This is a genomic window from Streptomyces sp. NPDC059255, from assembly GCF_042752355.1.
Classification (GTDB): Bacteria; Actinomycetota; Actinomycetes; order Streptomycetales; family Streptomycetaceae; genus Streptomyces.
Genome location: NZ_JBHYZP010000017.1, coordinates 1 through 57671, shown reverse-complemented (window position 1 = coordinate 57671; position 57671 = coordinate 1). Strand labels below are relative to the sequence as shown.

Genomic DNA, 57671 nt, shown 5'->3' with positions numbered 1-57671 from the left:
GGAAGGAGTTGATCAGGTAGCCGTGGGCGCCGTGCACCTCGGCGACCTGGAACCCGGCGGCCAGCGCGCGGCGTGCGGAGTCAGCGAAGTCCCGTACGAGCCGCTGGATCTCGTCCACGGTCAACTCGTGCGGAACAGCCAGTCCGTCGTACGCGATCGCGCTGGGCGCCACGGGCCGCCAGCCGCCCTCGGCCTCGGGCACGTACCGGTCGGACAGCCAGGGCTTGTCCACCGAGGCCTTCCGGCCGGCGTGCGCGAGCTGGATGGCGGGGACGGCACCGTGCGCCTTGACGGCCTGGGTGATACGGGCGAATGCCTCCTGCTGGCGGTCGTTCCACAGGCCCAGGTCCCAGGGGCTGATCCGCCCGTCCGGCCGGACTCCGGTGGCCTCGGCCATGACCAGGCCCGCGCCACCGGCGGCGCGTGACGCCAGGTGGGCGAGGTGGAAGTCGGTGGGCGCACCGGTCTGCGGACCGTCGCAGGCCGCGGAGTACATGCACATCGGTGACATCCAGACCCGGTTGGGTATCTCAAGGGATCGCAGGGTGATGGGGGTGAACAGCACGCTCATGGTGATTCTCTTTCGGGCGGGAAAAGGGCAGGCCAGGAAGGCCGGCGGGGGAAGGGGAGAGTGGGAGGGCACGCGTTCACGGGCGGGGAAGGCCTCGGCGTCCGCGATCGGGGATCTCGCTGATGACTTCGGCGGTCCGGCCGTCAAGGGTCTTGCCGGGCCTCCGGCCGGGGCGACTTCGTGGTCAGGCCGGCAGGCGGGTGTCGAGGACGAAGCCGACCTCGATGAGCTGGCCCGGGAAGAACAGCGAGGCGACACCGACGGTGGAGCTGGTGGGGCGGTGGGCACCGAAGTAGGCCAGGTTCGCCGCCGCCATCGCCATGTTGTACTTCGGCAGGTCCACGATGAACTGGGTCTCGGAGACGACCTGGTTGCGCGTCGCGCCGTAGTGGGCGAGCACTCTCTCGAAGTTGGCGTAGGACTGCCGGAGCTGGGCGTCGAAGTCGTCCGGGTGGAGGAAGTTGCCCTCCTCGTCGTGGGAGAGCTGCCCGGAGACATAGATCGTGTCGCCGACCTTGATGGCCTGGGCGAAGCCGAACTCCTTCTCGCCGGAGACGTCGTGACTGTAGGAATCGATGGCGGTCATGGTGCTGCTCCCTGCTGGTGGTGCGGTCGTCGAGTGGAGTGGGGCGGGGTGGGGTGGGGCGGGGTGGGGTGGGGTGGGAGGTCAGGCGGCCGCGAGCTGTGCCGCGGCGTCGGCGACGGGGGTGCCGCCGGAGGTGAGCTCGATGATCACGCGGTTCAGGGCGGGCTCATGGAGGGCCGCGCCGATGAACGCGGCGACGTCGTCGCGGTGCACGTCGCCGTATTCGACGGCGGGTCCCGCCGTGACCATGCCGCTGCCGGGGGTGTCCAGGAGGGTTCCGGGACGGACGATCAGCCAGTCGAGAGCCGTGCGCGTCAGGTACACGTCGGCGGTCTTCTTGACCTTGACGTAGTGCTCGAAACCCTTGCCGCCCTCGCCGCCGCGCAGTGCGTCGGGGAACACCGAGACGAGCACGAACCGCGGCACCCCGGCGAGCGCGGCCGCGTCGGCGGCCTTCTCCAGGCCCTTGCCGTCGATGAGGGTCGTCTTGTCCGTCCCGGTGCCGTGCGCACCGGCCGAGAAGACGACGGCGTCATGGCCCCGCATCTTCTGCGCGAGTACGTCGACCGAGTCGGCGATGAGATCACCGATCACCGGAGTCCCGCCGGCCTCCCGCACGGTCTCGCCTTGAGCGGGCCCGCGATGCATGCCGGTCACCGAGTCCCCGCGTGCGGTGAGAAGTGGAGCGAGGCGGCGGCCGACTCCTCCGGCGGCGCCGATCTGGAAAACCTTCACGAATTCATCCTTTCGTTCGATGGGCGAGAGAGGGGCACGGTGTCCTCCGGTCGGGAAGCGAACACCTGGGAGTCATCGGCGAACGCCTCGGCCGGGACCGTCGACCGGTACGGCCAGGTGGAACCGGGGGTCGGCGGAATCGGAACAGTCACGGCGCCGCCTTTCCCGAGGCGAGTCCAGAGGGCCGAGCGCGCCATTGTCTCAATGTTTACATTGAGACAATATCCGAATGTTAACATGAGGACGCACGTTGAGGAGGTGCACGTCAGACATGAGTGATCAGGGCAAGGTGTCCCCGGCTCGCCGTCGCGGCCTGTCGGACGAGGTCGCGGACCGGATCCGGGAGGCCATCTTCAGCGGGGCCTACGCACCCGGCTCCCAGCTCCGCGAGGTGGAACTCTCCGCCGTCATGGACGTCAGCCGCGGCCCGGTGCGGGAAGCCCTGCGCGTGCTGGAGCGCGAGGGCCTGGTGCACTGCGCGTGGCATCGCGGAACGACGGTGACGGCTCTCTCCCCCGGGGATGTCGCAGAGCTCGACAGCCTGCGTGGCGCACTGGAAGACCTGGCCGTCCGCCAGGTGATCACGCACGCCTCGGACGAGGACCTCGCGTCCCTCGCCAAGGCAGCCGAGGTGATGAAGCCGGTTACGGACGTCCACGAGATGGTGCGACTGGACATCGCCTTCCACGACGCCGTCTTCGCCGCCGCCGGCCACCAGCGTCTCGCCGACGCGTGGGACGGCATACGGTGTCAGGTCCACTTGTTCCTGCTGACCCGGATCAACCTGAGCATCGAGGGATACCTCGGCTGCATCCCGCGCGAGCACCACGCGCTCGTCACCGCGCTGCGCTCCCGCGACACCGAAACCGCGCTCCGTCACTTCGCCGCGCACCGTCGCCACGCCGTCGACGTGGTGGCCGGGAGCACCGCCCCGGACTGAGATCGTGCGGGACGATGGGGCCCGGCGCCGCCGTGACGGGCAGGACGGTGCCGGGGAGCGCGTCGCTGCGAACCGGGCCTGCGCTCGTCAGCTTGGCAGCCCGCGCTGAGCGAGGCCGCTTTCGTAGGCGATGATGACGAGTTGGGCACGGTCACGAGCGTTCAGCTTGGTCAGGAGACTGCTCACGTGGGTCTTCACCGTCGGCAGACTGATGACCAGTCGCTGGGAGATCTCGGCGTTCGACAGTCCCTTCGCGATCAATCCGAGCACCTCCTGTTCCCGCTTGGTGAGTCCGACGAGCCGGGGAGCCGACCGAGCCGTGTCGTCGGTGTGGGAGAAGTTCGCGATGAGGCGGCGCGTGACCGTGGGGGCCAGTACCCCTTCGCCGGTGGCGATGACGCGAATGCCGGCGACCAGCTCGGACGGGGTGGCGTCCTTGAGCAGGAAGCCGCTTGCGCCCGCTTGGAGGGCCGGATAGACGTACTCGTCCATGTCGAACATCGTGAGGGCCAGTACCCGTACTCCGGTCATCGTCTCGTCGGAGCAGATCTCCCGCGTGGCGGCGATGCCGTTCATGACGGGCATCCGGAGATCCATCAGGACGACATCCGGTTTCAGTTGCCGCGCGAGTTCCACGGCTCTGACACCGTCGCCGGCCTCGCCTACCGCCCGCATTCCCGGTGTCGCATCGATGAGGACACGGAAGCTCCCGCGCAGCAGCGCCTGGTCGTCCACGATCAGTACCCGCAGCGCCTCAGTCACTCCGCGTCCTCCTGCGCTGCTCATGGGGGCCGTCGACTCCCACGGTCCTGGATGTTCCGCCGTGCCGACCGGGCCGAACGACTGTTGGGACCGTACAGGTCGGGGACGGAAGAGCGTCGGGTGTGTCCCGTCATGCGTCCCAGCGTGCGTGCCGGAGGTAGCCGAGGATCAGCGCCACCACGGTCCACACGAGCAGCACCACCGCTCCGATGTACCCGTCCGGCGAGCCGATGGTGAGCAGGTGTGTGCCGGCCCGGTCGGGGAAGTACCGTGCCACCTCCTTCGTCGCTCCTACGACGGACAGGATCTGAGATCCGGCGAGCACTGTCGGGAGCAGAACGGCGAGCGGGACGACGGCGCCGCGGGCCATCGCGGCGATGCCTGCCGCGAACAGGGTCATCAGCGTCAGATAGACCACCGCGCCGGCCAGGGCACGAGGGACGCCGCCCGCTTCGATCGAAGTGCCGTAAGGCCCGAGGGCGCACTGGGTGACCAGGTAGCTGATGACGGTGACGGGGATGGCGACGGCCGCCGCGGAGACGGCGGTGACGGCCATCTTCGCCGCGTAGAGCCGCCCGCGCCGGGGCACCGCGAGCAGCGAGACCCGCATCATGCCCGACGTGTACTCGCTGGAGACGATGAGCACACCGAACACGATCAGGGCGAGCTGGCCGTAGAGGATGCCGTCCAGGCCGGCCTGCTCAGGGGTGAAGTCGGAGCGGAGCCCCGGGTTGCCGGATTGAATCGCGCCCCTCGCCGACCATCCGCCCAGGGCGGCGATGAGGACACTGACCGGGACGAAGAGCAGCAGGGCGGTGAGGGTGCTGCGGATGCCGCGCAGCTTGGCGAATTCGGCCCGGACGGCCGCGAGCGTCTCAGACATGGGTGGCGCTTCCGCCGTCGCCGATGAGCTTGAGGAAGGCGTCCTCAAGGGAATCCGTGTGGCTGCTCAGCTCGTCGAGCGGGAGTCCGGCTGCCGCGGCCAGCCGGCTGATGGTGGCTGCCGGCACGCCGTCGACCTCCAGGCTGCCGTCCGGTGCGAGCCTCAGCGATGCCCCCTGCCGGCCCAGCGCGCTGGTGAGCCTGGCGAGTTCAGGTGTCCGCACGCGTACATACGTACGCCCGTGGCGTTGGACGAAGTCCGACATGCTCGTCTCGGCGAGGAGCTGTCCGCGGCTGATGACGATCAGATGGTCCGCGACCATGGACATCTCGGTCATGAGATGGCTGGAGACGAGGACGGTCCGGCCTTCGGCAGCCATGGAGCGCAGCAGTTCACGCAGCCACCGGATTCCCTCGGCGTCGAGACCGTTGACCGGCTCGTCGAGCACCAGAACCGGCGGATCACCGAGCAGGGCCGCGGCCAGACCGAGTCGCTGGGCCATACCGAGGGAGAGGGCCCCGATACGCCGCCGGGCCGCTCCCGTCAGGCCGACCTGCTCAAGGACTTCTCCGATGCGTCCGCGGGGAATCCGGTTGCTCCGCGAGAGCCACAGCAGATGGCGGGCGACGGTCAGGCCGCGATGCGGAGCCGACGTCTCCAGCAGGGCCCCGACGTGCCGGGCCGGACAGGTCAGCTCGTCGTAGGAGCGGCCGTCGATGCGTGCTGATCCGGCCTCGGGACGGGTGAGGCCGAGCATCATCCGCATCGTCGTGGACTTCCCCGCTCCGTTGGGTCCCAGGAACCCGGTGACGGACCCTGAGCGCACCGTGAAGGTGAGACCGTCCACGGTGGTGTGCTTCCCATACCGCTTGGTCAAGTTCTGTACGTCGATCACATGGTGAGTCTGGTCAGGCGCCTCACCGGCCGCATCGGTCCGGAGGCGGGACAATCGGACGGCTCGCGCGGGCTGGAGTCATACTCGCGAATGAGTCGTGCTCAGTACGGCAGCGTGGCAAGGACCCGGAATCCCGCGCCCGGTTGGGGACCGGCCCTGAGGGTGCCACCGTGGGCGGCGACCCGCTCCTCCATCCCGACGAGTCCCCATCCGCCACCGGGCACGGTCGATCGGCGCCCGGGCCCCGGGCCCTCGTCGGTCACGTCGATCGTCAACGTGCCATGCTCCGTGGTGAGACGCACCCTGCAGCGGGTCGGTGCGGCGTGCTTGACGACGTTCGTCAGCGCCTCCTGGACGATCCGGTACGCGGAGAGCGCGACGCCGTCGGGAAGTTCCTCCGCGCACCGCGAGCGCAGATCCACGCGGACACCGGCCGTTTCGGCGGTCCTGAGCAGAGCGGGCAGGTCCGACAGCCCGAGAACCGGCCGGAGGTCCTGAGCACCACCCTGCTGCTCCCGGCGCAGCACCTTCAGCGTGGCCCGCATGTCGCGCAGTGCCCTGCGGCTGACGTCCTCTATCACCGTCAGGGCTTCCCGCGCCTCCTCCGGGCGGGTGGCGAACACGTGGTTGGCGACGCCTGCCTTGACGGCGATCAGGCCCACGCTGTGCGTGACCACGTCATGGACGTCACGGGCGACGCGGAGGCGTTCCTCGGCCCTCGCCCGCTCGGCGGCATGCTCGACGGCGCGCCTGACGTTCTCCCGCCGCTCCCTGACGGCCGTGCCCGACGCCCAGGTGGCACCGAGGACGAGCAGGGCGAACACGGCCTGTGCGACCTTGGTTCCGCCCTGGTATCCCTGCCCTCCCGTCACCGTGAGCAGGAGCGCCCCCGCCGCGCACAGCCCGGCGACGAAAACGGCGGACAACCCTGGTTGCCGCGTCCTTGTCGCCGCCACCGCATACAGGGCGTACGCCGCGGCAAGAAACGGAGCCGGGCCGACACCCAGGGCCAGTGCCGCACAGGCCGTGGTCAGCACAACCCAGAAGACCGGCACGGGCCACAGCCGCCGGGCCACCAGCGGCAGCGCGCTGCTCAGCGACAGCAGCCACACGGTGCTGACGCTCACCTCGCCGCTGACGGCCGGCCGCAGTACCGACACCTGCGGGAGCAGTGCGAGCCCGAGTGCAGCCAACACATCGAGCGTGATCGGACGCCGACGAGGGACATCGCTCATGCCCTCAACGTAACCGAACGGCGTCTTCCCCCCACCCGGTAGGACTCCGGCCGGGGTCGGTGACGGCCAACAGGCCGGCCGCCTGTCCGGTGATGCCCGGGCCTGCGGATGGATGGCCTCTCCACGATGAGGAGTTGACGTGTGGTCCGCCGGGAAGGCCGTGCCGTCACCGTCGGGCTCTCCAGCAGGCCCAGGCGAGGCAGGCCAGAAGCCCGGTGGTCACCAGGTCGCCGCCGCGGATCGGCGCACCGGGTTCTTTGGATGCGATGCTGCCGACGGCGAGCGCCGCGAAGCCCACGGCCAGCCCGGCCCAGATACGTGCCACGTCCACCCCCACCACCGCGGATCCGACAGCCACCGTACCGCCGCTCGGAACATGGTGTCGGCCGCCCCCGGATCCCGGGCACCGGCAGCGCGGCGCGCGGCTGCAGGCCGTAGGGCGACAGATCAGCTACGGGCTGTGCGTGCCTGCCGTCGGGCCGGCACAGCCCGGTCACGTCTCCTCGGTGGCACGGACGCCGTACCCGCGCGGCGGGCGTGCGTCGTTCTGAGCGGCGGACTTCCGCTCCGGCGTTACGTCTTCGACGTCGCGGGCGTCCGCTAGTTCAGGGTCTGGAGGGCTTCGGCGCCGAAGGGAACGAGCTCGGACTCCTTGCCGTCGAGGATCTTGTTCGCCCACTGCGGGTCCGCCAGCATCGCCCGGCCGACGGCCACGAGGTCGAACTCGTCCCGCTCCAGGCGTTCCAGGAGACGCTCGACGCTGTCCACCCCGACGCGCGCGGTCCCGAGGGTGCTGGGGTCGAAAACGGCGTCCAGTCCTACCGAGCCGACCGTGATGACGGGCTTGCCGGTGAGCTTCCTCGTCCAGCCGGCCACGTTCAGGTCGAGCCCGGTCTCGGGGAACTCGGGTTCCCAGTAGCGGCGGCCCGAGGCGTGGAAGGCGTCGACACCGGCCTCGGTCAACGGGTCCAGCAGCGCCTGGAGTTCGTCCGGACCGGCGGCGAGCCGGGCATCGTAGTTGTACGCCTTCCACTGGGAGAAGCGCAGGATCACCGGGAAGTCGGGCGAGACCTGTTCACGGACGGCGGTGACGATGTCGGCGGCGAACTTCACCCGCGAGAGGACGTCGCCGCCGTAGGCGTCGGTGCGCCGGTTGGTCCGCTGCCACAGGAACTCGTCGATGAGGTAGCCGTGCGCGCCGTGCAGTTCCACGCCGTCGAACCCGATACGTTCGGCTTCCCGCGCCGCATCGCCGAAGGCCCCGATGATGTCGTCGATATCGGAAAGGGACAGCGTCTTTCCGGCTCCGGGGGTGCCGTCGAGCGCGATGCCGGACGGACCGACCGACGGGGCGTCGGCGAACGGCGGGTTTCCTGCCTTCCGCGTGATGCCGACATGCCACAACTGGGGCACGATCCGGCCGCCTTCGGCGTGCACGGCGTCGACGACGCCGCGCCAGCCGGCGAGCTGCTCCGCACCGTGGAAACGCGGCACGCTCTCCACGTCGCCCGCGCTCGGGTGATCGACGTAGGTGCCCTCGGTGACGATCAGCCCGGTTCCGCCCGCGGCCCGCCGCGCGTAGTAGGCGGCGACGTTCTCCCCCGGCACACCGCCCGGGGACTGGGCCCGGGTCATCGGAGCCATCACGATCCGGTTCCGCAATTCCATGGAACCCAGCGTGAAGGGCCTGGCCAGGTACTGAGCTGCGAGCGAAGGCATGAAGACGTAACTCCTCGGACGAGTAATATGTACTTTTCAAACGTACATATCTCACCCGCAAAGTGCAACTGTGACAAGTACTCTTTAAGGTCTGGGAGGGATGTCCGATAGGCTGCACTTGAGGAGAAAGGGTGGTACCCCCGTGTTGGACGTCCGGTTCTCCAGCGCCCTGACGACGTTGGTGTTCCTCGGCGTCGCAGCCGAGGAAGGCACCGCGGTGGTGAGCTCAAGCCAGCTCGCCGAGGGCCTGAACACCAACCCGAGCCTGGTCCGCAAACTCCTGGCCCCCCTCGTCAGGGACGGCTTGGTGGACTCGGTGAAGGGGCGCACCGGTGGCGCGAAACTGGCCCGCTCCCCGCAGGACATCCCGCTCGCCGAGGTCTACGTCAGCGTCATCGGCGACAAGCCACTGTGGACGTGCCGCCCCGAAGGCCGGCAGACCTGCCAGGTGTCGGCACACACCGCCGGGTTCTTCGCCCAGCTGACCGAGCGCGCCGAGCAGGCCGTACTCACGACGCTCGGCGACCAGACGCTCGCCGACGCCATGCACGAGCTGCGCTGCACGGACCACCACACCCGTCCGACCGTTCCGGCCACCGGCCGGACCCGCACCGGCGGTACGCGGGCTCGGGTGTGATCCGCTGACGTCGCCTCGCAATCCGTCGGGTGCGGCGCTCGGTGATCGGCGTCCCGGCCGTTGCCGACAACTCGTTCAGTGTGAGAGCCGGGCACGGGGCCGGGCTGCCACATCATGCGCAATTCGTGAAATACCGTGTTTCCATGGCGCGCGCCGGTGGTTCCCATGCCCATGGACCGGATGGGTCTGTGTCTTCGGGCCGGTCCCTCGCTCCGCTGCTCGCGGTCTGTGCGGGTTACTTCATGGTCATCCTGGACGTGACCGTCATCAACGTCGCCGTTCCGGTGGTGGGACGGGAGCTGTCGGCGTCCCTCACGGGGATCCAGTGGATCACCAACGGCTACACCCTGATCTTCGCGGGCCTGCTGCTCACCGGCGGCGCGCTGGGTGACCGGCTGGGCAACCGCCGGATCTTCTGCACCGGGGTGGTGGTGTTCACCGTGGCCTCGGCCGGCTGCGGACTGGCCTGGAGCACCGGCACCCTGGTCGCCGCCCGGCTCTTGGAAGGAGTGGGAGCGGCACTGATCGTGCCCGCCTCCCTCGCCCTCCTCCAACACGCCTTCCCTTCGCCCGCCGAGCGCTCCCGGGCCTTCGGTCTGTGGGGCTCCATGGCAGGTATCGCCGCCTCCGCCGGTCCCCTTCTGGGCGGGCTCCTGGTCACCACCGTGGGCTGGCGCTGGGTGTTCTTCATCAATCTGCCTGTCGGGGGTGCCTGTCTGCTGCTCACACTGCGCCGCGTGCCCGCCTCGGCCCGGCGTACGGACCGTCCCGTGGACTGGCCGGCCCAATGCGCGGTCATCGCGGTGGTGGCCCTGCTCACCGCCGTTCTCAACGAGGCCGGACGGCGCGGCTGGACGGACCCACTGATTCTGACCGGGGCGGGCCTGTGCCTGCTGGCGGCCGCCGTGTTCGTCCTGCGCGAGCACCTGGCCCGTACTCCCCTGCTGCCCCTGCGGCTGCTGCGCTCCCGCCCGATGAGCGGCGGGGCGGCCATCGGCCTGCTGTTCAACTTCGCCTTCTACGGCATGATCTTCACCGCCAGCCTGTACTTCCAGCACCAGCGGGGACTGAGCGCGCTGCGCACCGGGTTCGCCCTCTTTCCCGCGGTGGCCATGACCATGTTCGCCTCTGTCCTGTCCGGGCGACTCGCACGCCGCACCGGACACCGTCCGCTCGTGGTCGTCGGCATGCTCCTGGGCGCGGCGGGCCTGGCGGGCTGGGCCGCGGCCGGACCTGACCCGTACTATCCACTGCTCGTGGTGCCGATGATGGCGGCGGGCTTCGGAACGTCGTTCGCCCTCACCGGCTCGACCACCACGGTGATGTCGGCCGCCCCGGACCAGTACTCCGGCACCGCCTCCGCCCTGTTCAACACCACCCGTCAGGTGGGCAGTGCCGCGGGCGTCGCGCTGGGAGGCTCCCTGCTGGCCGCCGCGGCCAGCTTCACCGCCGGGCTGCGGACCAGCATGGCCGCCGGCGCGGCCGCGTATCTGGCGGCCGCCGCCCTCGCGCTCTTCTGCATCCCGCGCAAGTCCCCCCGCCGCTCCCCGGCTGAATGAGTGGCATGCGGACATGTTCTTCCGCGGGTTCGAGCTCGCCGTGGCCTCGATCCGCACCCTCCGGCCCGATCCGTGCGGCCGGGTCAGCCGGTCGTGAGGACCATCCGGAAGCGGGCCTTGCCGGCGAGCATCTTCTGGAATGCCTCCTCCGCGCGGTCCAGCGGCACGGGCTCGGTCATGGGCCGGATGTCGTGCAGGACGCTGAACGCCATGGTGTCCTCGACGTCCTGTGCGGTGCCGGAGGGGTGGCCCCTGATGACATAGGCGTCCGAGAGCAGTTGGGACGGGTTGATGCCCAGCGGTGCGGTGTCGGCTCCGATGACCACGAGTTCGCCCCGGGGCGCCAGGCCGTTCACGACGGAGGTGATGGCTTCGGAGTTCGCGGCGGTCGCCAGGAGGACCTTGGCACCGCCGAGGGACCGCAGGCTCTCGGCTGCCGGGGTGCCGGCCGTGCTGTCCACGTAGTGATGAGCACCGAGTCGCTCGGCGAAGTCGGCCTTCTCGGGACCGCGGGCGATCGCCACGGTCTCGAACCCCATCGCGACCGCGTACCGCACGGCGAGGTGCCCCAGGCCGCCGAGCCCGAGCACCGCGACCAGGTCACCGGGCCGGGCGGAGCTGCGCCGCAGCCCGTTGAAGACCGTCACGCCGGCGCAGGCGAGGGGCCCGGCGTCCGAGGCCGTCAGCCCGTCGGGGATGCGGGCCAGTGCGTCGACGGGTGCGATCACCTTCTCGGCGAATCCCCCGTCGTACGTCCATCCGGGAACCTTCAGGTTCCGGCAGACGATGAAGTCGCCCTGCCTGCAGGGCTTGCAGTGTCCGCAACTCCCGCCGAACCAGCCGACGGCGACCCGGTCACCGACCTGCCGGCCCTGCGCCCCGGCACCCTCGCCCAGTTCCTCGACGCGCCCGGCGATCTCGTGCCCGGGCACGACGGGAAAAGACACTCCAGGTAGTCCGCCGCTCACGAAGAAGGCATCGCTATGACAGATCCCGCATGCCTCCACGGCGATCCTGACCTGACCGGAATCCGTCCGCCGCAGCTTCCGCTCGGTGAGTTCGAGCGTGCCGTTCGGAGCGGTCACCTCCGCGGCTCGGTAGGTATCCTTCATCAGCGCTCCTCGGAAATCGTACCCGTGGACCGGCGGGCCCGCCCGGGGGCTGTTTCCGGGAGGCTCCTGCTCGGCCGCGTCGCGTCCCACGGTGTTCCGCCGGAATTCCATTCTCAAGGCGGAAGCGGCCGACGGCAATCCACGACGCCGGCCGACCGCCCCTGAGCTGCGAGGAACGGTGAGTCCCCGGTACGGGCCCGATCACCTCCGGATCACGTTGACCCGCGAAACAGTCCCCCCGTGGCCGTCACGGCCGCGGAGGGACCGCGCAGTCAGTGTCGTCCCGCGACGACGCCTGACCATTCGTTGGTGCTCTCCGGCAGGGTGACGGAGGCGGTCTTCCTGCCGGTCGCGAGGTCGATGGCGTGCAGGGCCTTCTCGCCGGGGTCGGAGACGTACGCGGTGCCGTCGCGGACGAACAGGGTGGGCCGGGCCGCTTGCCAGTCCAGCGGCTCCTGCCACGCGCCCACGGCGGGGATCCTCTTCTCGACTTCGCCGCTGTTCTGGTCGATGACGTGGAGGGCGCCGTCGGTGCCGAGGACGAGGGCCTCGCCCCGCGGGCCGCGGGCCAGCGAGCGGAAGGAGTAGCTGGTGCCCAGGTCGACAAGGCGGAGCCTCTTCTTCTCCGTGTCGGTGAGGGAGACGCGGGTCGGCCGCTCCAGCTCGGCCTCCGGGTCGGTCTTGTAGTCACCCAGGAGGACCGGGGAGGCGTCGCTGCCGGCCTGGCTGCCGATGCGGCCGTAGTCGTCGGGGGCGTCGACCTTGGTGAAGTTCCCGTCCTGGTAGATCAGGACGCCGTCCTCGCAGCCGACGGCGATCGCCTCGTTCCGGGCCGCGGCCTCACCGTGCACGCCGGGGGCACTTCTCGTTGCGGGTGATCTCCTTGTTGTTCTCGTCCAGCACCAGCGCGCCGGTCCGCTTTTCCTCGGTGCCCAGGGTGCTGAGAAGTTCACCGTCGGCCAGTGCGACGGCGACACCGTGGTGTGCCTCGGCAGACGTTGACCTCTCCGGTGCCGTCGGTGAAGAGCGCCGTCCTGCCCGCGTGCCGTACGACGTGGCCGGGCTTGGACCCCTGGTTGACGTGGTCCTCGTCGCCGGGGCCTGGTGCGGGACGGCCCAGGCGGGCCCCGCGGCGGCGAGCGGCACGGCGGCGGCCCCGGACGCGAGCACGGCGCCCAGTACGCGGCGGCGTGTCATGCCGTCCCGGTTGGTGAACGGTGTGGCGGTCACGGGCCCTCCCCGGAGTGTTCCTGAACGTCGAATGCGTCACGAAGCCCGGTCTGACGGCCCGTAAGCATGGACGTCGCACTGTCAGGCATCCCACTCGGGCCGCATCGGCCCACGGGTTTACCTCCACAGGATGACCGGCCCGGCGGTGTGGTCCTCACGGGAGACGTCGCGCTCCGGCGGGCGTGCGGTCCGGGAGGCCGCCCTCGGCCGGCCCTCCCGATCCCACCCGTGCTTCCGCGGCGGTGCGGTTTCCGGCTGCTCGCGGCCGCCCTTCCACTCCGCGTCCCCCGCGCCCCCGTACTTCTTCACGCGGCGCGGAAGGGCGTTCCTTCATTCCACCGGGGCTCCCGGGCGAACACCGGTCGCGGACCGGTCACGTCCCGGCCGGGATCCGCTCGACCAGCGCCGCCGCCTCCGCACCGCGCACCACGAAATGCACATCCCACGGCGCCTCGCGCGCCAACTCGGCTTCGACGGCGGCCCATACGGCGGCCAGACTGACGCGGTACGGCAGCCCGCCGCGCCCCGAGCCGAGCAGGGGGAAGCACACCGAGCGCAGCGGCGGCGTGTAGCGGTCGTGTTCCTCGGCCAGCAGTGTGAGGGCCCGGGACACGGCCCGCGTGACATCGGCGGGGAGCACGTCGTAGTCGTTGGTCCCCGCCCGCGGAACGGCGATCGCGGCGTGGTAGATCCGCCGCACCCCCTGTCCGGCCAGCGCCCCCGAGCCCGTGGCGGCCACCGTGCCGGGCAGCACCGGGCGTCCCGCGGTCCCCTGCCGGGCGGCCCATGTGCGCAGCTCGTCGTGGAGCGGGTCGTCCCGCACGTCACCGGTCACGCCTCGTACGGCGGCCGCGCGGCGGAGCGACGCGGCGACCGACGACTTGTACCGCTCGGGGAGCGCGAGGTGGACGTTGGCGGGGGAGACGATCACGTCCACGTCCCGCAGCAGGTCCACGGGGTGCATATGGAGGGTAAGCCTCGCCGGTCGGCCGCCGGCCCGGACCTGGACGAACCGGTGGGTGCCGACCCCCCACTCGCCCTCCTCCGCGCCGCCCGCCTCCGTCCCCTGCGACACCAGCCGCAGGATGTGCTCGGCGACCTGTCCGAGGACCATCACCTCGTGGTCCTTGCGGAAGCGCTCGACGCTCACGCCGTACACCGAGGCCGCCCGGGCGCGGCGTGAGGACGCCGGCCAGTCACGGGTGCCCTGAGCCAGCCCCAGGGTGTATTCGGCGGCGGCGCGCAGCGTGCCCGCGTCCAGACGCGACGCGGCGAGCCGCAGCAGCGCCTCCACGGACGCGCCGGGACTGCGGGCGGCGGTCGCGGTCAACGCTTTCTCCGCGGCCGACTCCAGAGCCGGGAGGGCGCGCCCGCGCAGCCGGACCAGCCCCGCGCGCCTGACTTCTCTGAGTTCAGCCAGAAGTGACGCGGACTCAGAAAGGGGTAATGCCATGCGTTCACCATGGCATCGCGCTTCGCCCGGGGACAAGCGGGGCCGCCGGCGCCGGCCGGGGCGGGCGCTTTCCGTCCGGCGCGAAACGCCACCGCCCACTCACCGGAGCAGCCGACCGCCGTGTCCGCCCGAGCCGTCGACCGGTGCCTTCGTCAGTCCCGCAGGCACCAGCCGACGAACCGGGCGATGCTGGCGTCCACCTGGCCGTTCTCGTCGGCGACCGCGGCCGTGCAGAAGTAGCGGACCTCCTGGAAGTCCAGTTCCATCGCCTGGACAAGGCTGCGCAGGCCGAGGCCGTCGCTGAGCCAGGCGCGGGCGCGGGCGCTGTCGTCGAGCCGGTCGGGCACCAGGCCGTGCTCGGCGAGCAGGTCCGTCTTGCTGATGGCGACGGCCAGACGGGAGCGCTTGAGCGGCGCGTCCATCGCGGCCACCGCCTGGACGGACCGGCCGAAGACCTCTTCCGGGTCGACCGTCGAGGCGAGGGTACGGTCCAGCAGTGGGCCCGGCGCGGGCTCCAGTGAGGTCCAGAACGCCTTCACCGACATCGGGTCCAGGACGAAGACGAAGGTGCGGGCGTCCCGGGCGTAGCGCAGGGCGTCCGTCCCGTCGCGGTCGACGAACCGCTCGCCGGCCGTGTCGAAGAGATGGACCAACCGCTCGGAGCGGCCGGTGCCGAGGACGAAGGAGTGTGCGCGGGGCAGTGCCGTCTGAGTGGCGAGGGTGTGGCCCCGTATCCGCAGTACCTCGCGCAGCACCTGGTAGTTGGCGTTCGAGTCGTCGTCGGCGAGGGTGAATGCCGGGCCGCCTCCGGACGCCGCGTTCTCCAGGGCCAGGAGCATCGCCGCCATCAGCTGGGTCTTGCCGGCGGCCCGTCCGCCGATCAGCGGGAGGACCAGCTCGGGCATGTGTCCGGCGTCCGTGTTCATCGGCTTCCCGCAGTGCGGGTGTACGCAGTACGCATGGAGGCGGGCGTCCCTGCTCATCAGCATCAGCAGGGTGGGCATGCCCTGGCCGCACGCGCAGCGGCGCCGGAAGAGGCCGTAGGTGCCCGGCCGGATGTCCGCGTGCCGGCGCCGGCAGGTGGTACGGGGGCAGTCGTAGGCCGGGTAGGGGACGCGTTCGAAACAGTGCGGGCAGAGCATTCCGCCGCGCAGCCGCCTGACCCACAGCACGGCCCGGTCGACGGCCCGCAGGGTACCGGCGACCAGCCGCGCCCCGGCCGACAGCAGGAGGAGGACGAGTCCGTGCAGCGCCAGCAGCGCGGCGAGCGCGGGCGGCGCCAGAACGGCGCCCAGGCACAGGCCCAGGTAGAGCGTCAGCCCGTACGGCACGGTGAGCGCTCGGTGCCGTGCCGGGGCGACGAACTGCCCGGTGGTCACGGCGCGGAAGGAGTCACCGGTCGTCCGGGCGTACGCCTGCCGTTCCAGTGTGAGCATCTGGCGCAGGTCGCGGAAGCCCGGCCCGAAGAAGTAGTTGCGGTACGCCTTCACCTCCTCGTCCTGCGGACGGTGGGGCGGCAGCGTCCGGAACTCGGGGGTGCGCCGGTACACCACGCCGATCAGCAGCCGGACGTGGCCCCAGAGGAGTTCCGCCGCCAGCGCGAGGCCACGCAGCAGCACGAGGGCCGGGACGACCACCAGGTAGGCGCTGAGCGCGGCAAGGTAGAGCACCGGTACGAGGACCCAGGCGATGATCTCGGCCACCGGATGTCACCGTCCCTTCTTCTCGCCCGGGGTGCCGTCGTTGCCGCGGCGGCGGGGCAGCCGCACCTTGCGGGCCAGCTTCTGTGTGCCGCTCAGGCGGCCCTCGGCACACTCCCGGTAGTAGTCGGCGAGCGGCGTGAGGTGGGGGCGTACCGCGGCTTCCAGTCGCTTCAGGTCGGCGGTCCGCCAGTACCTGCCGGTGTGGCCGCGGATCTCGAGGACGAGTTCCTGCTGGGCCTGCGGGAGCCGGCCGGTGGACGTGGGCAGCGCGGCCACGGCGGCGACGTGGCCGAGCAGGATGTCGTCGATCCGTCCGCCGCCGGTCGCCGCCCGGCGTACGGCCGTCAGGTACTGCTCCGCGAGGGAGTGGCCGAAGTCCGGGAACTCGCCGCGGAGCCGGCCGACGTCGGCGGGCAGGGCGAGCATGGCCGGCACGAGGCGGTACCGCCTCAGTGCCTGCGGTGCGCCCCACAGGGCGGTGCCCGGGGCCCTGAACGCGCGGGCCAGTTCGGTGGCCTCGCGCTCCGCGCGCAGCGCCCGGTCCAGTTCGAGGATGATCCGCACGCGTTCCTGTGCGGCCGGCGGCAGCCAGGCGAAGCACCCCGGTGAGGAGAGCGTCTCGCAGAGTTCCAGGCAGGCCGTCAGGTCCGGCTCGTCGTCGATCCGCTGGCTGACCGCGCGGTCGAACCACTCGCCGACCGCCTCGTCCACGTGTCCCGAGCCGGTCAGCCCGCGGGCGATCCGCAGGGCCTCCCGGTGGGTCCAGGTCCGTGAGGAGTGCCGCCACAGGCCGCCCAGCAGTTCGGCGTCGGGCGAGGTCCGGCCGCGGACCCCCAGGATCGCGAACATGATCTCGACCGTGCGCGCGGGTTCCCGTTCGGCCCGGGCCCGCCAGTGGTACTCCAGGAGCAGCGGACGGTTCCGCAGGTCCCGTTCACCGAGCAGGTCGGCGGGGAACTGCGTGAAGAGCTGCTCCTGCCCGTCCCGCCTCTCCAGGGCCTCCCGCACCGCCTCGGCCAGGGCCTCCCGCATCTGCGGCATACCGCCGACGAGTTCCGTCACCTCGCGCCGCAGACCGGGGCCGGGGGTGGTGGAGCCGAGCAGGGTGCGGGCCAGGGCGAGCGTCTCGTGTGCGACGAGGTCCGGTGCCGGTGCGAGGCGGGCGCCCTGTGCCCAGAGCAGCAGCCGCACCCGCTGCCGGGCCGTGGTGGCCTCGGTCCGCAGCAGCCGTTCCCACAGGGCGGTGGCCCGGTCGCGCTCCGCCGGGCCGGTGAGCGGAACGGGCTCGGTGGCGTTCTCGGCGCCGGTCATGTGGGCTCGTATCCGGGACTCGTGCAGTTTCCCCTCGATCTCCTGGTGCGTGGACAGGTCTCCGCCGGCCTTCGCGGCGGTGCTGAGCGTGGCCAACTGGTCGTCGTCCAGGTCCCGGTGCTTGCGGTGCAGGTCGGCGGCGACGGTGGCGCGCCGCGCCCCCAGATGGCCGGCGCCGGCCAGCCAGCCGATCACCGCGCGTACGTCGGCGCCGGTGAGGGCGATGCCGCCCGATGCCGCCGCCGCGGCGACGGGGGCGTGCCAGTCGTCCGGTGTCTCCTCCCGGCCGTGGACGTAGTCCGCGGCCCAGGACCAGACGGGCCGTACGGAGCCGACGCCGATCCGGGTGAGCAGTGGCACCAGGCGGGGAACGGCGACCTGGGGGAACCGGCCCCGGGAGAAGTCGAAGACGGTGTAGGCGGCCTCGTCGTCGGTGCCGAAGTCGAGCTGTGCCTCGGGCACCGTGCCGATCAGGTGCAGCCTGCTGCGGGCGGGCCGGAAGACATAGGTGGCGAAGGAGAGACGGCGGGCGAGCGGGGGCGGCAGCAGGTACGAGACGGCGGCGAACCAGTGCGCGATCCGGTCGGTCGACTCGTCGACCACCACGACCGAGCCGTGTTCGGTGAGCGCGGCGAACGCGGCGGCCAGCAGCTCCGGCAGCCGCTCCGCGTGCGGGTGGGCGCGGACGAAGTCGCGCACCGCCCCGGCGCCGAGCGTGCCGCGCGGGGGCGTCGCGGCGAGCGCCGGGATCTCGGTGCTCGGGGACGCGGCGCGGGTCCACACCGGCGAGTCCCACAGCTCGATCCCCAGCATGCCGCCGCAGGCCGCGGGGAAGTTCTCGCTGTGCAGGGCGTGGGCGAAGTAGTTGCCGAAGCGGCGGGCGGAGTCCCGGCCGACGTACCGCACGGACAGCGCGGTGGCGGTCCGGCCCTGGGGGTCGTAGGGCCGGTAGCAGAGGTTGACCGGGCAGCGTTCGAGCAGCTCCGGGGTCTCCGACTCCACCATGGAGCGCGGCGGTTCATACCCTGCGAGGGCTTCCACGGCGTTGCGGGTCTCGACGCCGACGTTGGGGCTGACGGCGTTGAACTGGAATCCGGAGAAGCCGGTGAGCCCGTGCTCGCACGAGGTGTAGTACAGCTGCTGGAAGTGGGCCGCGGGGCCGGCCGGCGGCCCGGGCGCGGCCTCGCCGGTCATCCGCGCCCCGCCTTCGGCACCGAACCGAACTCGGAGAGCACCCACAGCAGCGGGTCGGCCACCCGGTAGGGCTGGATGCCGGTGGGGGCGACCCGGGCGTCGGGGGTGGGGTTACGGCCGAGGGCGGAGACCCCGAAGTAGCGGTAACGCGTGTAGTGGTTCTCCAGGAGCTGGTCGATCTGGACGCCGTCCCAGTCCTTGAGGAGCCTGCGTACCTCCTCGTGGACGCTGAGGCTGTCGCCCACGTCGAAGCGGGCGCCGAGCGGCGCGTGGTCGCGCAGCGGGCTGCCGGAGCCCAGGAGGTGCCAGAAGGCGTCCATCTTCGAGAAGACCACCGCGATCGGCGTGTCGATCTTCTGCGCGGACCGGCCGCCGCGGGGTGCGAGCAGGAGGCCGGTGACGCGGGAGAGGAGGTTCATGGGTGTGTCGAATCCCTCGGTGCCCGGCATCGGCGTGCCCGGCAGGGCGCCGTCGCGGGCGTCGGGCATCTGCAGCGGGTCCAGCAGCAGGATGATGCCGTCGGCGCCCGTGAGGTAGCGGGTGTTGAGCTCCACGCTCTCCCGGGAGCTGAAGTCCTCGCCCGCCGTGTCGAAGAACGACAACACGGTGTGCTGCGGGCGTTCGCCGAGGAGGGTGCGTCGGCCCATGCTGAACCGGAAGACCAGCGGGTCCACGCGGTTGAGGTTGGTGGAGGCGGTCTGGGTGCCGGGGAACATCTGGTTGTCGCGGTAGAGGCGGTCCTCGTAGTCGGTGCTGTAGCGGCGCATCGTCGCGTCGTCGAGGCCCATCAGGGCGGCCCCGAACGCCTCGCCGACCCTGTTCCGCATCTCGTGCAGCAGCACCGTCATGTACACGGTCTTGCCGGACGCCTTCGCGCCGACCATGGCGATCAGGCGGTTGTCGATCCTGCCGAACTGGACGGGCAGCTCCGAGTGGCACACCGGGCAGATCCGGTAGGTGCTCTCGCCCTTGCACACCGGGCACAGGGCCGTCGGTTTGCGGCCGTCCGCGGCGAAGTCCGGGCCGAGTTCGTGACTCGGGCGCGGGCCCCTGCGCTCGTCCAGCACCTGGTCGCGCACGCGCGGGCACTGCTTCCCGGTAGGGCTGAGGCGGCTGTTGCAGCGGAAGCGGATCTCTCGCGGGGCGAAGCTCTCGTAGCAGTACGGGCAGGTGAGGCGTCTGGCCATCAGGTCACTCGCAGTCTGTGCAGCGCCGTCGGCCGGATGTCGACGGCGGCGTCGGTGGCGGCGTTGCCGTCCGCCGGGAAGCAGACCAGCCAGGAAGGCCCCCGGGTGGCGGGCAGCGGGAACTCCACGGTCAGCGGGGTACCGCCGGGCAGTCGCTGCGCGGGCACCTCGTACAGCACGGTCCCCTCGGCGGTACTCGTGGGGCGGAACCGGCCGAGGCTGTGGACGATGCGCAGGGCGGGCAGATCGCAGCCGGTCGCGGAGGTGAAGGCGACCGACGCGACCCGGCCCTTGAGGCGCCGGCGCACGCTCGGCTCGTACTCCACCACGGGCGCCTCCGCGGGCACGACCAGCGACGAGGCGCCCTCGCAGTCCGTGCCGGGGTCCGCGACGAGGGCCTCGACGGTGAGAGTGACCGCGCCCCGGCCGACGGCCAGTTCGAGGCCGCCGTCGTGCTCGTAGACACGGCGCCGGCACAGCATGTCGCCGTCCCTCGGCATGCCGTTCGGCCCCGCGGTGCCTCCCTCGCGGCGCCATCGGACGCGGGAGCTGAGGGCGCCGTCGGGCCAGGCCCACAGGACGAGGAGGTGGCCGCCGCGCCGCAGTGCCTGGAGCTGCCCGACCGGCACCGCGAGAAATGCCTGCGGATCCGTGGCGCGGCCGGTGGCCGGGTCCCTGAGCGGATCGGCGGGGTCGGGGGAGGTAGCGCCGGGGGTACGGGAGCCGTACGGGTCAGGCGGGGGCTCGTGGCCGTCCGGTGGCAGGGGGGAGTCCTCCGGCGCCTGGCGGGGGCCGGGGACGGTGGAGGTTGAGGTGGTGGAGGTGGAGGTGGAGGAGGTGGAGGCCGTGGAGGCCGCGGGCCGGGGGCCGGTGTCCGGGGCCGACCGGCGCGAGGCGGGGGCCGGGCCCGGGGGCGTGTGTGGGTCCGGGGCCTGGGACGAGTGGGGGGTCGAACTCGCGGGCGAATGTGAGTGGTCGGGGTTCGGGGGGCGGCCGACCGGGTCGGCCCGTAGGGGTGTGGGTGGGGCGTGGCCCGCGTCGGCACGGCCGGCGGTCGAGTCGTCCCGGTGCGCGGGCTCGGGGTCCTCCGGCAGTGGGTGCCACGGGCGGGGGTCCGGGTCCGGCCCGGGGTCCGGTACGGGAGCCGTGGCGATGGCGGTGTCCGGCAACAGGTACCGGTCGTCCGCCCGGGCCGGGCCTGACACGGCTCCGTCGACGATGCGCAGGACACCGAAGTCGCGCAGCGTCAGCAGCCCCCGTACGACGGCGAGTTCGGGCAGATGGCAGCGGACCGTCAGCCCCTGGGCGGCCGGCAGCTCCTCGATCTCCACCCGCCGCCCGGGCGTCGCGCACAGGCCGCCGGCCAGCAGGACGGTGTCCACCACCGTTCCCGGCGTGGTCAGTTGCTCCGTCACGGCGGCCAGGGCCCGTTCCCGCAGCGGCGCCACGGCCCGCTCGAAGCCGGCGCGGTCCAGGGTCAGCCGGTGCCGGCCCCCTGCCTGGTCCGCGACGGTCTCCGTGACCGCGTCCGACCTGCCCAGCGCGCGCCGCAGGGCCTCCGCCGCCCGGCGCGCGTCCACCCCGTCCGGCAGTCGGCCGGCGAGACCGGCGGCGAGTGCCGCGTCCCAGTCGTCGCCGCCCAGCGGATGACTGCGAGTCCGGACGACGCGCACCGTGAGGTCGGGTGTGATGGCGAGGGTGGTCAGGTCCAGCGTCGTCGCCCCCTGATCACAAACCAGCACCGTACGGTCCACGCCCTCGGAGACCGCGCCGTAGTGCAGCGCCACGGCCACCGGGTCCGGCACCACGCGGACGACGTCCAGCCCGGCGCTCTCGGCCGCGCGCCGCAGCTCGTCCTCCCGCCCGCCGGACGCGGGAAGGCCGAGGACCGCCTCCCGGTCGGGTTCCGCCGCGGTGGCGGCCGTGCCGTCCGGGGCGGGGCCGAACAGCAGAGGCAGCGCCCTCAGCGGATCGAGGACGCCGTCCGTGCCGTCGAGCCCGGTCGCGGCCACGACCGGGCCGCCGTCGGGGCCGATCCGTCCGACCCGTCCGAAACGGTGCCCGAGATCGATGCCGATCATGTTTCCCCGCCCCTCTCCCGCGCGGTGGGCGCGGTCCCCTCGGCCGTGACCCACGCCGTGCCGTCGGCCGCGACGCCGGCCCGGATCCGGGTGCCCGGGACCGGCCGGTATTCCAACAGGTGGTGCACGACGGCCGCGCGCACCCGTTCGAGTTCGTTGCGGATCTGCCGTCCGCCGTACGCCTGGTGCTCGGGGTCCGACATCCGCTCGGTGATCCACGGGTGCAGGGTGTCCGTGTCGTGGACCAGCTCGACCCGGTGCCGTTCCCGCACCGACTCGCTGAGCTGGCCCAGCAGCCGGTCGGCGATCCGGACGATGTGCTCGCGGCGCAGCATGTCGAAGACGACCACGCCGGGCTTGAGCCGTCCGTAGATCTCCGGCCTGCCGATCTGCCGGAATTTCTCCTCCACCGCCCTGGTGAAGTGTGCCTCCAGCGCGGCGTAGGGGAGCTCGTCGTCGCGCTCGCTCAGCAGGTCCTGTACCGCTTCGGCGCCCGTGTTGGAGGTGAAGATGATCAGGCACTGGGAGAAGTACGCGGTCTGACCGCGTCCGTCGGTGAGCCGCCCGTCCTCCAGGATCTGCAGGAACTTGTCCAGGACCTTGGGGTGCGCCTTCTCGATCTCGTCGAAGAGCAGCACGCTGAACGGCCGTTCCTGCACCCTGCGTGTCAGCTCGCCGCCCTGCTCGTAGCCGATGTAGCCCGGTGGGGCGCCCGCGAGGCGCTCGGCGGCGTGCTCCTGCTGGTACTCACTCATGTCGAACCGGGCGTAGGCGCCCTGATCACCGAACATCAACTCGGCCACGGACTTGGCGAGTTCGGTCTTGCCGACGCCGGTGGGTCCGACGAAGAAGAACGCGCCCCGGGGCCGGGCGGTGCCCGAGTTGCCGAAGTCGACGCCGACGAAGGCGGCCTGGAGGGCCGACGCCACGGCGTCCACGGCCGTGGACTGGCCGACCACCCGGGCCCCGAGCACACCCGCGGCGCCCGCGACGGTCTCCCGGTCGAGCTGGGTCCAGGGGTCGACGCTCACGTTGAGCCGGTGCTGCTCCAGCAGCTTGTCCGGCTTGCCCAGGGGCACCTTGCGCAGCCACGAGGTCCGGGCGAGGGCCTCGATGTCCCAGCCCGCCATGCCGTCGGTCGCGCCGACGAGGCCCTCCAGATCCGCGCGCGAGGCGTCCTGGTCGCCGTTGAAGTGCCGTCGCAACCAGGTCAGCCAGAGGCGCCGCTCGCTGGGGTCCGGCGGGCCGATGTGCAGGGCGGCGATCCGCGGGTCCTCCAGGTGGAACCAGCCGGGCAGCCGTCCGACGTCGCCCACCGCGCAGAGAACGGCGTTGCGGGCGTGCGGAACCGGTCCGGTGGCGGTGTGCGGGGACACGGCGTCCGTCATCGCGGCACGCAGCCGCAGATAGCCCAGGTCCGCGTCGGGCCGGCCGGGCGGGAAGTGGTGGTCGACGTCCTCGAAGACGAAGGCCGTGGCCGCGTCGGGCGAGGCGACGAGGCGGTGCACGGTGGCGACTACGTCGTCGAAGGTACGGGGCCGCCCCGGTGTCCGCGGGGCCAGCAGGCGGTCCCGGCCACGCTGCCGCTCGTCACCGCGCCGGGAATGCGCCGTACGGGGCGCCTGGTCGCCCGGCCCGTCCGCCGGGTCGGGTGTCACGCCGCGGTGTCCCCCGGACAGACCGGACGGGGCGTCGGGTGGGGCGGCCGGCGCGGTGGTGCCGCGGGAGCCGTCGGGTGGGGTGACCGGCGGCGTGGTGGCGCCGCGCGCGCCATCGGCGGCGGGAGGACCGGAGTTCAGGCGGTCGAAGCGTTCGGCATGGCCGCGCAGCGGGAAGGTGAGCCCGGCGACCGGGTCCCACCAGCCGACCACCTCCGCGCCGCGTGTCTCCAGCGTTCCGGCGACGACCTGCCGGAAGGACGCGGGCCGGTCCTCGAACCACCAGCGGTCCCTGATCTGCCCGTTCAGGATCACCTGGCGCCCGCGCCGCAGCTCCCACCCGAGGGAGACGGCCCACAGCGGCATCATGCCGTCCGCGGCGGCCGGCTCGCCTTCCCGGGCCGTGTCACCCGAGTGCGCCGGGCGTGCGGCCGGCCACGCGCCCGTGCCGCCGACGCCGTTCGCCCGCTTCCCCCGGTCGACCGTGCTCACCGCGTCCACCGCCACTCCTCGGTGCCCGGCAGCCGCTTGGTCTGCCGGGACGGGGGCTTGCCCTGCCAGGTGAGTTCACCGGGGAGGAATCCGTCCTGCCCGCCGACCACCTCGTGCACCCGCTCCAGGAGGTCCTCCGTGCGGTCACAGACCGCGCCCTCGGGCGCGGGCTCCAGGGTCACGTCGGGCTCGCCGTCCACGTGGTAGACGAGTACGGGTGTGCCGCCGGTGTCCGTGGCGATGGTCGTCTCGTAGCTCGCGCCGCTGGGCCGCTCGAAGCGCAGGACGAGTCGCTCGCCCTGGTCCTCGCCGCCGAGGAAGGCGAACCCCTCGCCGAACATGGCGTCCTGCAGTGCCTGCCCGAGATCCATCCTGCGGGTATGGGCCAATTGCAGTTCGTCCAGCCGGGCCTCCGCCTCCGGGAGCAGTTCCTCCAGGGCCGCGACCGCGGTGAGGGCCTCGTCCGCCGCGCCTGCTCCGAGCGGCGCGGTGACGGTGCGCAGAGCCTCCTCGATGCGTCCGGCGAGTTCCGGGTCGGCGAGCTCGCGGGCCTCGTCCGCCGCGTCGCGCGCGGACCGCCGGACGATGTCGAGCCGGTCGGCCGCCTCGCCGAGCGCCGCCGCGCGGCGTTCTTCCTCGGCCGCCAGTCGCTCGCGCTCCGCCTCCTCGGCCGCGGCACGTTCCTCGTGACGTGCCTCGTCCGCGGCCCGTGCCTCGCGCGCCTCCCGGTCGCGGCGCAGTCCGTCCTCGACGCGCTGCGCGGCGGTCGCCGCGTGCCGGGTCAGCGCGTGTTCCACCGTGCCGAGCAGCGCCTCGAAGCGGGTTCGGTCGTCCGGTCCGGACAGGCCGCGCAGCCGGTCGAGCAGTTCCACGCACCGCTGCCGGCCCTCCGGGTCCTGCGCCGCCACGCCCGGTCCCAGCTCCGCGAGCCGGCGCTCGCAGCCGGCCAGGAGGGCGCCGGGGTCGGTGTCCCGCTCGCGGTCGTCTCCTCGCCTGCTCAACAGGACGACGCGCCCGCGCAGTTCCTCGATCGGCCCGCCGAGCTGCTCCACGCCTCCGACCCTGCCCCGCAGGGCCCGTAGCTGCTCCTCCAGGGTGTTCAGTTCGCCGACGGGTACGCCCTCGTCGGACGCCCGAACCCGGCCGAGCAGGTCGCGTACCTCGTCGAGGCGGCGCACGTCGGCACCGGCCTGCTCCCGGCCCAGGCCCGTGGCGTGGGCCTGCCGTTCGGTGGCCCGGCGGGCCGCCCGCTCGGTCTTCGTGCGCTCGGCCACGGTCCTGGCCCGCTCCCGGCGGGCGGCCGCCTCCCGAGCCCGTCCGGCGGCGAGTTCGGCGCGCTCCCTGGCCCGCTGCTCCTCCCGTCGGCGGCGTGCCTCCCGCTGTTCACGGCGCCGCTGCTCCTCGCGCCGCCGGTAGGCGGGTGCGACCGTGACGGTGCTGTACTTCGGTGATCCGCTCATGTTTCCCTCCGTGCCTGGGTGCGCAGCACGAAGCCCCGCCCCGCGAGTTGTTCCTCGAGGCCCTTCCGGAACCCGGGGGTCGGCGGCACCCCGGCCCAGGAGAGCGATCCATCGGCCTCCAGCGAGAGTTCGACGCCCGCGCTGGTGTCGGGCTCGGACGCCAGGTGCGCGTAGCTGCCGGTGAGGGCGACGATGCGCTGGTTGGCCGAGCCGCGCCAGCGCAGACTGGCGTGGCGTGCGGCCACGTAGGGTCCGTCGACAAGGAGGTCGAGGCGCCGCAGCAGGGCGCGCCGGTCCGGGCCGCCCTCGCGCAGGGCCTCGTACCGGTGTCCGGAGTACGCCATGGCGCTGAGGCCGGGCCGGCGCGCGCGCACGGCGTCGAGCAGCGCCGCCAGGGCCGCCGCCTGGCTGAAGGGTTCGCCGCCGGAGAAGGTGACGCCCTCCACACCGGGTAACCCGCAGAGCCAGTCGGCGAGTTCGTCCACGGTGGAGGCGGTGCCGCCCTCGAAGGGCAGCGTCTCGGCCGCCACGCAGCCGCGGCAGCGCAGCGGGCAGCCCTGGACCCAGATCACGGCACGGGTCCCCGGGCCGAGGACGGTGCAGTGGTCGAGCCTGCGGGCCACGGAGAGCAGCGGCACCTCGGACACCCCCGTCGCCCCGGCCTCTCCTGTCCCCTCCGCCTCCCCCATCGCCCCGGTCACCTCTGTCACTCCGGCCTCTCCCATCGCCCCGGTTGTCCCCGTCACTCCGGCCTCCCCCATCGCCCCGGTTGTCCCCGTCACTCCGGCCTCCCTCATCGCTTCGGTCGCCTCGGTCCTGCCGCGTTCGCCTCCGTCGTCGCCGAATGGGCGGCGGCCTTCGTCCCGCCTGACCGTTCGGCCAGGTCGCACCAGGGGCACCAGGGCCGCTCCACCGTGTGCACGTGCAGGGCGTTCGCCGCGCAGGTCCGCAGCCGTCCCGGGGCCGTCTCGGCGGCCAGCGCCTCGGCCCAGGCCTGCGCTGTGGGCCGGCTTCCGCCGAAGGCGGCGCGCAGGAGATCCATGAGCCGCCGGGGCAGCAGGTCGAGGGGTGGTACGGCCCGGGGCAGCAGCACAGACGTACGGTCGAGGAGGCGGCACCGCCCGTGCAGGACGTTGTCGTCGTAGGAGAGGTAGGCGCCGCCCTCCGCGGGGTGCCCGGCGAAGGGGTGGAGTCCGCCCATCAGTAACTGGTGGACGAGGACCGCGAGCACGAAGTCGTCGGAGCTCCGGTCCGGTGGGGTGCCGGCGGGCGCGCCGATCCGTTCGGGGGCGGTGTAGCCGGCGGTGCTCATCCGCCCGGGGAACAGCTCGCCGCCGTCCGTGAACTGCCAGGAGTCCACGTCCGCCATGCCGATCTCACCCCGGCCGTCCACCCAGAGGTTGTCGGGCTTGAGGTCGCCCACCACATAGCCCTCGGTGTGCAGATCCGCGAGGAGGCGGGCGAGGGAGCGGGCGACGGACAGCGCGGTCGCCCAGGTCGCGCGGGGCAGCGGAGCGTGGCGGGCGAGCGGAGTGAGCAAGTGGGCGAACGGCCGGTGGGCGTGGCGCATGTCGGTCATCACGTAGCCGTCGATCCCGTCGGCGCCCGGGCTCGCGGTGCGTACCCCGACCATCGGCCAGGCGGCCCTCGGCGGCGTCGCGGCGAGCAGCCGCACCGTGCGCGGCTCGCGGCGCTGCCGGACCAGCCGGGCTATACGGCGACGGTAGGCCGCGGGGTCGGGCGGGTCGAGGACGAGCTTGGCCACCAGCGGGCGGGCGTCGTCGACGCCGTACACGACACCTTCCGAGCCGCTGCCGATCCGCTCGGTCAGGCGCCACTCGCGTCCGGTGCCGGTCACCACCGTGAGAGCCATCGTCACTCCCCGTCGACCAGGGCGCACAGCACGGTCAGGTCGTCGCCGGTGCGGGCGGCCCCCGGTCCGGAGAGCAGGGCACGCAGGGGCTCGGCGTCGCCCCCGTTGGCGCGGAGGGTGGCGGCGAGCCCGCAGAAGAACCGTGCGGACGGCAACGGTCCCGCCTCCGGGGGAAGTCCGCGTACCGAGGGATGGTCGAGGGTCAGCGCGGCGCAGCCGTCGGTGGCCAGGACGACTCCGCTGAGCTCCGGCTCCCACACCACGAACGAGCGCACGCGCAGGGCGGCGCCGGGCGAGGAGAGGAAGACGGTCCCGGGGCTCCCGGGCCCGGGCGGCGGCAGGACGAGATGGCACCGCTCGGTCCCGGAACCGCGACCGGTGTCCGTACCGGCAGGGGCTCCACGGCCGGGACCGTCACCGGCACCCGCGCCGGGGGTCTCGCGGGTGAGCACCGTGCCGAAGCAGTCACCGACCGAGACGAACGCCACCCACGGGGGCCGGACGACCGCCGCGGCCAGGGTGGCGGCGAGGGCGCCGACGTCGGCGTGCGGCGAGTCCGCCGGGTGCGCCGGGCCGGCCGGGTGCGCCGGAACCGTCGTCTCCAGCAGGGCCGTCACCGTCCGCAGGTACTCCGCGACCACCCGGGCGCCGGCCGCGGCGGTCCATCGTGTCCATGTCTCCGGGGAGTCCCCGGCGTCCGGCACGTCCTCGGCCAGCACGCGGCAGGCCGTGTCGACGGCGATGTGCGCGCCGAGCGCGCTGCGCTCCCGGCCACCGGCGCCGTCCGCGACGGAGAGCACCGTCGCGGCGCCCGGACCGACCGCCTTGAAGGCGTCCTGGCAGCCCTGCCCCGCCGCCAGGTGCCCGGTGCCCTGCACGGCCGCCCCCGCGACGATCACCGGTACTTCTCCTCAAGTTGTCGCAGCCTCCGCTGCCGTTCCGCCAGGTCGGCCACCTGGCCATGGATCTCGTCGGCGGCCTGGACCGCGCCGATCCGGTCCGAGCTCTGGAACAGCAGGTCGAGGATCTGTCCGAAATCCAGGCCCTCCAGCATCAGTGCGGCCTTCGGCGCGAGGACGCGGAGCAGTTCCAGGTCGGCGCCGCGCACCCCGATGGCCTGGAGGACGCATTCGCCCCGCTCCTCACCGCGGCGCACCTTCTCGGCCGTACCGGCCAGGGCGGCGGGCTCCATCCGCCGTCCGTCGGCGTCGCTCGGAGCGCCGTCCGTCAGCACCCACAGGAACGGCCGCCGCACCTGGACACGCCGGGCCTGCAGCGCCCGGTAGCGCTCCCCGGCGAGGGTGAGCGCGGTCTCCACGGCCTCCGTCATGCGGGTGAGCCCGGCGGCCTCCAGCCGAGGCGGGCGCATCCGGTCCACCGGTACGAAGAGCCGGTCGACCGTGGCCTCCCCGACCGGCACCAGCACCTCCCGTACGGGGTCGAAGACCCGCACCTGTGAGTCGAAGCCGATCAGGCAGACCTCCACCCGTGCGCGCAGCCGCGGCTCCGCCCTGACCCCGTCGAACCAGCGCTCGAGCGCGTCGTTGAGCTCGTCGATGCGCGGGCTGTGGGCGGGGCGCCCCATGGAGGCGGAGGTGTCGAGGAGCAGGACGACGGGCTGCCGTTCGTCGTAGCCCTCCGCGAACCCCATGCCGTACTCACTCATCGCCAGGCCACCCGTCCTCACGCATCCCCGGTCCCCCGTCCTCTCGCTCCCCCGGGGTGGTCCCGTGCGCGACGAGAGTCCGCCCCTCGGCGTCGTGGCCCACGACGACCTCCGTTCCCGGTGCCATCCCCGGGGTGTCCGTGCCCATGCGCAGCAGCACGCCCTCGACCAGTACGTACGCGTCCGGTGCCGGCCAGGTGACGATCCGGCCCCGCGCCCCGAGAGCCCACTCCCGCATCCCGCCGTTCATGTGCCGACGTCAGGTGAGCGGGTGTCAGTTATCCCTGTTCCAGCGGAAATCAGCCGCTTCCACACGTTCTGCCGCACTTCCTGTACCGCCCTCCTGGACCTCGTTACGGGCGGACCGGCCGGGAGATCTCCGACCGGAGCAGTTCGAGAAGCTCGTTCGCCCGGTCCATTCCGGCGTCGGAGCCGAGATCCGCGATCCCGCCGTCCAGCAGTACTTCCAGCGGCTTGCCGTCGCAGCCACCGCAGTCACCGAACCGGTCGTGGAAGAGCACCAGGGCGTGCTCGGGCCGGTTGCGCCGGGACTGCCAGACGAGGCCGACGATGTCGGGCGTCTGTGCGCGGATCTCGCTCGCCCACCGCCTGGCCTGCGGATAGTTGCGCTCGTCCTCCAGGAGCGTGGAGTCCTGGCAGACTGCGGCCAGGTCCCGTTCCTCGATGAGCGAGACCAGGCTCAGGTCACACCTGGTCCGCAGGGCGCTCAACGACCGCCCCCGTACCGTGATCCAGGGGATGTAGCGCATGCTGTAACGGGGGTCGTAGGGCCGCGACCGCAGCACGCTCTCGGCGAGGGCCGTGGTCGGGTCGGCCGCCAGGTACAGGGAGTGGTACGGATCCAGCGCCGTGCCGTCGAAGCGGCTGCCCGCGCGGTGGTCGTGGACGTCCGCGAGGGTCGGGTTGAACTCGTCCGGCGCGTACGTGGACTTGTGCACCCGCCACAGTTCCGTGCCCGCCGGGACCACCAGCCGGTTGGGGGACAGCTCCAGCGGTGTCATGGGGAAGAAGCTGTTCATCAGTCTCCCTCCGCCAGGGCCGTGGCCGCGCCGACCAGTTCCCGGTCGGACAGCCTGCCGAGGAGCGACGCGGGGGTTCCGCCCAGCCAGCTGTTCCCGCTGAGCCACCAGGCGGCGGCGCCCCAGGGGTCGATGTCGGCGAGGAGTACGCGGTTGACCTCAAGGACCACCGCGCAGGGGCTGCCGTCTCCCGTACCGAACTGGAACTCCGGGTAGCGGTCGCCGCCCCCGGCGTCCGTCAGTCTGATCAGCTCGGGGGGCGGTGCCGTGTCGCCGCACCGGGCCCGCGCCTCGTCGCCGGAGAGGGCCGGCGCCCTCAGGAGCTGGTCCTGCGCGCTGTCGCCGTCGGCACCTCCGTCCGCGGTGCCGGGGGACGGCTCCGGAATCACCAGACGTGCCATCAGCTCCCGTGCTCCCGCCACGGCGGACGGGCCGGGTGGCGCCGCGACCAGGCGTACGGAGTCCAGCGCGACGCGCACCGGATGGTCCAGTGGCAGCGGCAGCAGCGCCAGGCGTACGCCCTGCAGTGCTCGGCGGACCGCCCTCGTGTCGTCGGACGCCGCGTCGGCGAGAGCGGCCAGTCTGGCGAGCAGCAGCGCGTACTCCTCGTCGTCGAGCGCGTCCCTGACGGTGTCCCGGTGCTCGCCGATCAGAGCGAGCAGCCGTTCCGTTCCACCGCGGCTCGCACCCGTACCGTCGTCGTTCACGTGTTCCCCCCTTCTGTCGGGCCGTGTGTCGTACCGTCCGTCATGTTCCGTGTCCTCGCTTCCTTCGGGCCCGGATGTCCCTGGTGGACGAAGGCCGCCCACAGCGGAACGCGGTCGAGCCCGGGGCGTTCCATCTCCCGCAGCAGCTCGCCGCCGAGCGAGCCCGGGTTCTCGCGGTGCGGGTCGAGCATCCACAGCTGCGCCGCCCGGAGCGCGTCGACGGGGCTGAGCCCGTCGACGGTCAGGTGGTGGTGGAAGACCGCCATCAGCAGCGCCGAGGCGCTGTCCACCGTCGTCCAGCGCGATCCGACCACGTCCCGCGCTCCGGCGGAGACGAAGGCCGTGGTCAGCGTCAGCGCCTCGTCGTGGTCGCGGTTGCTCAGGTCGGTCTCGCAGGCACTCAGCACGACCAGCGGGCCGTCCGGCGCGCCGTCCGCCGGGCCGTGCCGGGGGTCCGTGCGGTCGAGCAACCGGGTCACCGTCAGTGAGCCGGGACCCGGTGCGGCGTCCGTCACGGCCTCGTCTGCGGAGGCGCCCTCGGCGCCGTCGGGGGCGGCGAGGCGCAGGGCCGAGACCGTGGGCCGCGTGCCCGCCGATCCGTGCGTGGCCACGTGGAGCAGCGAGGCTCCGCCCGCGAGCCGCGCGAGGATCTCGTCGGGCGTCGCGGCGGCCAGCCGCTCCTTGGGCTCGTCGAAGACCTCCCCGCACAGCAGTGCCCGCGGGTAGAAGGCGTCCCGCAAGGCTCTGACCTCGACGTCGGCATGGACCAGGTCCATGGTCGGGTCGGCCACCAGGACGGGGGCGGCCGCCGGGTCGCGCGGCGCGCGCCGCACCGTGCGCAGGAACTGGCCGCCGGACGCGGCGTAGCTGATGACCGCCGTCTCGCACAGGTGGCGGGGCGCGTCGCCCGGGAAGCGCGCGGCGTGCCAGGGAACGATGCCGAGGCGTCCGCAGGGCACCAGGACGGCCCGCAGCGGCCGGCCGTCGACGCCTCCGGCGGCCATGAGCCGCTCCTCCAGGCCGGCGAGGACCGGGCCGAGCACCTGGAACGCCCAGTCGCACAGCGTTCCGAGGGCGTCCTCCCAGGCCCGCTCGGCGGCCGGGTCGCGGTCCGGGCCGTGGCCGCGGGCGTCCGCCGCGTCGATGTAGCTTTCCAGTGGACCGCTCCCGGCCTCGGACAGCAGAGGCAGCGCGCCCACTCCGGCGCCGAGGTCGCGCCCGACCGCGATCACCATCCCGGGCATCTCGCCCTCGCCGGGGATCAGGTAGACGAGGACGTCCGCGCCGGCCTCGGCGACCGCGTCCGCGAGTTCGGCGAGCGTGGGGGTGGCGGGCGAGCCGCCGTCCCCCTGCCGGTGACCGAGGGCTTCGAGGGCCCGGCGGCGCAGCGAACTGGGCAGTTCGCGGGGTACGCCTGCTTCCTCGGCGGGCCCGGCGCCACGCGAGCCGGCCGCCCGCCAGGTCTCGGCGAGATCGTGGTGTCCGGCCGCGGCGAGCTGTTCGGGCACGGCCGACGAGGTGGCGGCCGCCTGCAGTACCAGGGCCCGGCCCAGTTCCAGAGCGGCCAAGGCCTCGTGCACCCGCCCGAGCGTGAGCGCCCAGCGGGCGGCCCGCAGGCCGCGGCTGGCTCCGGAGCGGGCCGCCAGCAGTCCGTGCTCCGCCCCGGTCTGCAGGAGGACGTCGTCGGCGAGCGCGGTCAGGGCCTCCTCGGCGGCGTCCACGCAGGCGGTGTCCTCCGTGTCCTCCCTCAGCACCCGGCGCAGGTGGTACGCCTCGGCCAGGCGCCACAGCGCGTCGGCGGCGATCCGCTGTCCCCTGCCCTGCCGGACCTCTGCGCGGATCCGCTCCAGCACGTGGATCAGGGCGTCGAGGGTGGCCGGGTCCCGGGTGTGGGAGAGGCGCATGCCCAGGGAGGCGGCGTGGGCGTCGAGTTCCTCCACCGAGGCGCCCTCAGGGGGCGCGGGCGGGAGATCCCCGGGCACCGCCACCCGCTCGCCGGCGAGGCCCGCGCGGAGCAGACCGAGGTCCGGCATCGGTACGTCGGGCAGGGACGGTCCGCCGGCGAACGGCAGCCCGGTGTCCTTGGCACCGGTGATGCCCTGCTCGGTGTACGGCAGGGAGCGCAGGACCATCTCCGTGTCGCCGGTGACGGCACCGAGCCGACCGTAGGCGGCGCCGAGGCAGGAGAGTACCGCGAAGCGGTACGGGTGATCCTCGGGTACGGTCCGCTCCAGTGCCTCGGCCTCCTCGACGAGTTCGCGGAGGCGTTCGGCGTCCTCCGTCTCCCCGGCTTCGAGAATCCGGCTGAACGTCGCGAACGCGCGGCCCAGCACGGACGGGTCGCCCGTCCCCGGGGGCGGCGACTCGGCGATGCTCTCCAGGTGCGCCACGACCGTGTCGAGGTGGGCCCGGCCCGCCGACCGGTCCTGGAAGGTACCGCCGACGGCGGGGCTGACGGCGAGCAGCAGCGCTCTCAGGCTCTCCGTCGCGGGCGCCGTGTCCAGGCCGGGCAGCGGCGTGTCCTGGACCGAACCCAGCCGGGCGAGCAGTCGGTCGAGCGCCTCGGGGCCGCCGTCCCTCAGCGCGTGGTCGAGCCCGGCGGTGGTCTCGGCGACCACCCCCAGCGCGGCGGTGAGCCGGCGCATGTCATCGAGGCCGAGCGAGGGCCGCGGGGGCGGGGACTCACCGGCGCCGGGCTCTCCTCCCCGCCCGTCCGCCCCGTTCCCCCCGGCCCCCGGCCCGCCCCCGTCCGGGCGCCCGTTCCCGCCGGACCCACCACCCGGATCGCCCATGCCGGAAGTGCCCATGCCGGAAGCGCCCGTACCGGAGGTGCCCGTACGAGAGGTGCCCGTACGAGAGGTGCCCGCGTGTGGCGTCGAAGGGGTGCCGTGGGAGCCGAACAGGTGCTTCATCAGGTGCCGTATCCGGTCGTCCACCGGTGTTCCGCCGGACGACATGCCCGTCAGCAGGCCGGTGAGCCCGGCACCGGCGGGCAGGTCGAGAAGGCCCCGCATCCGGCGCAACTCGTCCAGGAACGCGGGCGGCAGCGGCAGCTCCGTCACCTCCGCCGTCAGCGCCTCGGCCTCCGCCGCCGCGGCCGCCATCCCGGCGGGGCCCACCCGTACGACCCACTCCAGGAGGGCGGAGAGGTCGGGGAGCGCCCCGGGCGCGACCTGCCCCGGCCACAGCGGCACCACATGCGGCAGCAGGAACAGCGCCGCCCACCGCCGGTCCTCGTCGCTCACCGCCGCGCCCAGCGGCGTCCGCCCGTCCCGTGCGTCCCGCAGCAGCCGCTCCGCGCGCTCCCGGTCGGCCGGCGCACCGCCCCCCGCCGTGTGTCGCAGCGTCAGCGCGCCTGCCAGCCACACGCTCACCGCACCGCGCAGGCTTGGATCGTGGTGCAGGAGACGGACCAGGCCGTCGAGTTCGGCGACGGCCGCGTCGTGGTCCGGCGGCGACGCACCGGCCGCCGCGCCCGGCACCAACCGCCGCGCCCGCCCCATCGCGTCCGCCGCCCAGACACGCAGGCCCAGAACACCGCCGGTCTCCTCGTCGCCCATCGGCACCTGCCTCCCCCGCTCGCCTACCTCGATCACGTACGGGCATCGGCCCACCCCACCGGCCACCGCCCCGCCGATCCGTACTATGCCGACCCGTCTCGCCCCCGGTGGCCGTTCCGCCCGTATTCCGTGCTCAACGCCCGGAATCCGCCCGGGACACGCCCAGATCGGCTCGCATCTCGCGCCGCATCTCCCGCAACCGCTCCCACAGCGCGTCGATCCCCGCCTGCACGGCGGCGGGCACGTCCCCCTGTCTCGGGACTCCGGCGTCCAGCCGCCGGACCATGCCGTACACCGTGCCCAGGCCGTGGCTGACGCGGCCCGCGTGCTCCAGCACCCGCTGCGGCAACCGCATCTGGGCCTCCGCGTACACGTCCCGGTACCGGTCCCGCGCCTCGGTCAGCCGCTGCCGTACCGAACCCAGTTCCTCCGCGCGTCCCAGTGCGTGCAACTGGTCGGTGAGCGCGGCCAGATACTGCCGGCCCGCGGTGTTGAGCGCCACGTAGCAGACCCACCGTTCCTGGACCTCACCGCGCCGTTCCCGCAGCCGCTCCGCGCGCTCCTGCTCGCGCCGCCGGCCGCGGTCCGCCGCGCGCTGGGTCAGCAGCGCGGACAGCAGCGTTCCGACGACTCCGACGACCGCGGCCACCGGAGCGGTCACGCCACCGAGGTCCACCTGTCCTCCAGCCTTCGGCCACTTCGCCGTTGCTCCGTGCGCTCCGCCGTTCCCGCACACCGCCATCGAAGCAGCGGGGCCCCTCCGGGGTGAACACCCGGCCCGGACGACGACCGGTGTTCGCCCCGCCTCCGACCACCCGGGCATCGGGACGCTCAGGACTCCGCACCGCGCCCCGGGGCGTCGCCCGGCCGATTTCCGGTCGTCTCACGGAAGTCGACGCGTGCGCCGTACCGAAGGACCGGCCGGCGAGCCATCATGAGCCCACGGGAGACGGTGAGCCGGCGGGTACGGAACCACCCGCGGGGAACAGGGGGACACACGAGCATGGTGAGCGACGAGGCGGGTGGAGGCATCCGGGGACTGCGGCTCTGGGCCGCCGACGCGATCAGGCGGGCGGCCCCGTTGATCTCCGGATCGCACGACGGGGCGCTGTCCGCAGGGGACTTCGACGGCCCGGTGGCCGAACTGTCGGGCCTGCGGGACCTCCTGGATCACGACCGCGAACTGCTGGGCGTGGTCACCCTGCGCCTCGGCGCCCTGCTCGCCGTCCGGTACGCCACCGGGAACGGCACCCCGGAGGACCGCGAGCGCGCGCAACGCCTGCTGAACGAGGCGCGGGACCCCTCGACGCCGTCCGGCGAGGCGGTGACGGAGCAGGACAGGCAGTGGGCGGCGATGCTCCTGCTCACGGTGACGGACTCGTCGGTACCGCTCGGCACGCCGGGTGCCATCCCGGACTTCTGGCCCATCTTCGACCAGATGCTCAAACCGGGTCCGGGCGTGCCGGAGGAAGAGGCGGCAAGGCTGGCCGCGCTGGCGGAGGAGGCCGCCCGGCTGCCGGTGCCACCGGAGGTGCGGAAGAAGCTCGGGCAGTTCGAGGAACTGCTGTCGTACGTGTCGCGCTCGGACCTCTCCGACCCGGGGACGCTGCTGGGCATGCTGCCCGCGGACTTTCCGTTCACCGAGCAGCTCCAGTTGCTCCTGGAGCTGTCGAAGGACCTGCCCGAAACCGCGGAGACCGCTGGAAACCCCGCGGCCCCCACCCCTCCGGAACCCGCCGTGGCCCCCACGCCTCCGGAACCCGCCGCGGCCCCCACGCCTCCGGAGCCCCCCGCTGCCTCGTCGGCGACCGCCCCCGCCCCGGACGCGGACACCACCGTGCTCGGCTCCTGGCTGGCCGCGCTGCTCGGGCCCGTGGACGCCCTGCGCACCGGTGACCCGGAGCAGGTCAGCGAGGCGCTGCGGCGGCTGGGCACGGACCTGGACCGGCTGCCGGACGGCCACGACCAGGCCCCCGACATCGAGAACCTGATGCGGCTCATGCTGCAGGTGGGCCGGCCGCTGGGCGGCAGCCACCAGGACACCGACGTGGCCCGCGGCCACGCGCGGCGGGTCACCGAGCACTTCGAGCAGCAGGCGGCCGCCGACCCCGCCGCCTCCGGACTCCTCATCGGCAACCAGGCACTGAACCTGCTCGCCCGGGTGAACGAGGCGGAGGAGGCGGAGTCCGGGGAGGACCTCGCGGCGCTGGTGGACGAACTGGACTCCTTGGAGCGGTCCGTCCCGGCGGACCACCCGTTCCGCCCGGTGGTGCGGCTGGTGCTCGGCAACGCGCTGACCAGCCTCGGCGCGCACACGCGGGACACCGGAACGCTCCTGCGCGGCTTCGCCCACCAGGAGGAGACCCTGGCGTCCATGACCGCCGCCTCCTACGGCGTCCCCGACGCGCTGCTCACGGCGCTCAGGGAGGGGCTGCTCACCGCACAGGCCGTCGTGGGCGGGACGCCGGGATCATTGCCCGAGTACACACCTCCCCCCGCGGACGCCTCCGCGGAGACCCGCTTTCTCTCCGCTCTGGCGGCGACGCTGCGGCACTCCGTCACCAAGGACCCGGCCGATCTGGACGCAGCCATCGGGGATTTGGAGCGGGTCCGCGACCACGTCCGCCAGGGACGTTCCCCGCAGATCGCCGCCCCCGCGCTCTGGCAGCTCGCGGAGAACCACCGCGTCCGTCTGGGCCGCACCCGGGACCCTGCGGACCGGGACGCCGCCACGGACGCGGCGCTGGAGTCCCTCCAGGCACTCGCCGGTGACGTGGTACTCCAGGCCGGCCCCGACCACGGTCTGCTGACCGCCCGGTCCGGAGCCGACCGCGGCATCCGGGCCGCCAGGTGGGCCGCCTCCCAGGGCCGGGCCGAGGAGGCGGTGACCGCGCTGGAGCTGGGCCGGGCGCTGGTGCTGCAAGCGGCGTCCACCTCGCGGGCCGTTCCGGACCTGCTGGAGTCCGGGGGCCACCACGACCTCGCCCGGGAGTGGCGGGCCACGGGCGCCGCCGGCGGCGGGGAGCCCGGTGTGCTCCCGCGCGAACTGCCCAGTTCCCTGCGGCGCCGCGCCTTGGTGGCGCTCGGTCACAGGGATCCGGGCGGCGCGCTGTTCCGGACGCCCACGGTGGAGGAGCTCAAGGCCGGGGTCGCGGCGGGCGAGGCGGACGCGCTGGTCTATCTGCTGGCCGGCGAGGACACCACGCCGGGCATGGCGATCGTGGTGGGCCCGGACACCGGCACGGGTGTACGGGTGCTGCCCCTGCTCTCCGGCGAGCACAGCGGCCCTCTGGAGCGCTATGTCGACGCGGCAGCCCGGCACCAGTCGCTGCCCCGCGACGCAACCGCCGAGCAGGAGTGGGAGGAAGCCCTCGCCGAGCTGTGCGACTGGGCGACCGGAGCGGTGATCGTGCCCGTCATGAGCGGCGTCGCCGAACGGATCGCCGCCAACGGGGAGCGGCGCAGGGACCGTTCGGGCCCGCCGAGGATCGTGCTGGTGCCGTGCGGGCGTCTCGGCATCGTCCCGTGGCACGCGGCACGGCTGCCCACCGGGGCACCGCACACGTACGCGTGCCAGGCGATGGTGTTCAGCTACGCGGCATCCGGCCGGCAGTTCCTCGACACGGTCCGCCGCGCCCGGCGCGCCCCCGCCGCCGATCCGGTGCTGGTCGCGGATCCCAGCATGAGCCTGCCGCACGTAGAGCTGGAGGTCGCGGCGCTACACCGGTCACTGTATCCGGGAGCGCGGCTGTACGGAGACCTCTACGACCTCCCCGTCGAACCGGAGGCCCCCGGAACCCCGGACGACCTGCTCGACGTGCTCGCCGGTACGCCCTCCGTGCTCCATGTCGCCTGCCACGGCTCGGCCGGTACGAGCCCGACGGCGTCCGCGCTGCAACTGGCGTACCCGGAGGACGGTTCCGAGGCGGCGTCCGACGGGCCCGGGCCCGGGACGGGACCGGACGCCGGCCTGCTCACCGTCTCCCGGCTCCTCGGCCGCCGGCCGGCCGGAGCGGACGCCGACGACGGGCCGTTGGTGGTGCTCAGTGCCTGCCAGACGGACCTGAGCACCCGCGATCACGACGAGGCGCTCACGCTGACGACCGCCTTCGTGACGAGCGGCGCGCGCGACGTGGTGGGTTCCCGGTGGGCCACCCGTGACTCCGCCTCGGCTCTCATGATGGCCGTGTTCCACCATTACGTGTCCGTCGAGAACCGCAGCCCGGTCGACGCGCTCAGAGCGGCGCAGATGTGGATGCTCGACCCGCACCGCGAGAACCCGGGATCGCTCGGCGGCGACCTGCTCGACGAACTGAACAAGGGCCCGCGACTGGACCACCCGGCCGACTGGGCACCCTTCATCCACCAGGGCCACCCGGGTCCCGCCACGACCGGCGCCCTCTCGGACAGTGGCGGAGGTCGGCAGCCCGTGTGAGGTGGGCTCAAAGGCGCTTCCGCCGGTGGCATGGCGCCCTGTCATGCCCCGCCTGATTCCTGATGCCCGCAGCGCGTCCTGAGAACGCAGGTGCCGCTGCTGTACAACGCTGCCCGGAGTTCGAGGAGACCTCGTCCCACGGCAGGCCGCCGCGAGGGGCATAACCGTACACGCCTTCACATCGGACACTTGTTTGCATCGGGCTCCCGCGACGCCCCGCCGCCCGGCCTCTCCGGTGGCCGGCCCGAACCGGCGCGCCGCGTACTCCGGCCCCCGCCGGAGGCGGGCGCACCCGCCGGTAACACCCGGCACCCGGCAGCTGTCGGATGCCGGGCCTGACGTCACCGCCGGCTGCCCCGGCAGCCTTCAGCCCTGATGCGGCCGGCCGTACTCCTGTGCCATCGGGCCCGCGAAGTCGTACAGGATGACCTGTTCATCGCCGATCACCCAGGCATCGTGACCGGGCGGGCAGACGAAGACGTCCCCGGGCCCGATTTCACACTCGGCGCCGTCGTTCATCCGCAGGCCCATCCTGCCCTGGACCACGAAACCGTTGTGCTGGACCTCGCAGCTCTCCGTGCCGGCCAGCGGGCCCAGGGACTCGGTCCAGTGCCAGCCGGGCTCGAAGGTGGCCACGGCGAAGTCCAGCCCCGTCAGGTGGAGAACTTCGAGGTGGCCCCGCGGAAAGTCCCGCCGTTCATCTGCCTTGTCGATCGTCTTGACTTCCATCATTGCCGTCATGAGGAATCCCTCCAACCGCCCCCCTCGTCCTTCCATGGTGCTGCCGCCGGAGAGCCGGTGGCCACCCGTGGCGGCAAAGGGCTCGGAAAGCGGCCGGGAGCGGCTCCGCATCCCTCTGCCGGTGGGACCCCATCGGCAGAGGATCGGCGTCATCCGCGCACTGCGCCCGGCCGACGGCGTACGGCGCCGACCGGGCGCACACGAAGCACCGCCCGCGTCACAATGGTCCGCCCCCACCGGCCATGGCCGTTCAACTCCCCCGATTTCTCGGTGAGTTACCGAGCACGATCTGCGGGTTCGCACAGCACTCGGAACCGGGCGTCCCACGCCGGGCACGCGTTCTCCCGGGCGGCACTTCTGCCTTGTGACGGCGACGGGTCTTGCTCCTTTCGCGTTCCGTGTGCGATCTTTGAGGCATTCCCGCCATGGAAACGTTTCCACGAGGAGGTGGAGCCGGTGACCACGATCAAGGACGTCGCGGCACGGGCCGGGGTCTCGCTGGGGACCGCGTCCCGGGTGCTCAGCGGCAGCAGCCAGACCTCGCCCGACTCCAGGTCGCGCGTTCTCGCCGCCGTGGCCGAGCTGGGCTACATCGCCAACGGACCCGCCCGGTCCCTGCGGCGTTCCCGTACCGACGTGCTGGGGCTGCTCGTCTCGGACATCCGCAACCCGTTCTTCTCCGAACTCGCGCACGCCGCGGAGCAGGAGGCGCGGCAGCACGGCTACACCGTGCTGCTGGCCAACGCGAACGAGGACGCCGGACAGGCCGACGCGTATCTGCGGACCTTCGCCTCGCAGCGCATCGACGGCCTGCTGTTCTCCCCGCAGGGCACGGTCTCGCCGCAGCTCGCGGCCACCCTTGCCTCCGGGCTGCCGCTCGTCTTCCTCAACCGTACGGTCGAGGGCGTCGACGCCCCGCTGTACGGCACCGACAACGCGGAGGGCGTCGGCCATGTCCTGGCCTGGCTGCGGCAGCGCGGACATCGCGACGTGGCGTTCATCGGCGGCCCCGACACGATCTCCACGGGCGCGGAACGCCGTGCCGCCTACCTCGCCGGGCGTGAGGAGCACGGCATCAGCACCGACGACAGGCTGCTCGACGCCGGTGACTTCCTGGCCGAGGGCGCGGCCGAGGCCATGGGCCGGGTCATCGACCGGGGCGTCCCCTTCACGGCCGTCTTCGGCGCGAACGGCCTGACCACCCTCGGGGCCGTACGCGCGCTGCGCGAGCGGCTCGGTGCGGAGCGGGCCGCCCGCGTCGAGGTCGTCTCCTTCGACGACCTCGACTGGTTCGAGTTCGCGTCACCGCCCATCAGCGCGGTCCGCAACGACGCGTCGTCGATCGGCCGCCTCGGCGTGCGCGGACTGGTCGATCTCCTCGCCGGCCGCCCGGCATCCGGGCAACGCATCGCCACCTCCTTCGTCGACCGGTCACGGGCAGACGCCCGATGAGCACGCGCGTCGTCGCGGACGGCGCCGGCAGAGACGAAGTCCCCTTCGAAAGGATCAGGCAATGAGGGTAGCCCTCGGAGCAGACCATGCCGGGTACCCGCTCAAAGCGGCCGTGCGCCGGGCGATCGAGGACCTCGGCCACGAGATCGTCGACTGCGGCACCGACAGCTCCGACCCGGTCGACTTTCCCGACATCACCCGGGCCACCTGCGACCCGGTGCTCGCCGGAACCGCGGATCGGGCCGTGCTCGTGTGCGGCACCGGTCAGGGCGCCGTCATGGCCGCGAACAAACTGCCCGGCATCCGCTGCGGTCTGGCTCACGAGCCCTACTCCGCCCATCAGGCCGTCGAGCACGACGACGCCAACGCCATCGCCATGGGCGCCTGGCTCGTCCCGCACGCGCTCGTGCCGGACATCGTCCGCGAGTTCCTCGCCGCCACCTTCGACGACGACGAGGACACCCGCCGCAGAGTCACCAAGCTCAACGCGCTCGACACACTGACACCGCCGGCCTGACACCGCCGGCGGGCGAGGTCCCGCGCGCCCTCCGTACGACGCCGCCGAAGGCCGCCGTGCGTCGCCCCGGCATACCCGGAACCGCCGGTAAGGAAGCCCGGCCCGGCCCCGCCGGCCGGGACTTCCGCATCACGCACCCGCGATCCGGAGACCACCTGCAAGGAGAATCCCCATGTCCACCAGCACCGTTGCCGGACGGCGAAGCGTGCTCGGCACGAAGGACCGCGTCAAGACCGCGGTCGCCGCGGCCGTCGGCACCAGCGTCGAGAACTACGACTTCATCGCCTACGGAACCGCCTCCGCGCTCTACTTCGGAGCCGTCTTCTTCCCCGAGAGCGACCGGCTCGTCGGCACACTCCTGTCGTTCGCCACCCTCGCGGTCGGCTTCGTCATGCGCCCGCTCGGCGGCGCGATCGGCGGCTACTTCGCCGACAGATTCGGCCGCAAACCCGTCCTGGTCGCCGCCATGATCGTCATGGGCGCCGCGACCTTCCTCATCGGTGTCCTGCCGACCTACGAGCAGGCCGGTGTGGTCGCACCGATCCTGCTCGTGGCGATCCGCATGATCCAGGGCCTGGCGTTCGGCGCCGAATGGGGCGGGGCGATCACCATGGCCTACGAACACGCCCCGTGGCACCGCCGCGGGATGTTCGCCGCCATCCCCCAGTCCGGCAACCCCCTGGGCATCGCGCTCGCCAGCGGCGTATTCGCCTGGAGCGCCACACTCGACGGCGACTGGCAGTGGCGAACTCCCTTCCTGCTCAGCGCCGTTCTCGTCATCGTCGCGCTGATCGTGCGCTCCCGGCTCTCCGAATCCCCCGAGTTCCAGGAAGCCCGAGCCGGCGGCACGACCGAGAAGAACCCCCTCCTCGCGACCCTCCGCGACGACTGGCGGAGCATCCTGCGGGTGATCGCCCTGCGCGTCGTCGAATCCTTCGCCTACTACTCCACCGCGACCTACCTGCTCAGCTACCTCACCGAACGCGACCCCGATCTGCGTCCCGTCGCCCTCGGCGCCATCACAGCCGCCAGTATCCTGGCCATCGCGGTCACCTTCCTGGCCGGCTCGCTCACCGACCGCATCGGACGGCGCCCCATATACATCGCGGGCTGCACGGCGGCGATCCTCTTCGCGTTCCCGATGTACCTGCTCACCAACACCGGCCATCCGATAGCGGTCGTGGCCGTGTTCATCATCGGAATCGGGCTCATCCATGCCTCGCTCACGGGAACACAGGGGTCCCTGCTGACCGAGCAGTTCCGCACCGCCACCCGCACCTCGGGAGCGTCGCTCGGCTACCAACTCGCCGCGGCCATCGGCGGCTTCGCGCCACTGCTCGCCGCCGCCCTGGTGGGTGCCTTCGGCTGGCCGGGCGCCGCCCTGCTCTACCTCGGCGCCGCCATGATCGGCCTCGTCGGAATTCTCGCCACCAAGGAGACCTGGGGCCGCGACGAGCGCGAGCGCGTACTCGCCCTCGTCGCCGAGGAACGCGGCGCCTGACCTCTCATCGGGCCGCAAGGTGCGCTCGGCGGGCGAGAGACCGGGCTCCGGGCGGAGCCGTACCGTGTGGTACATGAAGTCTGTCACCGTGTCGATCGACGTACCGCAGACACCCGAGCAGGTCTACGACTTCCTCGACGTCATGGCTCACCACGAGCGGTTCACCGACCACTACCTCACCAACTGGCGCTACAGCGGCCCCGGCCGCGGCATCGGATCGTGCGCCACCGTCACCGCCGCGCTGGGCGGTACGACGGCCGATGTCGCCATCGAGGTCGTCGAGGCCGACCCGCCGCGGCGCATCGCCGAACGCAACGTCAGCGCGGCCGGCCGGCGCCTGGCCCACGGCACGTACACCATCGAGCCGTTGCGGACCGGCGGGAGCAATGTGTCGTTCACGTACGCCTGGGCGCGCGCCCCTCTCGCCGACCGTCTGCTGGCGCCCGTCGTCCGGGCCGCGACGCGGCGCGCCAACCGCACGGTCATGCGACGCCTGGCCACCGAGCTGGCCCGCCACACGTCTCCGTAGGACGACGACGGCCTGCATTCCCCTGTGATGCAGGCCGTCGTCACGCCGGACCCGTCGTTACCGGCGTTCCCCCTGCCGACCGGTGACAAGCGGCGCTGAACTGCGGCGTGGACAACGCTAGAAGGGTCATATCCCTGCGGCAACGGTGCACGGTGCGCAAGGCCGGCCCCGGGGTGTGCACGGTGCTCAATCAGTCCACGGGGTGGGCCCGGGTGATGTGAAGGGCGTGGACGACGTCATGGATGCCCGAGCCGGTGGTGAGCAGGTCGCGGCCGAGCAGGCCCTCGGCGGCCCGCAGATGGGCCCTGACCGTGTTGCGGCTGACACCGAGGCGCCCGGCGGTCCGCTGGGCGTCGGTGTTCGCATCGATCCAGGTCCGCACGGTGGCACGCAGGTCCCGGCGAGAGGTGTCCTGAAGGGGGTGCAGGAAGGCTCGCGCCCAGGTGCGCGCCGGGTGGGTACCGAGCACATCGTCCAGCTCCGGGGCCGGAAGCGGCTCCCGGTCGGCGCTCTCACCGGCGGACCGCGTGCCGGTCAGGGCGAAGGCCAGGTCGAGTACGGCACGGGTGCGGACATCCCCCAGGTCCAGCCCGAGAGTTGTCTCCACCCGCTTGAGATGGCTGGTGACCGTGTTGCGGCTGATGTCCAGCAGTCGGGCCACGGCGGAGCGCGGGAAGGTCACGGCGAGGCGCGTGATGTCGAGGGTCGGCTTCGGCACGGAGTCCAGTGGCAGCAGGAAGGTACTCGCCCAGGCGAGGGCGTCCTGACGGGGCAGCAGCCGCACCAGGTGCGCCTGGCCGAGGTAGGCGGCCACCCGCTCGGGCGTGGTGCGCGCGGCGGCCAGGGCATGCAGGGCCTGGCCGTACGCCTCGGCCGTCGAGTCGAGCGGGTACGGGCCGCTGATGCCCAGCGCGTACCCGGAGTTCTCGCGCACCAGCCGGCGCAGCACGGTGCCCTGGTCGTGTGGACCGCCGGTCTCCGCGTCCTCGGTGACCAGACAGATGAGGTGCTCCTTGAACGCGGGGCAGTGCGCCATCAGGCCCGTACCGTGATATCCGGAGCCGTCCTGATGGAGCTGGACGAGCCGGTCCCGGTCCTCTGTCGGACAGTGCAGCAGATAGACGCGCAGCCGGTCGGCGTCCAGGAGTGCCGGGACCGCACCGGTCGTCATGCGGCGGGCCAGGGTGAGGTCTCCCGCCAACAGGGCGCTCAGCACGGCGAATCGCAGCTGCCGCGCCTTGTACTGGTAGCCGTGGAACGTCGTGTCGGCGTCCCGCGCCTGGCCCAGCAGTGCGATGACGCTCGCCGCGTGCGAGATCAGCGACGCCGCGTCCCGCGTCGGCGTGGAGGTGCCGGCCACCACCAGCACGGGGCGCGGGCTCCGCGCCCCGAGCGCTTCGAGACGTACGTGAAGCGATCCGCTCTCGGTGGCGGCCGCGGCCGCCCGCCCGCCGGAGAGCCGCGCGAGCAGCGGCTCGATCGAGCCCGGCAGCCCGCGCGGGAATCCCTCGGTGGAGACCTGCACCACGCCCGTACCCGCCACCAGCGCGACCTCCGTACGGGTCTGCCGGCCGAGCCACTCCACGACCGCTCGCGGCTCCAGCCCGGTTCCCCGGGTCATCTGGCGTCGCACCTCGCGCAACAGCTCGTCGAGCCGTCCCGCGCTCCCCTGACCTTCCACCGCCGTACTCCTCCCGCCCCCGTCACCTGTCACCGCCGCACCGGACGCCGATGCGTGGCTCGTACAGGATCTCGCGGCGCAGGTGACGGTACGGCAGCGGCCGGCGGCCGCCCGGCAGTGCACACCGGTGGTGTGGATCAACGTCCGGCCCGCCCGGCCTCCTCGTCCGCGACCTGGGCGATCACCTGGGCGATCTCCGCCTCGTCCAGCACCAGCCGGAACCGGTTCGCCAGGGTGTCGAATACGTTCACGAACGAACGCCGGCACTCCTGCAGCAGCCCGTCGGCCGTCTCCGCGTCGACACCAAGTCTGCGGGCCAGCAGACCGGCCACGGCCCGGCGCGCGACCGGATTGCCGAGGGCGGCGGCGGGAGCGGTGTCGCAGCGCAGCGGCTTCCACCGGGGCACGTCGGTGTGGGCCACCACGGTGACGGTGTGCGGCAGGTCCCGCGAGGACGTACCGACGAGGAGGCGGGTGGGTCCGTCCTCGACGACGGTTCCGCCGCGCATGACGACGACCCGGTCGCAGATGTCGGTGACGACCCCGAAGTTGTGGGTGACCGCAGCAGACCCATGTCGCGCTCGCGCTGCAGGTCGCGCAGCAGGTCCAGGATGTCGGCCTGCACGGTGACGTCGAGCGCCGTCGTCGGCTCGCCGGCGACGATCAGATCCGGGTCGGTGGAGACCGCGCCCGCGATGAGCACACGCGGCGCCATGCCTCCCGATATCTGGTGCGGATACAGGGTGAACACCCGCTCCGGCTCCGGGATGCCGACCCGTGCCAGCAGCTCCAGCGCCCGCTCGCGGGCCTGCGCCCGGCTCAGGCCCAGTTCCCGCCGCATGGGTACGGTCAGTTGGGAACCGACGGTGCACAACGGGTCGAGGTTGCTCATCGGCTCCTGCGGCACATAGGCGATGCGCCGTCCGCGCAGCCCGACGAGTGTGTCCGGTGTCGTCCGCTCCCCGTCGAACGCGATCCGGTCGGCGCCGACGACCGCCTGCGGCGGCAGCAGCCCGAGCACGGAGAACACACACTGGCCCTTTCCCGTACATGAGGGCGAGCGCGCATTTTCCGCTGCGCAGGCTCTGCTTCAGGGCGGCGTGCTCCGCCTCGATCACCGAGATCCGGATCTCCGGATGCTGTGCCTCGCACGCGCGGACGAGGCGGGGGCAGCTCGAAGGGGCCGAGGGTGGAGAAGCAACCGACCGACAGGTCACCCGTCAGCACCTCACCGGCGTTTCTGGCCATCTCGACCAGCTCGGCCGTGTGCTCCAGATAGCTGCGCAGCTCACGCTGGAAGTCCTCACCGGCCGCGGTCAGGGTCAGGCCGCGGGCGTGGTGACGCAGCAGCAACTGGACACCGAGCTCTTTCTCCAGTTGGGCAACGGCGGTGGACACGGCAGGCTGGGAGACATTGAGCTGCCGCGACGCCGCGGTCATGCTGCCGAGCTCGGCAGCCGCGGCGAAATAGCGCAATTGCACCAAGGTGAAGCCCACATTGGGAATGCTGCTCAGGGTTACCCGCTCTCGATGCCCAGGTCGGCGTCAGGACCCGCCTCCACTGTGTCGACGGCAGTCTGCCCGATCGGCGCCGTGGCAGCGGCGGAGCGACCCCGGCCGTCCCGCCCCGGACGAGAGTCAGGCCCTGGAGACGGGAGCCGAGCCGACCCAACGGCGATAAGCGTCCACGTCGACATTGCTGCCGCACACGATGGTGACCACGTGCCGGCCGGCGAAACGGTCACGGTCTTCGAGGACCGCCGCGACACCGAGCGCGGCCGACGGTTCGACGACGAGGTTGGCGTGGTCGAGGAGCATCCGCATACCGGCGATGATCGACGCCTCCTGGACCAACACGGCGTCGTCGGCGACCAGGAGGAGGTCGTCCAGGACGGCCGGGATGGGACACCGGCCGGCCACACCGTCGGCGATGGTGTCGGTCGAGTCGGTGGTGACGACACGTCGCCGGCGCCACGAGTGGGTCATCGCCGGTGCGCCCAGCGGCTGGACGCAGATCACCTCGACGTCCGGCGCCAGGGCCTTCACGACATGCCCCACGCCGGTGGCCAGCGCACCGCCGCCGAGAGCGATCAGGACGGTGTCGAACTGCGGTGCGGTGTCCACCAGTTCCAGGCCGATGGTCGCCGCGCCCTCGCAGGTCTCGATGTCCAGGCTGTCCTCGACCAGCCGGATGCCGTCGTACCGTGCGATGGCCGCCGCCCGCTCCCGAGCCATTTCGTGGTCGCCGTCCACCAGCTCCAGCCGGGCGTCCCAGGCGCGGATACGATCCAGCTTGGCCCGAGTCGCGGAGCGGGACGCCACGACGGTGACGTCGAGCCCCCGGCCGCGACCGGACCACGCGAGGGCCTGGCCCAGGTTGCCCGCGCTCGCGCACACCACGGCACGCGAGGCACCGCCGGCGAGCAGGCTCGCGACCACCTCGGTGCCGCGGGCCTTGAAGCTGCGGACCGGGTTCGCCGTTTCGAGCTTGATGCTCACCGTGCACCCGAGGCCGGGCTCCAGCGCCTCGCAGCGGTACAGCGGAGTGTCGAGAAAGACCGGGTCGATGACCCGGCGAGCCGCCCGGATCCGAGTGGTGTCGAGACGCGTCTCCTGCACGGCACAGCAGCGTAGCGCCACCGGCGCTGTTCTCCCCGGGCGCATTCCGGAAGTTGCGGTGCGGGCGTCGGTAGGCTCGGTCCGACGGTCGCTCACCGTAGCGCTTCCTGCGTCACTACTGATCTTTTCGTACGTTCGGTGGGTGTGGTGGGTGGATGGTGAGGCCGGTGTGGTGGAGGAAGGACCACGGCAGTTGCTGGTTGTGGTTGATGCGGTAGATGCCTTGTTCGGTGGCGTCGGCGACATCCGCGAGGCGGTCGCCGACGAGGTGGGCAAGTTCGCGTTTCTTGAGCGACGACCACAGCAGTTCCACCGGATTCAGCTCAGGAGCGTAGGCGGGTAATCGTTCCGGAGTCAGCCAGCCCTGTTCCGCGACCCAGGCTCGCATCACCCTCCAGTGGGCGGACAAGCCGTCCCACATCAGAATCACGCTGTCCCCGCGGTAGAACGCCTTGACCTGTTCCAGGATCTCGATGAGGGCGGTGGTGTCGTAGCTGCCGGGCTTGAGGTGGAAGCAGAGGCGCGGACCACGGTCGCGGTCGCTGGCGTGGTAGCCCGAGAGCCGCGGCCGTCGGCGCACACGTCCAGTTCAGCCGGTGCCGCAGGAGCGGGGCACGTCCGCGGGGTGCGAAGGTACGGCGGACCCGGGGCAGCAGTGAGACGTCTGATTCGCTGAGGAACACCGTCCGGGCACGCCTGTTCCCCTTTCTGATGCGCGGCCACTCGTGCGCGATCCAGCGGGCGATCTCGGACCCGTCCCGCTCGACCGCCCGCCCCTCAGGCCGCTGGAGACTCCAGCCCAATCGGCCCGTCAGCAGACGCCGCACCGACGCCCGCGACAGCGACACCCCGTCACCCGCTCAAGGACCAGGCCGACTCTCTCCAAGGTCCACAAACCGGCCTCGAACCCATGGGCCCGGGCACCCCGCTCCAACGCCGCCCGCATCTCCTCCACCCGACTGTCGTCCAACTTGGGCGGGGGCGACCGGTGGCCGAGCGCCGACGCAAGCCCGGAGCACCGCCTTCCTCCCACACACGCCTCCACCGCCGCACGCTCCCGGCACACACCCCCACCGCCCGCGATCAAGACCGGCAAGTCCCGCCGCTGGGAATCCGGGTAGCTCCGCCTGCGCCTGTTCTCCGCCGCAGCCCACCTCGTCACCGCCGACCGCGCCCGCCGGCTCCGCTTCACGACGCGTTGGCCCCGGACCGCCCTTTCCCGGTCGAGGACACCGGTTTTCCGGACCCGGAGGGACGTTTCCGGCTCGGACGTGCCGCGGCGAGCCATGCTCAGGCGGGTCCACCGGCGTGCGGCCGTACTGCGTCGGCTCATGCCGCAGTTGCTCAGCGCCGAGCTCTCGCGGACGTGGCCGAAGAAGGTATTGGCACACCTCGGCCACAGCTCTCCCTTGAGTCACATTCCGCGCGGCGGTCACCCTGGTCACTGGCTCCCGCTCACCAACACACGGGAGCGTTCAGCGTTCAGGGGAGGAAGTCCACACATGCGAAGACTCCAAGCCCTCTGGGCCGCGGCCGGAACAGCCGGACTGCTCACGGCGGCCGTCACCCCCGCGATGGCCGGCCCCGAGTCCCCGGTCACCACGTCACGGGCCACGAGTACGCCAGATCTCAGCGGATCGGGTGCCTCCCGCACCCAGACCGTCACCCTCATCACCGGCGACACCGTGTCGTTCACCACCGGGCCGGACGGCAAGTACGCCGTCGACGTCCGGCGCGGGAAGGGCCGCGAGGCCGCCACCTTCGTGTCCAGCGAGCGGAACGGCGAGATCAGCGTCCTTCCGGCGGACACGATCCCACTGGTGCAGGCGGGCCGTCTCGACCCGGCTCTGTTCAACGTCAGCCGGCTGGTGGAGCAGGGCTACGCGGACGCGAAGACCGGCGCCACCCCGTTGATCGTGACGTACGAGAAGGGCACCGCGACCCCCGACGGGGCGCGCCGGACGCGCGCGCTGCCCGGTATCGACGGCGCCGCACTCAGCGCGCGGAAGTCGACCGTCTTCTGGGCGGACGTCGCCCCTGCCCTCGGCACCGAACCGACCGCGAAAGCCGCACGCCGGCTCGGTGAGGGCATCGGGAAGATCTGGCTGGACGCCAAGGTGGAGGCGTCCCTCGACGTCAGTGTCCCGCAGATCGGCGCGCCCGAGGTGTGGCGGTCCGGCTACGACGGCAAGGGCGTCAAGGTCGCCGTCCTGGACACCGGCGTGGACGCCGGCCACCCGGACCTCGCGGGGAAGATCGCCGAGTCGGCGAGTTTCGTGCCCGACGAGACGGTCCGGGACGGCCACGGGCACGGCACCCATGTGGCGTCCACCGTCGTCGGCTCGGGCGCGGCCTCGGACGGCAGGCGCAAGGGGGTGGCGCCTGGTGCGGAACTGCTGGTCGGGAAGGTGCTGGGCAACGACGGCCGCGGTCAGACCTCCTGGATCCTTGAGGGTATGGAGTGGGCGGCGAAATCCGGCGCGAAGATCGTTTCCATGTCCCTGGGCGGCACGGCCTCGGGTCCCTCGGACGTGCTGAGTGAGACCGTCGACGCGCTGTCCGCGTCCACGGGCGCCCTCTTCGTGGTCGCGGCGGGCAACGCGGGACCGGGCGAGCAGACCGTGGGGACCCCGGGCATCGCCGACTCGGCGCTGACGGTGGGCGCGGTCGACAAGTCCGACAAGCTGGCCTCGTTCTCCAGCCGCGGACCGCGCCTCGGCGACTCCGCGGTGAAGCCGGAGATCACCGCACCGGGCGCGAGCATCACGGCGGCGCGCGCCTCCGGCACCACGATGGGCACCCCCGTCGACGACAACTACACGACGGCGAACGGGACCTCCATGGCGACCCCGCATGTCGCGGGCGCCGCGGCACTGGTCGCACAGGCGCATCCGGACTGGACGGGCGAGCAGATCAAAGCGGATCTGGCGAGCACCGCCAAGACCATGCCGGACGCCACGGTCTTCGAACAGGGCGACGGCCGGATCGATGCCGTACGGGCGGTGAACCAGGGCGTCTTCGCGACCCCGGCGCTGAGTTTCGGAAAATTCGAGGACGGCGACACCGAGTTCGCCACCAAGAACATCACATACACCAACACCACCGACAAAGCAGTGGAGTTGAAGCTCTCCTCGACGCTCACCGCTGCCGCCCCGGGCGCCGGCACCGTGACCGTCCCGGCGAAGGACACCGCCACCGTCGCGATCACGGCCAACCCGGGCCACGAGACGACGGGCCGGTACACGGGCCACATCACCGCGAGCGCCACCGGCATCCAGGTCACCACCGCCGTCGGCTTCGAAAAGGCGCCGAAGACCTACGACCTCAAGGTCTCGCTGCTGAACCGCGACGGTAACCCGTCCACCGCCGCGTCGCTCTTCATGCTGCAGGAGCTGAACGGAGCGTATCCGGACACGCACGGGTTCCTCGGCAAGGGCTCGACCTTCCAGGTGCCGGCCGGTACGTACTCGATGGCGTCGTGGATCCCGGATGTGGACACGGCCGGGCTGGCCGTCGGCACGTCGGTCGTCGGCGATCCCGAGATCAAGGTGGACGGAGACATGGAGGTCGTCCTCGACGCCCGCACGGCGGTGGAGATCAAGCTGAAGACCAAGGAGAACTCGGAGTTCCAGGGCTTCAGCACCAACTGGCACCGGGAAGGGCCGGGCAGCTCCTTTGGGCTGACCTACAGCCAGGGCTTCTGGACCGACCACATCTATGTCGCTCCGACCGAGAAGGTCACCGAGGGCATGTTCGAGTTCTCCGCCAAGTTCCGGCTGTACGAGAAGGAGCTGACGGCGAGCGTCACCAGCCCGGAGAAGTACTCGCTGCCCCTCGACTACACGCAGACGTACACCGGCTTCCCGGCGAAGTTCAGCGGTGAGCGCACCGTACGGGCGGTGGACGCGGGCAGCGGAACCGCTGCCGACTTCGAGGGACTCGACGTCAAGGGCAAGGTGGCGGTGGTCCGCGTGGCCGCCGGGAAGAGGGCGGACGAAGCCCTGGCCAACGCGAGTGCGGCCGGTGCCGGTTACGTCATCGCCTACCAGGACGCGCCCGGATACTGGATCACCGCCGTGGACAGCACGCCCATCCCGCTGATGATCGCCACCGGGGAGAACGGCGCGAAGCTCGGCGCCCTGCTGAAGAGCGGGAAAAAGGTCAAGCTGAAGCTGGACTCCACCCCGGTCAGTCCCTATGTGTACAGCGTGATGTTCCCGCAGTCGGGCGCCGTCTCGGCCAACCAGACGTACAGCCTCAACAGCTCCAACACGGTGAAGCAGAAGGTTCGCTACCACGGAGCCCAGGCCGGTCGGATCGGCAAGGACGCCGTGTACCGGTACCGTCCGTGGCAGAAGATCGACATCTCGACCGTCAACGATGTGCAGCTCGGCACGGAGCGCACCGAGTACTACAACGTCTCCGACACTCGGATCTGGCACGCCGTCTATCCGGACTCGAACGCGAACTATCCTCAGTGGGACTCCCTGAAAACCTTTGACAAGGCGGGCAAGCTGCCCACCGAGGACTGGCTGCGCCAGGTCATCCGTCCGGCGACCAGTGAGCAGTACGGCATCTCCCAGCGCACCGGCGACAGACTCACCTTCAGGATCCCGGAGTTGAGCGACGCCACGCCGGGTCACTACGGGTCCGTCGAGAACGTCCAGGACACCGCGAAGGGCAAGCTGTACGCGGACGGACAACTGGTCGGCGATACCACACTCGGCGGATCCGGCAGCTTCGACGTCCCGGCGGCGAAGGTGCCCTACCGCCTCGTGCTCGACGCTCGGCGGACGGCCGACTGGGCCGAGTACTCCACCAGCACCCACACCGAATGGTCCTTCGCCTCGGCGCACACGGACCAGCTGACGGCGCTGCCGCTGCTCTCCGTCGACTACGACCTGGACGGGCTCGACCTCCTCAACCGCGCCGAAGCGGGGCACAAGTCGGAGCTCGGACTCTCCGTCCGGAATCAGGCGGCAGGCGTCACGGCCGGTGACCTGAAGGCCTGGGTCTCCTACGACGACGGCACGTCCTGGAAGGAGGTGAAGGTGAAGCACGGCAAGGCGGAACTCAAGCACCCGAAGGGCGCGGAGTTCGTGTCGCTGCGCGTACAGGCCGCCGACCGGGACGGCAACCGGATCGACCAGACCGTGCTGCGGGCATTCGGCCTGAAGTAGACACGACGTTCGGCTTAAACTGAGCGACGGCCTGGGGCGGTGCGAAGCCCCTTAACAAGAATCCTCTACCGTGCCGGGCCATGGTGAACACGGCATACGACACGGATCCGCAGCACACGGCAGGACAGACCCCTACCGCGAGCCCCTGGGCCGCGGTAGGGGTCTCCGCTCTTGAGGAGGAGGTGTACCAGGCGGTCCTCCACCAGCCCGACGCCGGAGCGGCAGGCTGGGCGCTGCTGACAGGTGCCTCCCCCACGCAAGTACGCGAGGCCTGCGACCGGCTGCTCGCGCTCGGGCTGATCCAACCGCCGGACTCCATGGGCGGGTTGCGCGCAATCGACCCACGGGTGGCGATCCGCGCGCTGATCCGGCGGCGCGAGACGGAGTCCGAACTCCTCGCCGCCACCGCCGAGGAGATCGCCACCGCGTACGAGGCCGGGCTGCTGCGCGAGGAGCCCGCGCGCCTGATCGAAGTCGCCTCCGGCGAGGGCACCATCGCGGCACGCCTTGAGGAGTTGTACGCGCGCGCCGAGCACGAGGTGTGCCTCTTCGACACGCCGCCGTATCTCGCCCCACCCGCCCCGCAGGCGGATCTCCAGGCCGATCTGCTCAGGCGCGGGGTCGTCTCCCGCGGGATCTACGCGGCGACCGCCCTGGAGGATCCGAACATCCTGTCCCGCACCTGGAAGATGGTGGAACTCGGCGAGCAGGCCCGGGTGTTGCCATCCGTACCCCTCAAGCTGCTGGTGGTCGACGGGTGTCGGGCGATGCTCCCGCTGACCGCCTCCGCGGCGGGCGGCTACTGCGCCGTCGTGGTGTGGCACTCGGCGGTGACCGAGGCCTTGCAGAAGCTCTTCGAGCTGGCGTGGCAGCAGGCGACGCCACTCGGCCGGGCGGCTGGTGACGGTGAACTCCCCGAGGGCGAGCGGACGTTGATACGGCTGCTGGCGGCCGGGATGAAGGACGAGGCGGTGGCCCGCCATCTGGGAGTGAGCCTCAGGACGCTGCGCCGGCGGGTGAGCGAGCTGCAGGAGAGACTGGGGGCGGCGAGCCGGTTCCAGTTGGGGGTGCGGGCCGCTCAGCGGAACTGGGTGTAGCACGCGGAGGAACCGGCTGGGGGCCGCACCCCCGTCACTGGGATGCGGCCTCCACCTTCCTGCCGGAAGCACTGCCGCGTCACCGGGGATGCGGCCCCACCTTCCTGCCAGAAGCACTGCCCCCACGATGACCGGCGGGCTCCACGAAACCCCGTTCGGCTCAGGCATCTGAGGGACGACGGCCACGTCAGCGGCCTTCTCCGCGACGGGCTGCCCGGCCCCAGCGGTGACCTCGGCCGGCTGGGTGAGCGACGATCGGGTGATACGGCGATGGAGCCGGCTGACCCGGACCTCCGCGTTCCTCGTCCTCAACACTCCACACCAGGCACCACCCGGCAAAGCCCTACTGGCCGGCGCTCCGGATCTGTTCGATCCTGGCGTTACGGATCAAGAATTTGCCCGGTTCGCGGACCTGCTCGAACGCCTCGTTGTTCAGCAGGGCGCAGCTGCCCGACGTCGAAGTGATCTGCACCGTCGTGGACTTGTCGTTGTCGAGGTTGGTGACGCGGAGCGTGGTACCGACGGGGAACTGATTGCTGGAGGCAGCCGGGGCACCCGCCTCGCCGGAAAGGGTGACAGTAGATCCGGCACACACGACATCGCCTTCAGCGCTTCCGCCGGCGTTCCCGGCGTCCCCGGTGTTCCCGGCACCCGCGGCGCTGCCCGCTTCCGCTCCACTGCCCGCGTCCGCCTCGCCGCCCGGTTGCGCCTCTCCTCCCGCCGGTGCCCCAGAACTCGCCTCATCGCCGGCACCGGCACCGCTACCTCCCTCGCCGACCTCGCAGTTGGACGCCGCCTGTTTCCGCTCGATCTCCTCGATGACGGCGACGCGGTTCGCGATCCGCGCCTCGGACAGCGCGTCCGGGGCGGCGCGCTGCGCGGCGATGAAGCTCTCGTTGTTGCCCAAGGCGGTGGCCAGCCCGTCGCAGACCACCGACGCCTGACTCGTACCGGTCATCGCCACCGCCGTACCACCCACCAGCGCTGCCGCGCCGACCAGCAGGGAAATCGCCTTCTTACGGCTCAGGGTCTTCTTACGGGACACGTGTGGGGCTCCTGTCCCCGGCCGCGAAGGAACGGGGCCGGCTGGGTATCCGTGTGCCGTCACATACGAAGGATTCATCCATCCCACTCACCCGCCGCGAAGATAACTTCGGCCACACCAAGGTGAGTTCACCCAAACAGCAACACACCCGGCACAGCCTGGACGCAGTAGCAGCAATCAGCCTGATCCGGATGGCCGCTGCCGCAGGAGTCATCGTGTACGTACCGCCGCGTCCGTTCAGTCCCGCTTCGCGAAATCTCAGAAGTGGGCCGACTTTTTGAGGCCGCACATCCCAAGCTCGATACTTATCCTTGATCGTCAACTCACCGACTTTCAACAAATCAGCCACTTCAGCCAGGCGTTAGAAGTCGGTAGCTTCCACTCTGCGTCAAGATCGCACCTACCACCTCCACGAGTAGATATCGGTCGGACAACGGCTTTTCGTCCTTCTCACTGAAGATCCAGGGCGGCGGCGTCAGCTCTTACCCAGTTGCCACACCCATCAGGGAAGCAGGAGACGGTGCCGTGCTCTCCCTATCCATGGATTCCGGCGCTGTCTACTATGCCTGCCGCGGCTCCCCTGCCGAGATCAGCCCAATGCGGGCTCACTCAATGGTCGTCACGATCGCCGGTTCGGCTAACCGGCGATCAACAATCCCCTGCCCCGTGCCCGAATCCGCGTTCAGACAGCTGGGGCACCTTCAGCCCTGACCTGGCGGCTGGCAGCCGGCACCGCCGACCGCCAGGCGTACAAAGCGCGCAGGACAGGTCACGCCCGCGGGCAAGCCGGAACGACAACCTCGGCCGACGGAAGTGATCCAAACGAACCGGCCCAGGTTCTGTCCCGGTCGTGATCAGGGAGCCAGATTCTGGCTCCTGACCAGAAGCTGAGAGCAGAGGGTGTCGTACGCCCATCGCTCCCAGTTGTCCGGTGGCCACGCGCGGTCGCGAGTCAGGACAAGGAAGAGCTCGGGACTGAGCAAGGCGTAGATGATGTCCGCCGCCTCTCGCGGGGAGACGTCGGGGCTGGCGCCGGGCATATTCAGCAGAGCCTTCGCGGCTGTCGAGATCACCACGTACCGGGGGTCGGTCCGGCCCGGCCACAGATCCCGGATCTCCGGGTCGGTCGCCGCCGCGGCACGGACCATCTCGTTGATGGCCGCGACACGTTCGAGCGTCCCGCGCGTGCCGGTGACCAGTGCGGCCAGCGCGGACTCGGCGGTGGGCCCGGCCGTGACCTCGGCGAACCACGGCCGGTCCATCGTCGGCACCGGCTCGTCGTCGCCCGCGATCGCGACATCGACCAGTTCCTTGAGCAGCGAGGGCTTGTTCCGGAAGACGAAGTAGATCGTCTGCACCGCCACGCCCGCCCGGTCGGCGATCTCCTGCAGCCTGGTCGCCCCGTAGCCCTGCTCGACGAAGAGCGCACCCGCCGCGTCGATGATCCGGCGCCGTGTCTCCCGGGCCTTGTCGCCCCGTTTCCCCTTGACCTCGCTCATGACTGGAGCCTATATCTATAGTGCAACTCTAGAAGTCAACTCTAGTCAGTGGAGGGTGATCCGTGCACGCCATCGCCAACCGTCAGCAGGCAGAGGCATGGAACGACTGGGAGGGCATCCACTGGGCCGAACACCCCGAGCGCTACAACGCGATGATGGGCGCGTTCAACGCCCCCCTCTTCGCCGCGGCGGGCATCACCCCGCACGACCGGGTACTCGACGTCGGCTGCGGCACCGGCCAGACCACACGCCTCGCCGCACAGCAGGCGTACGACGGCCACGTCGTCGGAATCGACCTGTCCGCACCCATGCTCGAACGCGCCCGCAACGACGCCATATCGGAAGGCATCGAGAACGTCACCTTCGAGCAAGGCGACGCCCAGGTGCATCCGTTCCCCGACCGCGGGTTCGACGTCCTCATCAGCCGCGGCGGTGTCATGTTCTTCACCGACCACATCGCGGCTTTCATCCATCTCGGCCACGCGCTCGCGCCAGCCGGCCGACTCGCGTTCCTCGGCCCCCGGCCCGGGGGCGCGGACAGCGCCTACGCCCGAGCGACCGCCGCACTCTCGCCGTTTCTGCGCGAGGCCTCCCCCGCCGCCACGGGGATGGGGTCCCTGCTTGATCCCGCGCGGATCCACCAGGTACTCGCCGCCGCCGGGTTCACCGACATCGACGTTGCCGCCGCCGAGGCCCCCATGACCTTCGGCGCCGATGCGGGCGACGCGGCCGACTTCATCTTCGCCATGGGCCCGACACGCCACAACCTACGCGATGCCGCCCCGGCGACCATCACCCGAATCCGTGCCGCTGTACATGACGCGCTCACAGAGTTCGAGACCACCGACGGTGTCCGCATCCCCGGGTCCGTCTGGATCGTCACCGCGTCGCCGACACACACCCCGTCGATCAAGTGATGGGACAGGCTGCTGCATGTCCCAGGCTCCACGCTCCTCGTAACGGGTGGAAACGGCTCCGAACCGCTCGCTACCCGGCGTGGCTGACGTCGATCGCCGCCCCCTCACGGGCGTGTTCCGGGGCAGCTGATGGTTTGGGGTTGCCATCGTGACCGGCCGGACGAGCACACTCGGTCCACGTCCCTGCCGGCCGACGAGAAACAGGTGGC

At 72.0% G+C, this 57671-nt stretch carries 43 protein-coding genes and 4 pseudogenes (1 of these 47 running past the window's edge); 11 read left to right on the top strand and 36 right to left on the bottom strand.

Annotated features, from left to right (window positions below):
• The 3 genes from ACFXKG_RS20715 to ACFXKG_RS20705 form a co-directional block, all read right to left on the bottom strand.
• Positions 1–571: the 5' portion of an NADH:flavin oxidoreductase/NADH oxidase gene (locus ACFXKG_RS20715; RefSeq protein WP_384840825.1), read on the bottom strand. Its footprint begins 539 nt before the window's first position; the window shows 571 of its 1110 coding nt (coding positions 1–571); it begins with the start codon at positions 569–571; the stop codon falls past the left edge of the window.
• Positions 572–755: 184 nt separating this feature from the next.
• Entirely contained in the window at positions 756–1157 is a 402-nt protein-coding gene (locus tag ACFXKG_RS20710; RefSeq protein ID WP_384840822.1) for a RidA family protein, read from the bottom strand.
• Between the two features lie 81 nt (positions 1158–1238).
• Complete coding sequence (locus ACFXKG_RS20705) at positions 1239–1892, bottom strand: NAD(P)H-binding protein (protein ID WP_384840819.1); 654 nt, start codon at positions 1890–1892, stop codon at positions 1239–1241.
• 271 nt (positions 1893–2163) lie between these two features.
• On the opposite strand from ACFXKG_RS20705, the gene ACFXKG_RS20700 reads away from it, so the two are divergent.
• Positions 2164–2832 carry a GntR family transcriptional regulator gene (locus ACFXKG_RS20700; RefSeq protein WP_384840817.1) on the top strand — a complete coding sequence of 223 codons (669 nt, stop codon included), beginning with the start codon at positions 2164–2166 and terminating at the stop codon, positions 2830–2832.
• 87 nt (positions 2833–2919) lie between these two features.
• On the opposite strand, the gene ACFXKG_RS20695 is transcribed toward ACFXKG_RS20700, so the two are convergent.
• The 6 genes from ACFXKG_RS20695 to ACFXKG_RS20670 form a co-directional block, all read right to left on the bottom strand.
• Positions 2920–3618, bottom strand: coding sequence for a response regulator (locus tag ACFXKG_RS20695; RefSeq protein ID WP_384840814.1), 699 nt, complete (start codon positions 3616–3618; stop codon positions 2920–2922).
• A 106-nt stretch (positions 3619–3724) separates the two neighbouring features.
• Positions 3725–4477: an ABC transporter permease gene (locus ACFXKG_RS20690; RefSeq protein ID WP_384840811.1), complete on the bottom strand. Its 753-nt coding sequence runs from the start codon at positions 4475–4477 to the stop codon at positions 3725–3727.
• Entirely contained in the window at positions 4470–5372 is a 903-nt protein-coding gene (locus tag ACFXKG_RS20685; RefSeq protein ID WP_384840808.1) for an ABC transporter ATP-binding protein, read from the bottom strand. Before ACFXKG_RS20685 ends, ACFXKG_RS20690 begins: the two co-directional genes overlap by 8 nt.
• A gap of 101 nt (positions 5373–5473) precedes the next feature.
• Positions 5474–6607: a sensor histidine kinase gene (locus ACFXKG_RS20680; RefSeq protein WP_384840805.1), complete on the bottom strand. Its 1134-nt coding sequence runs from the start codon at positions 6605–6607 to the stop codon at positions 5474–5476.
• Positions 6608–6773: 166 nt separating this feature from the next.
• Positions 6774–6965 carry a hypothetical protein gene (locus ACFXKG_RS20675; RefSeq protein WP_384840802.1) on the bottom strand — a complete coding sequence of 64 codons (192 nt, stop codon included), beginning with the start codon at positions 6963–6965 and terminating at the stop codon, positions 6774–6776.
• Between the two features lie 242 nt (positions 6966–7207).
• Entirely contained in the window at positions 7208–8326 is a 1119-nt protein-coding gene (locus ACFXKG_RS20670; protein ID WP_384840799.1) for an NADH:flavin oxidoreductase, read from the bottom strand.
• 142 nt (positions 8327–8468) lie between these two features.
• Here ACFXKG_RS20670 and ACFXKG_RS20665 point away from each other — a divergent pair, with 142 nt between their 5' ends.
• Both ACFXKG_RS20665 and ACFXKG_RS20660 read left to right on the top strand, forming a co-directional pair.
• Positions 8469–8963, top strand: a complete 495-nt coding sequence (locus ACFXKG_RS20665) for an RrF2 family transcriptional regulator (RefSeq protein WP_384840796.1) — start codon at positions 8469–8471, stop codon at positions 8961–8963.
• Positions 8964–9106: 143 nt separating this feature from the next.
• The gene (locus ACFXKG_RS20660; protein WP_384840793.1) at positions 9107–10522 is read left to right on the top strand and encodes an MFS transporter; all 1416 of its coding nucleotides are present in this window, start codon (positions 9107–9109) and stop codon (positions 10520–10522) included.
• 83 nt (positions 10523–10605) lie between these two features.
• Here ACFXKG_RS20660 and ACFXKG_RS20655 read toward each other — a convergent pair whose 3' ends face one another.
• The 18 genes and pseudogenes from ACFXKG_RS20655 to ACFXKG_RS20570 form a co-directional block, all read right to left on the bottom strand.
• Positions 10606–11634: an alcohol dehydrogenase catalytic domain-containing protein gene (locus ACFXKG_RS20655; protein WP_384840790.1), complete on the bottom strand. Its 1029-nt coding sequence runs from the start codon at positions 11632–11634 to the stop codon at positions 10606–10608.
• A gap of 272 nt (positions 11635–11906) precedes the next feature.
• Positions 11907–12709 (bottom strand): annotated as a pseudogene (locus ACFXKG_RS20650) (hypothetical protein); the annotation flags it as partial.
• A gap of 528 nt (positions 12710–13237) precedes the next feature.
• On the bottom strand, positions 13238–14317 hold the full coding sequence (locus tag ACFXKG_RS20645) for a macro domain-containing protein (RefSeq protein WP_384840787.1): 1080 nt from the start codon (positions 14315–14317) through the stop codon (positions 13238–13240).
• A gap of 152 nt (positions 14318–14469) precedes the next feature.
• Positions 14470–16020 carry a hypothetical protein gene (locus ACFXKG_RS20640; protein ID WP_384840785.1) on the bottom strand — a complete coding sequence of 517 codons (1551 nt, stop codon included), beginning with the start codon at positions 16018–16020 and terminating at the stop codon, positions 14470–14472.
• A 6-nt stretch (positions 16021–16026) separates the two neighbouring features.
• Positions 16027–18525: a GTPase-associated protein 1-related protein gene (locus ACFXKG_RS20635; RefSeq protein WP_384840782.1), complete on the bottom strand. Its 2499-nt coding sequence runs from the start codon at positions 18523–18525 to the stop codon at positions 16027–16029.
• On the bottom strand, positions 18522–19712 hold the full coding sequence (locus ACFXKG_RS20630; RefSeq protein WP_384840779.1) for a hypothetical protein: 1191 nt from the start codon (positions 19710–19712) through the stop codon (positions 18522–18524). The genes ACFXKG_RS20635 and ACFXKG_RS20630 overlap by 4 nt, the downstream gene beginning before the upstream one ends.
• Positions 19712–21793, bottom strand: coding sequence for an Hsp70 family protein (locus ACFXKG_RS20625; protein WP_384840776.1), 2082 nt, complete (start codon positions 21791–21793; stop codon positions 19712–19714). The genes ACFXKG_RS20630 and ACFXKG_RS20625 overlap by 1 nt, the downstream gene beginning before the upstream one ends.
• The gene (locus tag ACFXKG_RS20620) at positions 21790–23943 is read right to left on the bottom strand and encodes an AAA family ATPase (protein ID WP_384841149.1); all 2154 of its coding nucleotides are present in this window, start codon (positions 23941–23943) and stop codon (positions 21790–21792) included. Before ACFXKG_RS20620 ends, ACFXKG_RS20625 begins: the two co-directional genes overlap by 4 nt.
• Complete coding sequence (locus ACFXKG_RS20615) at positions 23940–25403, bottom strand: hypothetical protein (protein ID WP_384840774.1); 1464 nt, start codon at positions 25401–25403, stop codon at positions 23940–23942. Before ACFXKG_RS20615 ends, ACFXKG_RS20620 begins: the two co-directional genes overlap by 4 nt.
• Positions 25400–26113 carry a 4Fe-4S single cluster domain-containing protein gene (locus ACFXKG_RS20610; RefSeq protein ID WP_384840771.1) on the bottom strand — a complete coding sequence of 238 codons (714 nt, stop codon included), beginning with the start codon at positions 26111–26113 and terminating at the stop codon, positions 25400–25402. The genes ACFXKG_RS20615 and ACFXKG_RS20610 overlap by 4 nt, the downstream gene beginning before the upstream one ends.
• A gap of 83 nt (positions 26114–26196) precedes the next feature.
• Positions 26197–27276, bottom strand: a complete 1080-nt coding sequence (locus ACFXKG_RS20605; protein ID WP_384840769.1) for a hypothetical protein — start codon at positions 27274–27276, stop codon at positions 26197–26199.
• Positions 27277–27278: 2 nt separating this feature from the next.
• Entirely contained in the window at positions 27279–28175 is an 897-nt protein-coding gene (locus tag ACFXKG_RS20600; RefSeq protein WP_384840766.1) for a protein phosphatase 2C domain-containing protein, read from the bottom strand.
• On the bottom strand, positions 28172–28942 hold the full coding sequence (locus ACFXKG_RS20595) for a hypothetical protein (RefSeq protein WP_384840763.1): 771 nt from the start codon (positions 28940–28942) through the stop codon (positions 28172–28174). The genes ACFXKG_RS20600 and ACFXKG_RS20595 overlap by 4 nt, the downstream gene beginning before the upstream one ends.
• Positions 28935–29192 carry a hypothetical protein gene (locus ACFXKG_RS20590; RefSeq protein WP_384840760.1) on the bottom strand — a complete coding sequence of 86 codons (258 nt, stop codon included), beginning with the start codon at positions 29190–29192 and terminating at the stop codon, positions 28935–28937. Before ACFXKG_RS20590 ends, ACFXKG_RS20595 begins: the two co-directional genes overlap by 8 nt.
• 103 nt (positions 29193–29295) lie before the next feature.
• Positions 29296–29982 carry an RES family NAD+ phosphorylase gene (locus ACFXKG_RS20585; protein ID WP_384840758.1) on the bottom strand — a complete coding sequence of 229 codons (687 nt, stop codon included), beginning with the start codon at positions 29980–29982 and terminating at the stop codon, positions 29296–29298.
• Positions 29982–30689, bottom strand: a complete 708-nt coding sequence (locus ACFXKG_RS20580; RefSeq protein ID WP_384840755.1) for a hypothetical protein — start codon at positions 30687–30689, stop codon at positions 29982–29984. Before ACFXKG_RS20580 ends, ACFXKG_RS20585 begins: the two co-directional genes overlap by 1 nt.
• The gene (locus ACFXKG_RS20575; RefSeq protein WP_384840752.1) at positions 30686–34249 is read right to left on the bottom strand and encodes a CHAT domain-containing protein; all 3564 of its coding nucleotides are present in this window, start codon (positions 34247–34249) and stop codon (positions 30686–30688) included. The genes ACFXKG_RS20580 and ACFXKG_RS20575 overlap by 4 nt, the downstream gene beginning before the upstream one ends.
• Before the next feature lie 133 nt (positions 34250–34382).
• Positions 34383–34910, bottom strand: coding sequence for a hypothetical protein (locus tag ACFXKG_RS20570; protein ID WP_384840749.1), 528 nt, complete (start codon positions 34908–34910; stop codon positions 34383–34385).
• Positions 34911–35252: 342 nt separating this feature from the next.
• Between ACFXKG_RS20570 and ACFXKG_RS20565 the strand changes: the two genes are divergently transcribed.
• Positions 35253–38684, top strand: coding sequence for a CHAT domain-containing protein (locus ACFXKG_RS20565; protein WP_384840746.1), 3432 nt, complete (start codon positions 35253–35255; stop codon positions 38682–38684).
• Positions 38685–39050: 366 nt separating this feature from the next.
• On the opposite strand, the gene ACFXKG_RS20560 is transcribed toward ACFXKG_RS20565, so the two are convergent.
• Positions 39051–39416 (bottom strand): cupin domain-containing protein, encoded by a 366-nt coding sequence (locus tag ACFXKG_RS20560; RefSeq protein WP_384841146.1) that lies wholly within the window; start codon positions 39414–39416, stop codon positions 39051–39053.
• A gap of 465 nt (positions 39417–39881) precedes the next feature.
• On the opposite strand from ACFXKG_RS20560, the gene ACFXKG_RS20555 reads away from it, so the two are divergent.
• From ACFXKG_RS20555 to ACFXKG_RS20540, 4 genes are all read left to right on the top strand, one after another.
• Positions 39882–40877 carry a LacI family DNA-binding transcriptional regulator gene (locus tag ACFXKG_RS20555; RefSeq protein ID WP_384840743.1) on the top strand — a complete coding sequence of 332 codons (996 nt, stop codon included), beginning with the start codon at positions 39882–39884 and terminating at the stop codon, positions 40875–40877.
• A 61-nt stretch (positions 40878–40938) separates the two neighbouring features.
• Positions 40939–41394: an RpiB/LacA/LacB family sugar-phosphate isomerase gene (locus ACFXKG_RS20550; RefSeq protein ID WP_365814499.1), complete on the top strand. Its 456-nt coding sequence runs from the start codon at positions 40939–40941 to the stop codon at positions 41392–41394.
• A gap of 172 nt (positions 41395–41566) precedes the next feature.
• Positions 41567–42895, top strand: a complete 1329-nt coding sequence (locus ACFXKG_RS20545; protein WP_384840740.1) for an MFS transporter — start codon at positions 41567–41569, stop codon at positions 42893–42895.
• 73 nt (positions 42896–42968) lie between these two features.
• On the top strand, positions 42969–43424 hold the full coding sequence (locus tag ACFXKG_RS20540) for an SRPBCC family protein (RefSeq protein ID WP_384840737.1): 456 nt from the start codon (positions 42969–42971) through the stop codon (positions 43422–43424).
• A 190-nt stretch (positions 43425–43614) separates the two neighbouring features.
• Here the strand turns inward: ACFXKG_RS20540 and ACFXKG_RS20535 are convergent, their stop codons facing one another.
• The 6 genes and pseudogenes from ACFXKG_RS20535 to ACFXKG_RS20510 all read right to left on the bottom strand — a co-directional run.
• Positions 43615–45105: a helix-turn-helix domain-containing protein gene (locus ACFXKG_RS20535; RefSeq protein ID WP_384840734.1), complete on the bottom strand. Its 1491-nt coding sequence runs from the start codon at positions 45103–45105 to the stop codon at positions 43615–43617.
• A 472-nt stretch (positions 45106–45577) separates the two neighbouring features.
• Positions 45578–46159, bottom strand: a pseudogene (locus ACFXKG_RS20530) (ATP-binding cassette domain-containing protein); the annotation flags it as partial.
• A 308-nt stretch (positions 46160–46467) separates the two neighbouring features.
• Positions 46468–46545 (bottom strand): annotated as a pseudogene (locus tag ACFXKG_RS20525) (LysR family transcriptional regulator); the annotation flags it as partial.
• Positions 46546–46743: 198 nt separating this feature from the next.
• Complete coding sequence (locus tag ACFXKG_RS20520; RefSeq protein WP_384840731.1) at positions 46744–47724, bottom strand: threonine/serine dehydratase; 981 nt, start codon at positions 47722–47724, stop codon at positions 46744–46746.
• A gap of 115 nt (positions 47725–47839) precedes the next feature.
• Complete coding sequence (locus ACFXKG_RS20515; protein ID WP_384840729.1) at positions 47840–48304, bottom strand: transposase; 465 nt, start codon at positions 48302–48304, stop codon at positions 47840–47842.
• A gap of 160 nt (positions 48305–48464) precedes the next feature.
• Positions 48465–48572, bottom strand: a pseudogene (locus ACFXKG_RS20510) (winged helix-turn-helix domain-containing protein); the annotation flags it as partial.
• Positions 48573–49226: 654 nt separating this feature from the next.
• On the opposite strand from ACFXKG_RS20510, the gene ACFXKG_RS20505 reads away from it, so the two are divergent.
• Complete coding sequence (locus tag ACFXKG_RS20505; RefSeq protein WP_384840726.1) at positions 49227–52904, top strand: S8 family serine peptidase; 3678 nt, start codon at positions 49227–49229, stop codon at positions 52902–52904.
• An 80-nt stretch (positions 52905–52984) separates the two neighbouring features.
• On the top strand, positions 52985–54001 hold the full coding sequence (locus ACFXKG_RS20500; protein ID WP_384840723.1) for a helix-turn-helix transcriptional regulator: 1017 nt from the start codon (positions 52985–52987) through the stop codon (positions 53999–54001).
• 343 nt (positions 54002–54344) lie between these two features.
• Here ACFXKG_RS20500 and ACFXKG_RS20495 read toward each other — a convergent pair whose 3' ends face one another.
• On the bottom strand, positions 54345–55046 hold the full coding sequence (locus tag ACFXKG_RS20495; RefSeq protein ID WP_384840721.1) for a hypothetical protein: 702 nt from the start codon (positions 55044–55046) through the stop codon (positions 54345–54347).
• Positions 55047–55900: 854 nt separating this feature from the next.
• Positions 55901–56545, bottom strand: coding sequence for a TetR/AcrR family transcriptional regulator (locus ACFXKG_RS20490; RefSeq protein WP_384840718.1), 645 nt, complete (start codon positions 56543–56545; stop codon positions 55901–55903).
• A 62-nt stretch (positions 56546–56607) separates the two neighbouring features.
• Between ACFXKG_RS20490 and ACFXKG_RS20485 the strand changes: the two genes are divergently transcribed.
• Positions 56608–57462 (top strand): class I SAM-dependent methyltransferase, encoded by an 855-nt coding sequence (locus tag ACFXKG_RS20485; protein WP_384840716.1) that lies wholly within the window; start codon positions 56608–56610, stop codon positions 57460–57462.
• Positions 57463–57671 lie beyond the last annotated feature (209 nt).

Excerpts from the sequence above, each read along its gene's own strand:
- ACFXKG_RS20635 (WP_384840782.1), bottom strand. The coding sequence starts at position 18,525 with ATGACCGGCGAGGCCGCGCCCGGGCCGCCGGCCGGCCCCGCGGCCCAC.
- ACFXKG_RS20660 (WP_384840793.1), top strand. The coding sequence starts at position 9,107 with ATGGCGCGCGCCGGTGGTTCCCATGCCCATGGACCGGATGGGTCTGTG.
- ACFXKG_RS20565 (WP_384840746.1), top strand. The coding sequence starts at position 35,253 with ATGGTGAGCGACGAGGCGGGTGGAGGCATCCGGGGACTGCGGCTCTGG.
- ACFXKG_RS20695 (WP_384840814.1), bottom strand. The coding sequence starts at position 3,618 with ATGAGCAGCGCAGGAGGACGCGGAGTGACTGAGGCGCTGCGGGTACTG.
- ACFXKG_RS20670 (WP_384840799.1), bottom strand. The coding sequence starts at position 8,326 with ATGCCTTCGCTCGCAGCTCAGTACCTGGCCAGGCCCTTCACGCTGGGT.
- ACFXKG_RS20505 (WP_384840726.1), top strand. The coding sequence starts at position 49,227 with ATGCGAAGACTCCAAGCCCTCTGGGCCGCGGCCGGAACAGCCGGACTG.
- ACFXKG_RS20490 (WP_384840718.1), bottom strand. The coding sequence starts at position 56,545 with ATGAGCGAGGTCAAGGGGAAACGGGGCGACAAGGCCCGGGAGACACGG.
- ACFXKG_RS20605 (WP_384840769.1), bottom strand. The coding sequence starts at position 27,276 with ATGGCTCTCACGGTGGTGACCGGCACCGGACGCGAGTGGCGCCTGACC.
- ACFXKG_RS20645 (WP_384840787.1), bottom strand. The coding sequence starts at position 14,317 with ATGGCATTACCCCTTTCTGAGTCCGCGTCACTTCTGGCTGAACTCAGA.
- ACFXKG_RS20630 (WP_384840779.1), bottom strand. The coding sequence starts at position 19,712 with ATGGCCAGACGCCTCACCTGCCCGTACTGCTACGAGAGCTTCGCCCCG.
- ACFXKG_RS20680 (WP_384840805.1), bottom strand. The coding sequence starts at position 6,607 with ATGAGCGATGTCCCTCGTCGGCGTCCGATCACGCTCGATGTGTTGGCT.
- ACFXKG_RS20560 (WP_384841146.1), bottom strand. The coding sequence starts at position 39,416 with ATGATGGAAGTCAAGACGATCGACAAGGCAGATGAACGGCGGGACTTT.
- ACFXKG_RS20710 (WP_384840822.1), bottom strand. The coding sequence starts at position 1,157 with ATGACCGCCATCGATTCCTACAGTCACGACGTCTCCGGCGAGAAGGAG.
- ACFXKG_RS20500 (WP_384840723.1), top strand. The coding sequence starts at position 52,985 with ATGGTGAACACGGCATACGACACGGATCCGCAGCACACGGCAGGACAG.
- ACFXKG_RS20550 (WP_365814499.1), top strand. The coding sequence starts at position 40,939 with ATGAGGGTAGCCCTCGGAGCAGACCATGCCGGGTACCCGCTCAAAGCG.
- ACFXKG_RS20655 (WP_384840790.1), bottom strand. The coding sequence starts at position 11,634 with ATGAAGGATACCTACCGAGCCGCGGAGGTGACCGCTCCGAACGGCACG.
- ACFXKG_RS20545 (WP_384840740.1), top strand. The coding sequence starts at position 41,567 with ATGTCCACCAGCACCGTTGCCGGACGGCGAAGCGTGCTCGGCACGAAG.
- ACFXKG_RS20590 (WP_384840760.1), bottom strand. The coding sequence starts at position 29,192 with ATGAACGGCGGGATGCGGGAGTGGGCTCTCGGGGCGCGGGGCCGGATC.
- ACFXKG_RS20690 (WP_384840811.1), bottom strand. The coding sequence starts at position 4,477 with ATGTCTGAGACGCTCGCGGCCGTCCGGGCCGAATTCGCCAAGCTGCGC.
- ACFXKG_RS20585 (WP_384840758.1), bottom strand. The coding sequence starts at position 29,982 with ATGAACAGCTTCTTCCCCATGACACCGCTGGAGCTGTCCCCCAACCGG.
- ACFXKG_RS20700 (WP_384840817.1), top strand. The coding sequence starts at position 2,164 with ATGAGTGATCAGGGCAAGGTGTCCCCGGCTCGCCGTCGCGGCCTGTCG.
- ACFXKG_RS20625 (WP_384840776.1), bottom strand. The coding sequence starts at position 21,793 with ATGATCGGCATCGATCTCGGGCACCGTTTCGGACGGGTCGGACGGATC.
- ACFXKG_RS20595 (WP_384840763.1), bottom strand. The coding sequence starts at position 28,942 with ATGAGTGAGTACGGCATGGGGTTCGCGGAGGGCTACGACGAACGGCAG.
- ACFXKG_RS20615 (WP_384840774.1), bottom strand. The coding sequence starts at position 25,403 with ATGAGCGGATCACCGAAGTACAGCACCGTCACGGTCGCACCCGCCTAC.
- ACFXKG_RS20575 (WP_384840752.1), bottom strand. The coding sequence starts at position 34,249 with ATGGGCGACGAGGAGACCGGCGGTGTTCTGGGCCTGCGTGTCTGGGCG.
- ACFXKG_RS20540 (WP_384840737.1), top strand. The coding sequence starts at position 42,969 with ATGAAGTCTGTCACCGTGTCGATCGACGTACCGCAGACACCCGAGCAG.